The sequence below is a fragment of the Pseudonocardia sp. TRM90224 genome (assembly GCF_021245725.1).
Lineage (GTDB): Bacteria > Actinomycetota > Actinomycetes > Mycobacteriales > Pseudonocardiaceae > Pseudonocardia.
On sequence record NZ_JAJGSX010000028.1, the window covers coordinates 1 to 56,281 of the forward strand.

55 protein-coding genes (1 of these 55 cut by a window edge) are annotated in these 56,281 nt (G+C 71.9%); 24 read left to right on the forward strand and 31 right to left on the reverse strand.

The features are described from left to right. Positions 1–109: 109 nt before the first annotated feature. Genes LL648_RS29575 through LL648_RS29585 form a run of 3 tightly spaced genes read right to left on the reverse strand, consistent with a single transcriptional unit; the run spans position 110 to position 1,764 of the window. A complete protein-coding gene (locus LL648_RS29575) occupies positions 110–598 on the reverse strand; it encodes a DUF6653 family protein (RefSeq protein ID WP_232666051.1) in 489 nt (162 codons plus the stop codon). 1 nt (position 599) lies between these two features. Further along, the gene (locus LL648_RS29580; RefSeq protein ID WP_232666052.1) at positions 600–1,196 is read right to left on the reverse strand and encodes a TetR/AcrR family transcriptional regulator; all 597 of its coding nucleotides are present in this window, start codon (positions 1,194–1,196) and stop codon (positions 600–602) included. 25 nt (positions 1,197–1,221) lie between these two features. Continuing rightward, the gene (locus LL648_RS29585) at positions 1,222–1,764 is read right to left on the reverse strand and encodes a TetR/AcrR family transcriptional regulator (RefSeq protein ID WP_232666053.1); all 543 of its coding nucleotides are present in this window, start codon (positions 1,762–1,764) and stop codon (positions 1,222–1,224) included. A gap of 47 nt (positions 1,765–1,811) precedes the next feature. Between LL648_RS29585 and LL648_RS29590 the strand changes: the two genes are divergently transcribed. The 3 genes from LL648_RS29590 (at position 1,812) to LL648_RS29600 (ending at position 4,493) form a co-directional block, all read left to right on the forward strand. Beyond that, positions 1,812–2,231 (forward strand): SRPBCC family protein, encoded by a 420-nt coding sequence (locus LL648_RS29590; protein WP_232666054.1) that lies wholly within the window; start codon positions 1,812–1,814, stop codon positions 2,229–2,231. A gap of 10 nt (positions 2,232–2,241) precedes the next feature. Then, positions 2,242–3,324: a glycine cleavage system aminomethyltransferase GcvT gene (gene gcvT, locus LL648_RS29595; RefSeq protein WP_232666055.1), complete on the forward strand. Its 1,083-nt coding sequence runs from the start codon at positions 2,242–2,244 to the stop codon at positions 3,322–3,324. A gap of 62 nt (positions 3,325–3,386) precedes the next feature. Next, a complete protein-coding gene (locus LL648_RS29600) occupies positions 3,387–4,493 on the forward strand; it encodes a branched-chain amino acid aminotransferase (protein ID WP_232666056.1) in 1,107 nt (368 codons plus the stop codon). Positions 4,494–4,756: 263 nt separating this feature from the next. On the opposite strand, the gene LL648_RS29605 is transcribed toward LL648_RS29600, so the two are convergent. The 4 genes from LL648_RS29605 to LL648_RS29620 are packed head-to-tail and all read right to left on the reverse strand — an operon-like array spanning position 4,757 to position 8,312. After that, positions 4,757–5,500 (reverse strand): adenosylcobinamide-GDP ribazoletransferase, encoded by a 744-nt coding sequence (locus LL648_RS29605; RefSeq protein WP_232666057.1) that lies wholly within the window; start codon positions 5,498–5,500, stop codon positions 4,757–4,759. Further along, positions 5,497–6,570, reverse strand: a complete 1,074-nt coding sequence (locus LL648_RS29610) for a nicotinate-nucleotide--dimethylbenzimidazole phosphoribosyltransferase (RefSeq protein WP_232666058.1) — start codon at positions 6,568–6,570, stop codon at positions 5,497–5,499. The genes LL648_RS29605 and LL648_RS29610 overlap by 4 nt, the downstream gene beginning before the upstream one ends. 23 nt (positions 6,571–6,593) lie before the next feature. Beyond that, positions 6,594–7,115, reverse strand: a complete 522-nt coding sequence (locus LL648_RS29615; RefSeq protein WP_232666059.1) for a bifunctional adenosylcobinamide kinase/adenosylcobinamide-phosphate guanylyltransferase — start codon at positions 7,113–7,115, stop codon at positions 6,594–6,596. A gap of 9 nt (positions 7,116–7,124) precedes the next feature. Beyond that, on the reverse strand, positions 7,125–8,312 hold the full coding sequence (locus tag LL648_RS29620; protein ID WP_232666060.1) for a citrate/2-methylcitrate synthase: 1,188 nt from the start codon (positions 8,310–8,312) through the stop codon (positions 7,125–7,127). A 54-nt stretch (positions 8,313–8,366) separates the two neighbouring features. Here LL648_RS29620 and LL648_RS29625 point away from each other — a divergent pair, with 54 nt between their 5' ends. Next, positions 8,367–9,578, forward strand: a complete 1,212-nt coding sequence (locus tag LL648_RS29625) for a citrate synthase (protein WP_232666061.1) — start codon at positions 8,367–8,369, stop codon at positions 9,576–9,578. A 108-nt stretch (positions 9,579–9,686) separates the two neighbouring features. On the opposite strand, the gene LL648_RS29630 is transcribed toward LL648_RS29625, so the two are convergent. Further along, positions 9,687–10,331 (reverse strand): DUF3043 domain-containing protein, encoded by a 645-nt coding sequence (locus LL648_RS29630; protein WP_232666062.1) that lies wholly within the window; start codon positions 10,329–10,331, stop codon positions 9,687–9,689. A gap of 91 nt (positions 10,332–10,422) precedes the next feature. Here LL648_RS29630 and LL648_RS29635 point away from each other — a divergent pair, with 91 nt between their 5' ends. The 3 genes from LL648_RS29635 (at position 10,423) to LL648_RS29645 (ending at position 13,094) form a co-directional block, all read left to right on the forward strand. After that, positions 10,423–11,541, forward strand: a complete 1,119-nt coding sequence (locus LL648_RS29635; RefSeq protein WP_232666063.1) for a glycerate kinase family protein — start codon at positions 10,423–10,425, stop codon at positions 11,539–11,541. A 98-nt stretch (positions 11,542–11,639) separates the two neighbouring features. Beyond that, positions 11,640–12,011, forward strand: a complete 372-nt coding sequence (locus tag LL648_RS29640; RefSeq protein ID WP_232666064.1) for a HesB/IscA family protein — start codon at positions 11,640–11,642, stop codon at positions 12,009–12,011. A gap of 138 nt (positions 12,012–12,149) precedes the next feature. Then, entirely contained in the window at positions 12,150–13,094 is a 945-nt protein-coding gene (locus tag LL648_RS29645; protein WP_232666163.1) for a carbohydrate kinase family protein, read from the forward strand. A gap of 163 nt (positions 13,095–13,257) precedes the next feature. On the opposite strand, the gene LL648_RS29650 is transcribed toward LL648_RS29645, so the two are convergent. Continuing rightward, a complete protein-coding gene (locus LL648_RS29650; protein WP_232666065.1) occupies positions 13,258–14,265 on the reverse strand; it encodes a GNAT family N-acetyltransferase in 1,008 nt (335 codons plus the stop codon). Between the two features lie 50 nt (positions 14,266–14,315). Continuing rightward, positions 14,316–16,241, reverse strand: coding sequence for an asparagine synthase (glutamine-hydrolyzing) (gene asnB, locus LL648_RS29655; RefSeq protein WP_232666066.1), 1,926 nt, complete (start codon positions 16,239–16,241; stop codon positions 14,316–14,318). A gap of 164 nt (positions 16,242–16,405) precedes the next feature. Here asnB and ctaC point away from each other — a divergent pair, with 164 nt between their 5' ends. From ctaC to LL648_RS29670, 3 genes are all read left to right on the forward strand, one after another. Next, complete coding sequence (gene ctaC / locus LL648_RS29660) at positions 16,406–17,380, forward strand: aa3-type cytochrome oxidase subunit II (protein WP_441344310.1); 975 nt, start codon at positions 16,406–16,408, stop codon at positions 17,378–17,380. 10 nt (positions 17,381–17,390) lie between these two features. After that, entirely contained in the window at positions 17,391–17,789 is a 399-nt protein-coding gene (locus LL648_RS29665) for a cytochrome c oxidase subunit 4 (RefSeq protein ID WP_232666068.1), read from the forward strand. A 92-nt stretch (positions 17,790–17,881) separates the two neighbouring features. After that, positions 17,882–19,345: a purine-cytosine permease family protein gene (locus LL648_RS29670; protein ID WP_232666069.1), complete on the forward strand. Its 1,464-nt coding sequence runs from the start codon at positions 17,882–17,884 to the stop codon at positions 19,343–19,345. A 67-nt stretch (positions 19,346–19,412) separates the two neighbouring features. On the opposite strand, the gene LL648_RS29675 is transcribed toward LL648_RS29670, so the two are convergent. Genes LL648_RS29675 through LL648_RS29705 form a run of 7 tightly spaced genes read right to left on the reverse strand, consistent with a single transcriptional unit; the run spans position 19,413 to position 25,287 of the window. Beyond that, the gene (locus tag LL648_RS29675) at positions 19,413–19,985 is read right to left on the reverse strand and encodes a DinB family protein (protein ID WP_232666070.1); all 573 of its coding nucleotides are present in this window, start codon (positions 19,983–19,985) and stop codon (positions 19,413–19,415) included. A 53-nt stretch (positions 19,986–20,038) separates the two neighbouring features. Further along, a complete protein-coding gene (locus tag LL648_RS29680) occupies positions 20,039–20,767 on the reverse strand; it encodes a FadR/GntR family transcriptional regulator (protein WP_232666071.1) in 729 nt (242 codons plus the stop codon). A gap of 33 nt (positions 20,768–20,800) precedes the next feature. Next, entirely contained in the window at positions 20,801–21,829 is a 1,029-nt protein-coding gene (locus tag LL648_RS29685; RefSeq protein ID WP_232666072.1) for an amidohydrolase family protein, read from the reverse strand. Beyond that, positions 21,826–22,644, reverse strand: coding sequence for an ABC transporter permease (locus LL648_RS29690; RefSeq protein WP_232666073.1), 819 nt, complete (start codon positions 22,642–22,644; stop codon positions 21,826–21,828). The genes LL648_RS29685 and LL648_RS29690 overlap by 4 nt, the downstream gene beginning before the upstream one ends. Then, entirely contained in the window at positions 22,641–23,435 is a 795-nt protein-coding gene (locus LL648_RS29695) for an ABC transporter ATP-binding protein (protein ID WP_232666074.1), read from the reverse strand. Before LL648_RS29695 ends, LL648_RS29690 begins: the two co-directional genes overlap by 4 nt. Further along, positions 23,432–24,292 carry an ABC transporter permease gene (locus tag LL648_RS29700; RefSeq protein ID WP_232666075.1) on the reverse strand — a complete coding sequence of 287 codons (861 nt, stop codon included), beginning with the start codon at positions 24,290–24,292 and terminating at the stop codon, positions 23,432–23,434. Before LL648_RS29700 ends, LL648_RS29695 begins: the two co-directional genes overlap by 4 nt. Beyond that, on the reverse strand, positions 24,289–25,287 hold the full coding sequence (locus tag LL648_RS29705; protein ID WP_232666076.1) for an ABC transporter substrate-binding protein: 999 nt from the start codon (positions 25,285–25,287) through the stop codon (positions 24,289–24,291). The genes LL648_RS29700 and LL648_RS29705 overlap by 4 nt, the downstream gene beginning before the upstream one ends. A 219-nt stretch (positions 25,288–25,506) precedes the next feature. Between LL648_RS29705 and LL648_RS29710 the strand changes: the two genes are divergently transcribed. After that, positions 25,507–26,532: a LacI family DNA-binding transcriptional regulator gene (locus tag LL648_RS29710; RefSeq protein WP_232666077.1), complete on the forward strand. Its 1,026-nt coding sequence runs from the start codon at positions 25,507–25,509 to the stop codon at positions 26,530–26,532. Here the strand turns inward: LL648_RS29710 and LL648_RS29715 are convergent, their stop codons facing one another. The 4 genes from LL648_RS29715 to LL648_RS29730 all read right to left on the reverse strand — a co-directional run bounded on the left by LL648_RS29715 (position 26,533) and on the right by LL648_RS29730 (position 30,774). After that, entirely contained in the window at positions 26,533–27,357 is an 825-nt protein-coding gene (locus tag LL648_RS29715) for a sugar phosphate isomerase/epimerase family protein (protein WP_232666078.1), read from the reverse strand. It abuts the gene before it with no gap. Next, the gene (locus LL648_RS29720) at positions 27,354–28,541 is read right to left on the reverse strand and encodes a dihydrodipicolinate synthase family protein (RefSeq protein WP_232666079.1); all 1,188 of its coding nucleotides are present in this window, start codon (positions 28,539–28,541) and stop codon (positions 27,354–27,356) included. The genes LL648_RS29715 and LL648_RS29720 overlap by 4 nt, the downstream gene beginning before the upstream one ends. Then, positions 28,538–29,698: a Gfo/Idh/MocA family protein gene (locus LL648_RS29725; RefSeq protein ID WP_232666080.1), complete on the reverse strand. Its 1,161-nt coding sequence runs from the start codon at positions 29,696–29,698 to the stop codon at positions 28,538–28,540. The genes LL648_RS29720 and LL648_RS29725 overlap by 4 nt, the downstream gene beginning before the upstream one ends. Positions 29,699–29,760: 62 nt before the next feature. Beyond that, on the reverse strand, positions 29,761–30,774 hold the full coding sequence (locus LL648_RS29730) for an amidohydrolase family protein (RefSeq protein ID WP_232666081.1): 1,014 nt from the start codon (positions 30,772–30,774) through the stop codon (positions 29,761–29,763). 46 nt (positions 30,775–30,820) lie between these two features. Here LL648_RS29730 and LL648_RS29735 point away from each other — a divergent pair, with 46 nt between their 5' ends. The 6 genes from LL648_RS29735 to LL648_RS29760 are packed head-to-tail and all read left to right on the forward strand — an operon-like array spanning position 30,821 to position 37,130. Beyond that, positions 30,821–31,588 carry an SDR family NAD(P)-dependent oxidoreductase gene (locus LL648_RS29735; RefSeq protein ID WP_232666082.1) on the forward strand — a complete coding sequence of 256 codons (768 nt, stop codon included), beginning with the start codon at positions 30,821–30,823 and terminating at the stop codon, positions 31,586–31,588. Next, entirely contained in the window at positions 31,585–33,159 is a 1,575-nt protein-coding gene (locus LL648_RS29740) for an acyl CoA:acetate/3-ketoacid CoA transferase (RefSeq protein WP_232666083.1), read from the forward strand. The genes LL648_RS29735 and LL648_RS29740 overlap by 4 nt, the downstream gene beginning before the upstream one ends. Beyond that, positions 33,156–33,929, forward strand: a complete 774-nt coding sequence (locus LL648_RS29745) for an enoyl-CoA hydratase/isomerase family protein (RefSeq protein ID WP_232666084.1) — start codon at positions 33,156–33,158, stop codon at positions 33,927–33,929. Before LL648_RS29740 ends, LL648_RS29745 begins: the two co-directional genes overlap by 4 nt. A gap of 19 nt (positions 33,930–33,948) precedes the next feature. Then, entirely contained in the window at positions 33,949–34,797 is an 849-nt protein-coding gene (locus LL648_RS29750; RefSeq protein WP_232666085.1) for a shikimate dehydrogenase family protein, read from the forward strand. A gap of 46 nt (positions 34,798–34,843) precedes the next feature. After that, positions 34,844–35,782 (forward strand): proline iminopeptidase-family hydrolase, encoded by a 939-nt coding sequence (locus LL648_RS29755; RefSeq protein ID WP_232666086.1) that lies wholly within the window; start codon positions 34,844–34,846, stop codon positions 35,780–35,782. After that, the gene (locus LL648_RS29760) at positions 35,775–37,130 is read left to right on the forward strand and encodes an APC family permease (RefSeq protein ID WP_232666087.1); all 1,356 of its coding nucleotides are present in this window, start codon (positions 35,775–35,777) and stop codon (positions 37,128–37,130) included. The genes LL648_RS29755 and LL648_RS29760 overlap by 8 nt, the downstream gene beginning before the upstream one ends. A 73-nt stretch (positions 37,131–37,203) precedes the next feature. On the opposite strand, the gene LL648_RS29765 is transcribed toward LL648_RS29760, so the two are convergent. The 6 genes from LL648_RS29765 to LL648_RS29790 form a co-directional block, all read right to left on the reverse strand. Continuing rightward, entirely contained in the window at positions 37,204–38,361 is a 1,158-nt protein-coding gene (locus LL648_RS29765) for an acyl-CoA dehydrogenase family protein (protein WP_232666088.1), read from the reverse strand. 98 nt (positions 38,362–38,459) lie between these two features. After that, positions 38,460–40,031, reverse strand: a complete 1,572-nt coding sequence (locus tag LL648_RS29770; protein WP_232666089.1) for an efflux RND transporter periplasmic adaptor subunit — start codon at positions 40,029–40,031, stop codon at positions 38,460–38,462. Positions 40,032–40,072: 41 nt separating this feature from the next. Then, positions 40,073–41,293 carry an ABC transporter permease gene (locus LL648_RS29775; protein WP_232666090.1) on the reverse strand — a complete coding sequence of 407 codons (1,221 nt, stop codon included), beginning with the start codon at positions 41,291–41,293 and terminating at the stop codon, positions 40,073–40,075. Beyond that, on the reverse strand, positions 41,290–42,018 hold the full coding sequence (locus LL648_RS29780) for an ABC transporter ATP-binding protein (RefSeq protein ID WP_232666091.1): 729 nt from the start codon (positions 42,016–42,018) through the stop codon (positions 41,290–41,292). Before LL648_RS29780 ends, LL648_RS29775 begins: the two co-directional genes overlap by 4 nt. Before the next feature lie 138 nt (positions 42,019–42,156). After that, positions 42,157–43,350, reverse strand: coding sequence for a CaiB/BaiF CoA transferase family protein (locus tag LL648_RS29785; protein ID WP_232666092.1), 1,194 nt, complete (start codon positions 43,348–43,350; stop codon positions 42,157–42,159). 5 nt (positions 43,351–43,355) lie between these two features. Further along, positions 43,356–44,012, reverse strand: a complete 657-nt coding sequence (locus LL648_RS29790; protein WP_232666093.1) for an O-methyltransferase — start codon at positions 44,010–44,012, stop codon at positions 43,356–43,358. Positions 44,013–44,050: 38 nt separating this feature from the next. Here LL648_RS29790 and LL648_RS29795 point away from each other — a divergent pair, with 38 nt between their 5' ends. Then, positions 44,051–44,845 carry an enoyl-CoA hydratase/isomerase family protein gene (locus LL648_RS29795; protein ID WP_232666094.1) on the forward strand — a complete coding sequence of 265 codons (795 nt, stop codon included), beginning with the start codon at positions 44,051–44,053 and terminating at the stop codon, positions 44,843–44,845. Between the two features lie 26 nt (positions 44,846–44,871). On the opposite strand, the gene LL648_RS29800 is transcribed toward LL648_RS29795, so the two are convergent. Next, entirely contained in the window at positions 44,872–45,309 is a 438-nt protein-coding gene (locus LL648_RS29800; protein WP_232666095.1) for a MarR family winged helix-turn-helix transcriptional regulator, read from the reverse strand. Between the two features lie 75 nt (positions 45,310–45,384). Between LL648_RS29800 and LL648_RS29805 the strand changes: the two genes are divergently transcribed. Next, positions 45,385–46,023 carry a maleylpyruvate isomerase family mycothiol-dependent enzyme gene (locus LL648_RS29805; protein WP_232666096.1) on the forward strand — a complete coding sequence of 213 codons (639 nt, stop codon included), beginning with the start codon at positions 45,385–45,387 and terminating at the stop codon, positions 46,021–46,023. Positions 46,024–46,139: 116 nt separating this feature from the next. Beyond that, complete coding sequence (locus LL648_RS29810) at positions 46,140–46,793, forward strand: alpha/beta hydrolase (protein ID WP_232666097.1); 654 nt, start codon at positions 46,140–46,142, stop codon at positions 46,791–46,793. A 575-nt stretch (positions 46,794–47,368) separates the two neighbouring features. On the opposite strand, the gene LL648_RS29815 is transcribed toward LL648_RS29810, so the two are convergent. From LL648_RS29815 to LL648_RS29825, 3 genes are all read right to left on the reverse strand, one after another. Continuing rightward, the gene (locus tag LL648_RS29815) at positions 47,369–48,532 is read right to left on the reverse strand and encodes a winged helix DNA-binding domain-containing protein (protein WP_232666098.1); all 1,164 of its coding nucleotides are present in this window, start codon (positions 48,530–48,532) and stop codon (positions 47,369–47,371) included. 4 nt (positions 48,533–48,536) lie between these two features. Continuing rightward, positions 48,537–51,158 carry a PEP/pyruvate-binding domain-containing protein gene (locus tag LL648_RS29820; protein WP_232666099.1) on the reverse strand — a complete coding sequence of 874 codons (2,622 nt, stop codon included), beginning with the start codon at positions 51,156–51,158 and terminating at the stop codon, positions 48,537–48,539. 127 nt (positions 51,159–51,285) lie between these two features. After that, positions 51,286–52,218 (reverse strand): aldo/keto reductase, encoded by a 933-nt coding sequence (locus LL648_RS29825; protein ID WP_232666100.1) that lies wholly within the window; start codon positions 52,216–52,218, stop codon positions 51,286–51,288. A gap of 64 nt (positions 52,219–52,282) precedes the next feature. Between LL648_RS29825 and dhaK the strand changes: the two genes are divergently transcribed. The 4 genes in view from dhaK to ptsP are tightly spaced (at most 7 nt apart) and all read left to right on the forward strand, a layout consistent with a single transcriptional unit that may run on beyond the window. Then, positions 52,283–53,284 carry a dihydroxyacetone kinase subunit DhaK gene (gene dhaK, locus LL648_RS29830; protein ID WP_232666101.1) on the forward strand — a complete coding sequence of 334 codons (1,002 nt, stop codon included), beginning with the start codon at positions 52,283–52,285 and terminating at the stop codon, positions 53,282–53,284. Continuing rightward, the gene (gene dhaL / locus LL648_RS29835; protein WP_232666102.1) at positions 53,284–53,916 is read left to right on the forward strand and encodes a dihydroxyacetone kinase subunit DhaL; all 633 of its coding nucleotides are present in this window, start codon (positions 53,284–53,286) and stop codon (positions 53,914–53,916) included. The genes dhaK and dhaL overlap by 1 nt, the downstream gene beginning before the upstream one ends. A gap of 7 nt (positions 53,917–53,923) precedes the next feature. Next, positions 53,924–55,129 (forward strand): MFS transporter, encoded by a 1,206-nt coding sequence (locus LL648_RS29840; protein ID WP_232666103.1) that lies wholly within the window; start codon positions 53,924–53,926, stop codon positions 55,127–55,129. Further along, positions 55,099–56,281, forward strand: the 5' end (the start) of a protein-coding gene (gene ptsP, locus LL648_RS29845; protein WP_232666104.1) for a phosphoenolpyruvate--protein phosphotransferase. The gene runs 1,214 nt beyond the window's last position; 1,183 of the gene's 2,397 nt are visible here — the first part of the coding sequence; the start codon lies at positions 55,099–55,101; its stop codon lies off the right edge, out of view. The genes LL648_RS29840 and ptsP overlap by 31 nt, the downstream gene beginning before the upstream one ends.

Genomic DNA, 56,281 nt, shown 5'->3' on the forward strand with positions numbered 1-56,281 from the left:
GGGGAGGGCAGGAAAGCCACTTTCCGGCCCTCACAGGGCAGGAAAGTGGCTTTCCTGCCCTCGCGTGCGGAACGCACGCATCCCCGGCGCCCACCCGCCGCGTCGGTGGTCAGCCCTGCTCGGCCGGCTCTCGCAGCTCGTCGTACATCAGGGAGAGCCGGTCGATCCGCCACAGCTGCGCCAGCACCATCAGCGCGGCGCCGGTGCAGGTCGGCCACACCTCGAGCCGGACGAGCCCCCACGCCAGCATCGCGATCCCCACGGTCCCGGGCACGGCGATCAGCCGGAACGCCTTGCGGTGGTGCGCGGGGACGCGGTCGCGTTCGTTCGCCCAGATCCGCTCGCCCGCGACGCCCTTGGACGCCCACGCGACCGGGGTCGTGACCGGCGGGAAGACCCGCGGGTTCAGCCACAGCCACACCATCACGACCGCGACGGCCGCCAGCGCCCACCACCCGATCCACGCCCGGCTCCAGATCGCGGCGATCAGCGGCGGGATCGCCGCGAAGCGGGTGTAGACGCTCCAGGGGTGGGAGTGGCGGCGCCACACCTCGTCGGTCATGCCGAACGCGCTCGTGATCGTTTGCGTGGCGCCCATGTCAGCCTCTTCCGAGCCCCGTCGCGAGGCTCTCGATGGTCAGATCCAGCACTTCCCGGTAGGTGTCGCCGTACTCGTCGCGGTGCGCGACGACGTGGCCGACGGTCCGCAGCACGCCGACCACGACGGCCGGCGGCGCCGCGACTACCTCGCCGGCGCGCTGCGCCTCCTCGACGAACGCGACGAGCGGGTGCAGCACGTGCGGCTCGACCCGACTCAGCTCGTCGGGCCCGACCCGGCGCGCGACGGCGGCGAGCTCGTCGGGGTGCGTCACGAGCCTGCGGTAGAGCGGGTCGTCCTCCAGCAGCTGTGCGATGGTGCGCATGACGGCGACGAGCGCGGCCCTGGTCGGCCGCTGCCGCAGGGCCGCGGTCATCCGCTCGGCGATCGCGGGCGCGTGGCGCACCATCAGCTCCAGGTAGAGCGCTTCCTTTGCGGGGAAGAAGGCGTAGAAGCTGCTGGTCGCGATGCCGGCGGGGGCGACGAGCTCCGCGAGGGACGTCTTGCGCAGCCCTTGCGTCGTGAAGAGTCGCTCGCCCGAGCGCAGGAGCAGCTCGGTGATCCGCTCGCGCTCGGCCGTCGTGAACGGCACGGCCATGGCTATGAATGTATCAGTTTTTTGTTCATAGGGTCTGGAGGTGCAGCTCCGCGGCCGCCTGGACGCCCTCGACGTCGCCGGTGGCGAGCAGGTCGAGCAGCAGGCCGCGCGCGACGGCGAGGCGCAGCCGCGCGCGGGCGCGGGCGAGCTCGCGCGGGGTGCCGTCGCGCATGCCGAGCTCCGTCAGCGGGTCGAGCCAGTCGTCGACCACGCCGTCGAGCAGCGCCGTGACGTGCGGGCGGCCCTGCAGCGCCTGGCCGTACAGCTCGAAGAACAGGCGCGCCGACGGCCACATCCGCGGGTCGGTCAGCTGCGCCCAGAACCGCCGGGACTGCTCGGCGAGCGAGGCGTGGGGATCGGCGAGCATGCTGGTCAGCAGGTCGCGTTGGCGCTGCTCCACGGCCTGCACGAGCGCTACGAGCAGGCCCTCGCGGGAGCCGAAGTGGTAGATGAGCATGCGGTGGCTGGTGCCGAGCGCCGCCGCGAGCGCGCGCAGCGAGACCTCGCCCAGGCCGTGCTCGGTGACGTGTTCCAGCGCTGCGTCGAGCAGGTCGTCCCTCGCGGACATGTACCGGATGGTACGTTCTGTACCACGTGGTACGTCAGGAGGGGATCATGGAGTTCACCTGCTCGGTGACCATCGCCGCGGAGCCGGCGCGCGTCTTCGCGGCGCTCGTCGACGTCGAGGACTGGCCGCGCTGGACGGCGTCGATCGACTCGGTCGAGCTGCTGGACCGCGAGGGGCCGCTCGCGGTCGGCAGCCGAGCGCGGGTGCGGCAGCCGAAGCTGCCGGCCGCGGTGTGGACCGTCACGGAGCTGGATCCCGCGCGGGGTTTCACCTGGGAGGCGACCGCACCGGGCGTCCGCACCACCGGCGAGCACCTGATCCGGCCGGACGGCGCCGGTACCCGCCTCGACCTGCGGGTGGTCCAGGCCGGACCGCTCGGCTGGGTGATCGGCACGCTGTACCGCGGACTGACGAACCGCTACATCCGCATGGAGGCCGAAGGCCTGCGGCGGTGCAGCGAGCAGTAGGTTCGCGGGCGTGGACGATCTCCTCACCAGCCCGCTGCACGACCGCCACCTCGCGCTCGGCGCCACGCTCGGCGCCTTCGGCGGCTGGTCGATGCCGCTGTCCTACCCGGACGGCACCGTCGCGGAGCACGCCGCGGTGCGCGATTCGGTCGGGCTCTTCGACGTGAGCCACCTCGGCAAGCTCGCGATCACGGGGGCGGGCGCCGCGGAGTTCGTCAACAGGTGCTTCACCGCCGACCTCGGCAAGATCGGGCCCGGGCACGCGCAGTACACGCTGTGCTGCACGGAGCAGGGCGGGGTCGTCGACGACATCATCGTCTACCTGGTCGGGTCGGACGAGGTGCTGGCAGTGCCGAACGCCGCCAACGCGGCGCGGGTCGCCGAGCTGCTGCGAGCGGCCGCGCCGGACGGGATCACGGTCACCGACCGGCACCGCGAGCTCGCCGTGCTCGCCGTGCAAGGGCCGGCCTCGCCGGAGGTCGTCTCGACCCTCTTCGACGGTGCCGACCTCGGGCACCTCGACTACATGGCGTTCCACGACTTCGAGGGTGTGCGGGTGTGCCGCACCGGCTACACCGGCGAGCAGGGCTACGAGCTGCTCGTCCCGGCCGCCGACGCCGGCAAGGTGTGGGACGCGCTGGTGGCTTCCGGTGCGACCCCGGCGGGCCTCGGCGCGCGCGACACCCTGCGGACGGAGATGGGCTACCCGCTGCACGGGCAGGACCTCTCGACGGAGATCTCGCCGGTGCAGGCGGGCAGCGGCTGGGCCGTCGGCTGGGCGAAGCCGGCGTTCTGGGGCCGCGACGCGCTCCTCGCGGAGAAGGCCGCGGGGCCGGCGCGGCGGCTGCGCGGGTTGCGGGCGACCGGACGCGGTGTGCCGCGGCCGGGGATGGCCGTGCTGCGCGGCGGCGAGCAGGTGGGCGTCACGACGTCGGGGACGTTCTCGCCGACGCTCAAGATCGGGATCGCGCTCGCGCTGATCGACTCGGCCGCCGGGGTGGCGCTCGACGACACCGTAACGGTCGACGTCCGCGGGCGGCAGCTCGAGTGCACCGTCGTCAAGCCGCCGTTCGTGCCCTCTCACGTGCGCTGAATCAAGTCCACATGGCGATACTCGGACGTCCGACCATTGCTCGACCGAGTACCGTCTAGGCCATGACCGCTCCATTCACCCGGATCCCCCACCCCGCGCCCGTGCCTGCGGACCGGCGCGCGGAGATCGTCGCCGATCCCGGCTTCGGCCGGTACTTCACCGACCACATGGTGACGATCCGGTGGAACGAGAGCGAAGGGTGGCACGACGCCACCGTGGCCCCGTACGGGCCGCTCCAGTTCGACCCCGCCTCGATGGTGCTGCACTACGGGCAGGAGATCTTCGAGGGGCTCAAGGCGTACCGGCGGCTCGACGGGTCGATCGCGTCGTTCCGGCCCGAGGCCAACGCCGCGCGGTTCCGCGGTTCCGCCGCGCGCCTGGCGATGGCGGAGCTGCCCGAGGAGCTGTTCCTCGCGTCGCTGGCGGAGCTGCTCGCCGTCGACAGCGAGTGGGTGCCGCCGGCCGGCGGGGAGGACGCGCTCTACCTGCGCCCGTTCATGCTGGCGACCGAGGTCGGGCTGGGCGTCCGGCCGTCGGCGGAGTACCTCTACGTGCTGATCGCCTCGCCCGCGGGGCCGTACTTCACCGGCGGGCTCAAGCCGGTCGACGTGTGGCTCGCGACCGACTACACGCGTGCCGCGCTCGGCGGCACGGGCACCGCGAAGTGCGGCGGCAACTACGCGGCCTCGCTGCTGCCGCAGGCCCAGGGCGCCGCGCACGGGTGCGCGCAGGTCGCCTACGTCGACGCCGAGGAACGCAAGTGGATCGAGGAGATGGGTTCCAACAACCTGTTCTTCGTCTACGGCTCCGGCGACCAGGTCGAGGTGGTCACACCCACCCTCTCCGGCAGCATCCTCGCCGGGATCACCCGCGACTCGCTGCTCGTCCTGGCCAAGGAGATCGGCTGCCAGGTCACCGAACGCAAGTTCGCCGCTCAGGAGTGGCTGGAGGGCGCGGCCGACGGCTCCATCACCGAGGTGTTCGGCTGCGGCACCGCCGCCGTGATCACCCCCATCGGCGGGGTGAAGCACAACGACGGCGAGGTCGTGATCGGCGGCGGCCAGCCCGGTGAGGTCACCAGGAAGCTCCGCGAGCTGCTGACCAGCATCCAGCGCGGCGCCGCCCCCGACACCCACAGCTGGATGCGCACCCTCGTCGAAGCCCCCTGACACCCACCCGCAGGTGAGTCGCCACCCTCGGCACGGTGAGTCGTCACTTTTGGCACGGTGAGTCGCCACTTTTGGCACGGTGAGTCGTCACTCTTGGCACGGTGAGTCGTCACTTCGTGCACTCCCGGTGCGCGGGGACCATCGACTCGCCGTGCCGGATGTGTCGACTCACCGTGCCGGATGTGTCGACTCACCGTGCTGGAAGTGTCGACTCACCGTGCTGGAAGTGTCGACTCACCGTGCTGGAAGTGTCGACTCACCTGTCAGGCGGCGGCGGTGATGAGCAGGACGGCGGCGGTGGAGAGTTCTGCCGCCGCGCCCAGGGGGTCGCCGGTGACGCCGCCGAACCGGCGGGCCGTGTGCCACGACAGCAGCACGGTGATGACGGCGGCGAGCCCGACCGCGACCGGTCCGCGCCAGCCGAGCACCGGGTAGGCGAGGGCCCCGAGCGCGATCCACCACAGCACCGGGACCCACCACGGCTGGGAGCCGGCGACGGTCGCGCCGAGCCCGTCGGGCCGGGCCGCCGCGACCCCGCGCCGGCACATCCAGCCGAACGCCGCCCGGCCCGTCGCGACGGCCAGCACGACCGCACCCAGCACGTACCCCGGCCGGTAGCCGCTGAGCTGGGCGAACGCGACCGCCTGCAGCCCGATGACCACCACGAGCGTCACGACGGCGAACGGTCCGGCGCCGCCGTCGCGCATCACGGCGAGCGCCCGCTCGGGCGGGCCGTAGCAGCCGAGGCCGTCGGCGGTGTCGGCGAGCCCGTCCAGGTGCATGCCGCGCGTGGCCAGCGCCAGCACGGCAACGGCGAGCAACCCCGCCGCCAGCGGCGCGACCCCGAGCGCGGTCAACCCCAGCCCGGCTCCGGCCGCGACCAATCCCAAGAGCGCGCCGACGATCGGCGCCCACCTGATCGCCGCGGCCGCGGCACGGCGATCGGGCGCGCCGGTGCGCACGGGCAGGACGGTCAGCCAGCTCACCGCCAGCGCGAGGCCTTTCACTCCGACTCCGCGTCCGGCTCCGACTTCGACAGGACGACGGGCTCGGGCTCGGGTACCGCCGCGAGGTCGGTCATGAGCCGTGCGGCCACCTGCAGGAGTGGGATCACCGTGGCCGCGCCGCTGCCGTCCCCGAGCCGGACGCCGAGGTCGAGGATCGGGGTGAGCCCGAGGTGCGTCGCAACCAGGGTCGGCACCGGCTCCGGCGACGTCTGCGCCTGCCGCCACCACGTCCGGGCGCCGGGGGCGAGCCGGTCGGCGAGCAGCGCCGCCGCCGCGACGACGACCCCGTCGAGCAGCACCGGCGTGCGTCGCAAGGCCGCCTGCAGGCAGAAGCCGGTGAGCGCCGCGAGATCGGCCCCGCCCGCGACGCGCAGCAGGGCCAGCGGGTCGCGCCCGACCTCCCGCGTGCGGCGCAGCGCGTCACGCACCGCGGCCGCCTTGCGCATCCACCCGTTGTCGTCGATGCCGCTGCCGCGCCCGATCACGGCGACGGGCTCGGTCCCGGTGATCGCCGCCACCAGCACGGACGCCGGCGTGGTCGCGCCGACCCCGATGGAACCCGGCACCAGCAGGTCGGCGCCGGCGTCGACCTCCTCGTCGGCGATCGCCCGCCCGATCTCGACGGCGTTGGTCGCCTCGGCAGCGGTGAGCGCGTCGACCCGGTCGATCCGGCCGCTGCTGCGCCGCACCCGGTAGCGCTCCGCCGTGCCCGCCTCGGGCTCGGTGTCGAGCGCGACGTCCACCACACGCACCGTCGCGCCCGCTACATGGGCTACGACGGCGGCCGCCCCGACCTGCTCGCGCAGCGCGGCCGCCTGCCGCACCGAGTCGCCCGACGCGTGCGCGGAAACACCGGCCTCGGCGATCCCGTGATCCCCGGCCACGACGACAACACGCGGGCGCTGCAGCGGCTTCGGCGGGCTCTCGCCCTGCGCCGCGGCGAGCCAGACGCCCAGCTCGGCGAGCCGGCCGAGGCCGCCGGCGGGTACGTCGAGCGCGGCGTAGCGGGCGACGGCCGCCCGCTTCGCGGCATCGTCCGGGGTCGGAACGGGAGGGAGATCCACCAGCACTTCCTACACCGTCGCCCCGAGGGCTACTTCAGCCGCAGTGCCAGCCCGGCGACCAGCAGCAGCACCTCGTCCGCAACGGCCGCCAGCGCCGTGTTCAACGCGCCCAGCTCGTCGCGGAAGAGCCGCCCCGCACGCGTCGACGGGACGACGCCGAGCCCGACCTCCGCCGAGACGAGCACCACCCGCGCGGTGCTCTCGCGCACGGCGGCGACCAGCTCGTCCACCCGCTCGCCGACGGACGCCGGCACCTGCGCGCTCTCCCACGCCCCGGCGTCGTCCAGCACGCCGGTGAGCCACGTCGCCATGTCGTCGACGAGCATCGGGCCGCCGCCGGTGCGGACGAGCTCGGCGACGGCCGGCTCCTCGACCGTCGTCCACGCCTCCGGACGGCGGGTGCGGTGCACGTCGAGCCGCGCGACCCACTCCGCGTCGCCCGGATCCCGGCGGGCGGTCGCCAGGTACCGGACGGGCGCGTCCTGCGGGAGCAGTCCCTCGGCGTGCGCCGACTTGCCCGACCGCGTCCCACCCAGCACCAGCGTGATCACCCGCGAACGTTAGCCCGGCGCGGGTCCGACGTACCGCGCCGAGGGCCGGATGATCGTGCGTTCGGCCGCCTGTTCCAGGATGTTCGCGCTCCAGCCGACGACCCGCGCGGCCGCGAACGTCGGCGTGAACATCTCCCGCGGCACCCCGCACAGCTCCATCACGACGCCCGCGTAGAACTCGACGTTCGTGTGCAGCTCGCGGCCCGGTTTCAGCTCGGCGAGGATCGTCTCGACCTGCTGCTCGACCTCGACGGCGAAAGCCACCCGATCGGCGCCCGCCGTGGCGCCGAGCGCTGTGCCGCCGAGCGCTGTGCCGCCGAGCGCTGCGCCGCCGAGCGCTGGGCCGATCTCTTGCGCGATCCCGCGCAGCATCCGCGAGCGCGGGTCCTCCGTGCGGTAGACGGCATGCCCGAAGCCCATGATCCGGTCGCCGGCGAGCACGGCGTCGCGGATCCAGCCGTCGATGCGGTCGGGCGTGCCGATCGCGTCCAGCGTGTCGAGCGCGCGACTGGGTGCGCCGCCGTGCAGCGGTCCCGAGAGCGCGCCGACCGCCCCGGCGAGGCACGCGGCGACGTCGGCGCCGGTCGAGGCGATCACCCGGGCCGTGAACGTCGAGGCGTTGAACCCGTGGTCGATCGTCGAGATCAGGTAGCTCTCGATCGCCCGCGCTGTGCGGGGCTGCGGCACCTCGCCGGTCAGCATGTACAGGTAGTTCGCGGCGTAGGGCAGGTCGGCGCGCGGCGCGACGGGCGCCAGCCCCTGCCCGATCCGGTGCAGCGCGGTCAGCAGCGTCGGGACGGCCGCGGCAGCGCGCAGGGTGTCCTCGCGGCGCTGCTCGGCGTCGAGGTCGTAGACCGGTCTGAACCCGAGGCTCGAGCCCAGCAGCGACAGCGCGGTGCGCAGCCCGTCGAGCGGTCCGGTGCGCGAGCCGCGTGCGATCACCTCCAACGCGTCGGCCACCTCGGCCGGCAGCTCGCGCAGCGCGGCCGTCCGCGCGGTGAACGCCGCGAGCTGCCGTTCGTCGGGCAGCTCCCCGACGATCATCAGGTGCCACACGTCCTCGAAGCTGCGGGTCGTCGCGAGCTCGACGGCGGAGTACTGGCGGTAGTGGTAGAAGCCCTCCGTGCCGCGGACGTCGCCGAGCGCGGTGTCGGTGACCACCACACCCTTCAACCCGCGGGGTGCATCGATAAGCATGTATCAGTTGTCCATGCATTGACCCGTCGTTGTCAATATTGATTGAATCAATGTATGGAGCGCATGACGACCCGCGAGGTCGCGGCCCACCTCGGCGTCAAGCCGGAGACGGTGTACGCCTACGTCAGCCGCGGCCTGCTGACCAGCGTTCCCGCCGAGAGCGGGCGTGGGTCGACGTTCGACCCCGCGGAGGTTGCCGCACTGGCGGAACACGGCCGCCGCCCCGCGGAGCCTGGCGGGGTGCCCGCCGTGGCCACGGCGATCACGTTGATCGAGAACGACCGCTGCTACCTGCGCGGAGTCGAGATCGGGGAGCTCAGCGGGCACCCGTACGAGGCGGTCGCCGAGTGGCTGTGGACGCAGCGTTGGCAGCCGGACGCCCGGTGGCGCGCGCCGAGGGCCGCGACGGCGACGGCCCGGGCCGCGGTCGCGGCGTTGCCGCCGTCGAGCGGGGTGGTCGACCGGCTGCGGGTCGCCGCGGTCGCCGCGGGCGCGTCCGACCCGCTGCGCTTCGACCTCGCCACCGAGAACGTCTGCGCCGCGGGCCGCTCGCTCATCGCGACGCTCGTCGACGCGCTGCCGCCGGCGGGGGAGCGGCCCGCCCGGAGCGCACCCCTGGTGCGCCGGCTCTGGCCGGCGCTGACGGCGGAGGAGCCCGACCCGGCCGGGCTCGCCGCCGTCGAGGCGGCGATGGTGCTGCTCATCGACCACGACCTGGCGGCCTCGACGTTCGCCGCGCGGGTGGCGGCGTCGGCGCGGGCGCACCCCTACGCCGTCGTGGCGGCCGGCCTCGGCGCGATGGACGGTCCGCTGCACGGCGCGGCGAGCGGGTTGGCGCACCGAATGCTGCTGGAGGCGCTGGAGAGCGGCGCCGCGGTGGTCGTCGCCGACCACCTGCGGGCCGGGCGTCGCGTCCCGGGGCTGGGGCATGCCGTGTACCAGGCGGTCGACCCGCGGGCGGAGGAGCTGTTCGCGCGCCTGCAGGCGATCCCACGGGCGGAGGCGGCGCTGTCGGTCGCGCGGGAGGTCGCGGCGACCACCGCCCGGCACCGCGCGCTACCCGCGAACGTCGACCTCGCGCTCGCCGTGCTCACCGTCTCGTACGGGATGCCGGTGCAGGCCGGCGAGCTGCTCTTCGCCGTCGCCCGCATCGCCGGCTGGCTGGCGCACGCGATCGAGGAGTACGCCGAGCGGCCCCTGCGCATGCGCCCCAGCGGCAGCTACCGCGGCCCTCGCCCACCCCAGCCGCCGCCATACGCCACGTGAAGTGCCCAACGGCGCATCCGTGCGTCCCGCATACGTTGCCTGGAAAGCCACTTTCCAGGCACTACACGCCGGGAAAGTGGCTTTCCAGGCACAAGTGCGGGGCGGGCGCTAGATGTTCGCGCCCCGCTGCACCCTCGGCTTCGGGATGCGCAGCCGGCGCAGCTGGCTCGCGCGGGTGAAGGCGTACCAGCCGGTGCCGAGCGCGTTGATGTTCTCGTCGGGGAACTTCGCGCGCGCCTTGCGGGTGGTCGAGACCCCCAGCAGGATCCCCTCGATGATCATCGTGGAGAGGGCGATGAGGCTGAACAGGCTCAGGTACTGCTGCGCCGCGGGGATCGGCAGCAGCACCGAGAGCAGCACGATCACGGCGAGCGGCATGAACAGGCCCATGAGGTGCGGGCGGGAGTCGACGACGTCGCGGATGTAGGCCTTGACCGGCCCGCGGTCGCGGGGCATCAGGTAGCGGTCGTCGCCGGCCGCCATCCGCTCGCGCCGCTCGACGGCGGCCTTGCGGCGCTCCTCCTTGTCGGGGCGGTTCGCCTTCGCCAGCCGCGCCGCCTCGCGCTGCGTGCGGGGCGGCGGCGGGGCCGGGCCCCGGCGCTTGGCCTCCGCGTCGCGCCGCTTCGGCGTGGGGCGACCCTTGCCGGCGGTGCGGCCCGGCTCGCCCGGCCCCTGCGCGGTCGCGTCGGGTTCTGATGTCTCGGAACTCTCGGCGTCGACGGTGCTCGACGTGGAGCGGCGCAGGAACCTCACCGGTCCAGCTTATGTGTGCCCGGTGTGATCCTGGGTATCAGGGCAGTGCAATCCGGACACGAAAGCGCTTGTGCGATGTAGGTTCCCCGGCGTGCGCGTGGTCGTGGCTCCTGACTCCTTCGGTGGCACCCTCAGCGCGACGGCGGCAGCCGGCGCGATCGCGGAGGGCTGGCGCCGTGCCGTTCCCGACGACGAGCTGCGGTTGCTGCCGCTCGCGGACGGTGGCACCGGGTTCGTCGAGGTCCTTCATGCCGCGCTCGGCGGTGAATGGCACGAGCTGAAGGTCACCGGCCCGTTCGGCGACCCGGTGGCGGCGCGGTGGCTGCGCATCGGCGACACCGCATACCTGGAGTCGGCCGCCGCGTGCGGGCTGCACTTCGTGCCTCGCGAGCGGCGCGTCCCCGCCACCGCGCGCAGCGTGACCTCGCGCGGGGTGGGCGAGCTGGTCGCCGACGCCGCGGCGAGCGGCGTGAGCGAGGTCGTGATCGGGCTCGGCGGTTCGGCGACCACCGACGGCGGTGCCGGCATGCTCGCGGCTCTCGGCGCTGTGCCCGTCGACGACTCCGGTGCCACGCTGCCCGACGGCGGCTCGCCGCTGGCCGCCGTCGCGCGCCTCGACGGCGTGCTTGCGCTGCACGGTGTGCAGCTGGTCGCCGCGGCCGACGTCGACAACCCCCTGCTCGGGGAGCACGGCGCCGCGGCCACGTTCGGGCCGCAGAAGGGGGCCGACGCCGACGCCGTCGCCGAGCTGGACGCCGCGCTCGCGCGCTTCGCCGACGCGCTGGCCGCAGCGGCCGGCCGGGACGTCCGCGACGAGCCCGGCGCCGGTGCCGCGGGCGGCCTCGGTGCGGCGCTGCTGGCCTTCGGGGCGCGGCGGGTCTCCGGCGCGGGGCTCGTCCGCGAGCTGGTCGGGCTCGACGCCGAGCTCGACTCCGCGGGCCTGGCCATCACCGGCGAGGGCAGCTTCGACTGGCAGTCGCTGCGCGGCAAGCTCATCACCGCCGTGGCCGGCGCGGCCGCCGAGCGCGGAGTGCCGTGCGTCGTGCTCGCCGGGCAGGTCAGCGTGGGGCGCAGGGAGGCTGCGGCCGCCGGTGTCGAGGCCGCTTACTCCGTCGCGGAGAACGCCGGTGGTGTCGAGGCGTCGATGGCCGACCCGGCCGGGACGTTGGCGGCGCTCGCCGAACGGGTCGCGCGCAACTGGAGTCGCTGAGAAACGAGTGGTGCGGGTCACGATGCACCTCCCGCGGGTATCCCGGCTTACTATGGGGATCGGGAACACGAACTGCCCCGCTGTTTGTTGGGAGAGCTATGACCGTCGAGAACACCGTCACGACCGCTCCGGCCGAGACCGAGACCCACGGCGTCGAGCTCAGCGACGCCGCGGCGATCAAGGCGCGTGCCCTGCTCGAGCAGGAGGGCCGCGACGACATGCACCTGCGCATCGCGGTGCAGCCCGGCGGCTGCGCCGGCCTGCGCTACCAGCTGTTCTTCGACGACCGCTCGCTCGACGGCGACCTCTTCCGCGACTTCCACGGCCTCAAGGTGGGCGTCGACCGGATGAGCGCGCCGTACCTGCAGGGTGCGGTCATCGACTTCGTCGACACCATCGAGAAGCAGGGCTTCACGATCGACAACCCGAACGCGGGCGGCTCGTGCGCCTGCGGCGACTCGTTCAACTGATCGCTCGACGAAGCTGAGCTGAGCGGAAGACCCCGGCCGTCATGGCCGGGGTCTTCCGCGTTCCGGGGCGGGTCGAACACGGTAGGGTGGCTCACCGTGCCCATCGCCGTCACCGGTTCCATTGCCACCGACCACCTCATGCACTTTCCGGGTCGGTTCGCCGACCAGCTGGTCGCCGACCAGCTCGACCGGATGTCGCTGAGCTTCCTGGTCGACGACCTCGTCATCCTCAAGGGTGGCTCCGCCGCGAACATGGCGTTCGGGCTCGGCGTGCTCGGCCAGTCGCCGCTGCTCGTCGGCGCGGTCGGCGGTGACTTCGGTGAGTACCGGGAGTGGCTGGAGGCGCACGGCGTCGACTGCTCGGCGATCCTCGTCAAGGACGACGTGCACACCGCGCGTTTCGTCTGCACCACCGACGACGACATGCGCCAGATCGGTTCCTTCTACACCGGCGCCATGGCGCGTTCGCGGGAGATCTCGCTGGCCCCGATCGTGGGGCGCGGTGTTGACCAGGGCGGTGTCGACCTCGTCGTGATCGGCGCCAGCGACCCCGAGTGGATGCTGCAGCAGACCGCCGAGTGCCGCGAGCTGGGCGTCCCGTTCGCCGCGGACGTCTCCCAGCAGCTGGCCCGCATGGAGGGCCCCGAGATCAAGAAGCTCGTCGAGGGCGCCCGCTACCTCATGACGAACGACTACGAGTGGGAACTCCTGCTCAAGAAGACCGGCTGGACCGACGCCGCCGTCGCCGAGGTCGTCGACATCCGCGTCACCACGCTCGGCGAGCACGGCGTGCAGATCGTCGGCAAGGACACCGGCGTGCTCAAGGTCGGCGTGGTCCCCGAGACCGGCAAGGTCGACCCCACCGGCGTCGGCGACGCGTTCCGCGCGGGCTTCCTCGCGGCCGTCGCGGACGGGCTCTCGCTGGAGCGCGGTGCGCAGCTCGGCGCGCTGATCGCCGTGCAGGTGCTGGAGACCGAGGGCGGCCAGGAGTGGACCTGGAACCGCGAGCACGGCATCGAGCGGCTCCGCGAGGCCTACGGGCCCGACGCCGCGACCGAGATCGCCGCGGTCCTGCCCGCCTGACCCCCGACTTCCCCACCGTTTTGGGCACATGCGCGCCGTTTCGGCGCGCATCCACCCAAAACGATGGGGAAGTTGACGGCAACGTCCCCACCGTTTTGCCAACCTGCGCGCTGTTCTGCGTGTGCAAGTAGGCAAAACGGTGGGGAACTTCGTGGTGGGCCGGCTAGAGGTCGATCTCCCACTCCCCGAGGCGGTCGAAGGGGTAGCAGCCGAGCGCATCGTTGATCGCGATCATGTGCCGGTTGGTGTCGGCGTTGTAGGTGTCGATCACCCGGACGTCCGGCCGGCGCTCGCGCACCAGGTCGAGGTTGGCGAGCTTCAGCAGCATCCCGAGCCGGTGCCCGCGGTGCTCGCCCAGGACGATCGTGTCGGACTGGTGGGCGAACCAGCCGATCGTCGCGTACCCCGTGACCTGCGAGAACCCGGCGAGCGCCCCGTCGGGCGCGACGGCGGCGGTGGTCGCGCGCCACAGGCCGCGCGCGTCGCGCGACGCCTCCATCCCGCGCAGCCGCTCTGCGTCCCAGGCCTCTGGCGCGAGGTGCAGGTCGTCCAGCGGGACGTCGGTGGACATGCGGGCGACGAGCCCGGCCATGCCGTCGAGCCGGTGCTCGGGGGGCGCGCCGAACCACTGCTCCAGGGTGTAGCCGGCCGCGGCCCGCTCGGCCTCGCCGCGCAGCCGCGCCAGCTCGGCGGTGTCGAGCGCGTCGAGGCGCAGGCGGCGCCGGGTGTCGGCGAGCGCTTTCCGCCCACCCATCGCGGTGAGGAACCGCGGGGCGGGGCCGCCGCCGTCGAGCGGCTCGCGCGCCTCGACGAACAGGCGCTTGCACCCAGCGGTGCGTCCGGCGTCCATCAGGTGCTCCAGCAGCTGCCGCCCGAACCCGCGACGCCGCTGCTCGGGGGCGACGAGCAGGTCGACCATCGCGTTGTCCGGGTTGTCCAGCGTGGGCAGCATGATCTGCGCGGCGCCGACCGTCCGGCCGCCGCTCCGCGCGAGCCAGACCGTCTCCGCCGTGCCGCGCACCGGGACGAGCAGCCGGGCGCGCACGTCGGTCCAGCACGGCGGGACGTCGTCGGGCACGTCGTGCACCTGCGCGGCGGCGCGCAGCGTGAACCATTCGCGCAGCGCGGCCTCGTCGGTGGGGTCGACCGTCTCGAGCGTGAGCGACGTCATCCGCCCATTCCGGCACAGAACACCCAGGCCGGGCGAGGGATTTTCCCTTCCTACAGCCGGACGGGGTAGGCCGGCTCCGGGACGTCGGGCCGGATCCGCTCTTCGACGAAGATGCCGTGCCAGAGCAGGAAGATCAGCAGCGTCCAGATGCGTCGGCTGTGGTCGATCGGGCCCGCGCGGTGGGCGTCGAGCATCCGCTGCACGGCGGCGAGGTCGACGAGGTGGTCGGCCTGTGAGTCGCGGATCACATCGCGCGCCCACGCGTACATCTCGTCGCGCAGCCAGTGCCGGATCGGTACCGGGAAGCCGAGCTTGCGCCGGTTCAGCACGTGCGGCGGGACGATCCCGTCGAGCGCTCGGCGCAGCGCGTACTTCGTGGTCGGGGTGCCGGCTGTGTCCTTGCCGATCTTCTCCGAGAGCGGCAGCCGGGACGCCACCGCGAACACCTCGGAGTCGAGGAACGGCACCCGCAGCTCCAGCGAGTTCGCCATCGTCACCTTGTCGGCCTTGACCAGGATGTCGCCGCGCAACCATGTGAAGAGGTCGACGTGCTGCATCCGGGAGACCGGGTCCCAGCCGACCGACTCGCGGTAGTGCCCCGCGGTGACGTCGGTGTGCGAGCGTCGCGGGTCGTACTGGCGCAGCACGCCGGCGAGCTGGTCGTCGCGGAAGATCCGCGCGTTGCCGTAGTAGCGCTGCTCCAGCGGCAGTGCACCCCTGCGCAGCAGGTCCTTGCCGCGCATGCCCTCCGGCAGCCGCGTCGACGCCTTGCCCAGCAGCGCGCGCAGCACGCCGGGCACCTTCTCGAACGGCGCGAGCGAGAGCGGCTCGCGGTAGATCGTGTAGCCGCCGAACAGCTCGTCGGCGCCCTCGCCGGAGAGCACGACCTTGACGTGCTGGCGGGCCTCGCGCGCGATGAACCACAGCGGCACCAGCGCCGGGTCGGCGACCGGGTCGTCCAGGTACCAGACGATGAGCGGCAGCGCCTCCATCATCTCGTCGGGTTTGACGGTGCGCACGACGTGCCGCACGCCGATCGCGGCGGCCGACTCGGCCGCGACGTCGACCTCCGAGTAGCCCTCGCGCTCGAAGCTGGAGGTGAACGTGATCAGGTTCGGGTTGTGCTCCTTGGCGATCGCCGCGATCGCGGTGGAGTCGATGCCGCCCGAGAGGAACGCCCCGACGGTGACGTCGGCGCGCATGTGCTTGGCGACCGAGTCGCGCATCACGTCCGCGATCTGGCGGTGCACCTCGGGCCCGGTGGGGCCGCTCGAGCGCAGCACCGGGGTGAAGTAGCGCTCCTGGTCGACCTCGCCGCCGGGCCGCACGGTGACGTACGTGCCCGACTCGACCCTGCGGATCGAGTGGTGCATCGTCGCGGGCTCCGGCACGTACTGCAGGGTCAGGTAGTGCTGCAGCGCGACCGGGTCGAGGTCGGCGGACAGGTGCGGCAGCCCGACCGACGGCGCGATCTCCAGCAGGCACTTCTTCTCGCTGGAGAACGCGACCCCGCCCGGGCCGTTCATCATGAACAGCGGCTTGATGCCGAACGGGTCGCGCGCGCCGAACAGCACCCGCTCCTGGGCGTCCCAGATGAGGAACGCGAACATGCCGCGCAGCCGCTTGACGGCGTCGGGGCCCCACTGGTGGTAGGCGGCGAGGATCGCCTCGCCGTCGCCCTCGGTGGCGAAGGTCGCGCCCAGCTCGGCGAGCTCGGCCCGCAGCTCGAGGTAGTTGTAGATCTCGCCGTTGAAGACCATCGCGTAGCGGTCGTCGGCGTAGCGCATGGGCTGGTGCGAGTGCTCGATGTCGATGAAGGCGAGCCGGTTGAAGCCCAGCACGACGTCCTGGTCGTTCCAGGTGTCGCCTTCCTCGTCGGGGCCGCGGTGGCGCATGCACCGCGTCGCCGCCTGGATCGTGCTCGCTCGCGCGGGCGCGTCGGCCTCTGTCGTCAACAGTCCCAGGAGTCCGCACACAACACCGAAGTATGCCGGCCGCGCGCGGCTCGCCGGGTGGCGCACCCGGCAGGTGCGGGGGCCACCTGCTCGGCTAGTCTCTACGCGAGGTCGAAGTCGGGGGCTCGAACGCGCCCTCGTAATCCTCTCAGTGCAGCTGGCGACGGGTAGGAAGGCGGCGGGCAGTGGTCCGAGCACAGCGCGGGGACGATCACCGCCGCGGTCGTGGGCGTATTGCGAAGCTGGCCGGCCTTGCCGTGCTTGTGCTCCCGCTCACCACCGCGTGCGGGATCGAGGACGTCATCCGCTTCGGGTGGCCGAGCGGGATCACCCCGCAGGCCGAGTCGATGCGCACGCTGTGGACGTGGTCGGCCATCGCCGCGCTCGTCGTCGGTGCGATCACCTGGGGCGCGATGTTCTGGGCGGTCGTCTTCCACCGCAAGCGCAAGGGCAGCGACGACACGCCGCCGCGCCAGTTCCAGTACAACCTGCCGGTCGAGATCGTGTTCACGGTCGTCCCGACGATCATCGTGGCGGTGCTGTTCGGATACACGGTCGCGGTGCAGAACTACGTCGACAAGGACGAGCCGAACCCCGACCTGCGCGTGAACATCACCGCGTCGCAGTGGAACTGGAAGTTCGACTACCCGGGCAAGCCCGGCGCCGGCGGCAAGCCGGTCACCACGATCGGCGATTCCGACACGATCCCGCTGCTGGTGCTGCCCACCGAGCAGCGCATCGAGTTCACCCAGCGCTCCGTCGACGTGATCCACAGCTTCTTCGTGCCGGAGTTCCTCTTCAAGCGCGACGTGTTCCCGATGCCCGAGGTCAACGACCAGGACAACGTCTGGCAGATCGACTCGATCGACCGCGAGGGCGCGTTCGTCGGGCGCTGCGCCGAGCTGTGTGGCAGCTACCACTCGATGATGAACTTCGAGGTCAGGGCGCTGCCGCTGCCGCTGTTCGAGAAGTGGGCCGCGCTGCGCGCCGAGAACAACCCCACGACGAACGAGCCCTACACCGCCGGGCAGGCGCTGCAGGCCCTGCAGGCGCAGGGCTGCGACCCGAAGCTGTGCGCGCCCGACGCGACGACCACGTACCCGTTCTCGACCGACCGCGTGAAGCGCTCGGCCACCCAGCCGGTTTCGACGGGGAACTGAGAGGCACGCGATGAAGGTCGAATCCCGCATCTTCGAGATCGTGATGGCGTTCTTCTTCCTGTGCGCCATCGTCTACGTGATCCTCACCGGTGAGGCGGTCGGCACGGCGGGCCTGTTCCTGACCGGCGGGCTCGCGCTGATCATCGGCACGTACTTCCGGTTCGTCTCACGCCGGCTGGAGGAGCGTCCCGAGGACAACCCGCACGCCGAGGTGTCCGACGGCGCCGGCGACGTCGGGTTCTTCTCGCCCGGTAGCTACTGGCCGATCACCGTGGCCGGGACGGCCGCGCTGATGGCGATCTCGCTCGCGTTCTGGTTCGTGTGGCTGATGGTCATCGCAGGGGTCGCGCTGCTGCTCGCCGTCGGCGGGCTCGTCTTCGAGTACCACATCCGCCCGGCCGACCACTGATCCTGAACTAACTCCCGCCGCCCGGCCTCTAGCGCGGCCCGATCACCGCTGGTTCGATCAGCGCACGTCTGATCGAGAACGCGGAGGCGGCCATGGCCGAGGTCGAGAAACCAGCGGTGGGTGAGACGCGGTCCGGTGCTCTCTCGATCGAGAGCAACGGCATCAACGTCATCTCCGACGCCGAGCGCAAGGGGCGCCCGCGGCAGCTGTTCTGGCCGTGGTTCGGCGCGAACGTCTCGGTGTTCGGGCTGAGCTACGGCGCGTTCGCGCTGGGGTTCGGCATCTCGTTCTGGCAGGCGCTCGTCGCCGGCATCGTCGGCATCGTCGTCTCGTTCCTGCTGTGCGGGTTCGTGGCACTTGCCGGCAAGCGCGGGTCGGCGCCGACGATGGTGCTCTCGCGCGCGGCGTTCGGGGTGCGTGGCAACAAGGTCCCGGCGCTGATCTCGTGGGTGCTGACGGTCGGCTGGGAGACCGTGCTGACGATCCTCGCGACGCTCGCCACGGCCACCGTCTTCGAGCGGTTGGGCTGGGGCGGCGGCACCGCGACGAAGGTCGTCGCGCTGCTGGTGGTCGCCGCGCTCGTCGTCGGGGCCGGCGTGCTTGGCTTCGAGATGATCATGAAGCTGCAGACCGTGATCACGGTGATCACCGGGGTGCTGACGGTCGTCTACATCGTGCTCGCCGCGGGCCAGGCCGACTGGGCGACGGTGTCGGCGTTGCCGCCGGGCACGACGCAGCAGGTGATCGGGGCACTGGTGATGATGCTCACCGGCTTCGGCCTGGGCTGGGTCAACGCGGCCGCCGACTACTCGCGCTACCTGCCGCGCAGCTCGTCCGGTGCGGGCGTCGTGGGCTGGACGACGTTCGGCTCCGCGATCGCGCCGCTGCTGCTGTTCACCGTCGGCCTGCTGCTCGCCGGCTCGTCGCCCGAGCTGAGCAGCGCGATCTCCGCCGACCCGATCGGCGCGCTCGCCGCGGCGCTGCCCGTCTGGTTCCTGGTGCCGTTCGTGCTGGTCGCGGTGCTTGGGCTGGTCGGGGGAGCGGTGCTGGACATCTACTCGTCCGGGCTGGCGCTGCTGTCGCTCGGCCTGCGGATCCCGCGCTGGACCGCGGCCCTCGTCGACGGCGTGCTCATGGTGATCGGCACCGTCTACGTCGTGTTCGTCGCGCAGGACTTCCTGCCGCAGTTCCAGGGCTTCCTGATCACGCTGGGCGTGCCGGTCGCGGCGTGGTGCGGGGTGATGCTCGCCGACGTCGCGCTGCGCAGGCGCGACTACGACGAGGACGACCTGTACGACCGGAACGGCCGCTACGGCGACGTGCAGGCGCTGCCGATCGTGGTGATCCTCGTCGCGACCGTGCTGGGCTGGGGGCTCGTCACCAACGGCGTGGAGTGGCTGTCGTGGCAGGGCTACCTGCTCGACTCTGTGGGCCTCGGCGGGCGCGAGGGCCCGTGGGCGTACGCGAACGTCGGGGTGCTGCTCGCGCTGGTGCTCGGCTTCGTCGTGACGCTGCTGACGGCGCCGGCGATCCGCCGCCAGGAGGAAGCGGCGTAACCGTCGACAACGACCTTCTGGCTGTTTGTTAGCGCTAACAACAGCCAAAACGTCGTTGTCGACGGTGTCAGCCCATGCTCTTCGCGCCGTCGATGGTCTCGCGGATGATGTCGGCGTGGCCGGCGTGCTGGGACGTCTCGGCGACGATGTGCAGGATCGTGCGGCGCGCCGACCACCGCGCGCCCGGCTCGAACCACGGCGCCGTCGGCAGCGGGTGCTCGGAGTCGAGGTCGACCACGGCGACGATCTCGTCGGTGCGCCGCGCCACGTCGTCGTAGCGGGCGAGCAGGAACGCGAGCGTCTCGTGCGGCTGCACGACGAACCGCGGGTCGACGAACTCCGCTTCCGGGTCGGGCGTCCAGTCGGCGGCTGCGTCGGCGTCGGCGTCCTCCCACTCCGTGAAGCCACCGAACGTCTGCGGCCCGTCGAGCATGAACGCGGCCCACTGCTCCTCGGTGTCGGCGACGTGCTTGATCAGGCCGGTGAGCGTCAACGCGCTGACGCTGGGTGCCTGCAGGCCTTGATCATCGGTGAGGTCGCGGACGGTGTGGCGCAGGAAGCGCCGGTGCTTGCGCAGCGTCTCGAGCAGGTCGGTCCGCTCGCGGCTGAGCGTGGGGGTGCTGGTCTCGCTCGTTGACATGGCGTCTCGGCTTTCCGTGCGGTGGCTCGTGCGGCGAACACCATATGGGCTGGTCACCCCGCACGGTCGATCGCCCGGTGCACCGCGGCGGTCGTGATGGTGAAGTGCTCGCGCGCGACGGCAGCTGCGGTGTCGCCGTCGCCGGCGACGACCGCCTCGATGAGCGCTCGGTGCTGCGGTGCGACGGCGCGGAACGTCGACTCCTCGAACGGCTCGATCGGCAGCCCGACGTTGACCCGCGCGAGCAGTTCCCGGGAGAGCCGCGCGAGGTGCTGGTTGCGGGCTGCGCGGACGACGGCGTGGTGCAGGTCGTGGTCGGCGCGTCGCGCCGCGACGGCGTCGGCGGCCTGCTCGTAGGCCTCCAGCGCGGCCGTCATGGCGGTGACGTCCTCCGGTTGCCGCCGCTCGGCGGCCGTGCGCGCTATGAGTGACTCGACGAGGCAACGGGTGTCGGACAGCTCGACCAGCTCGTCGCGGCTCGGGGCGAGCGTGCGGCGCACGGCGTCGTCCGACAACGCGCCCCAGCCGTCCTGGACGATCGCGCCGCCGTTGCGGCCACGGCGCGTGACGACGTAGCCGGCGGCGCGCAGCCGCCCGAGCGCCGCACGGAGGGTCTCGCGGCCGACGCCGAGCAGCGTCGCCAGCTCCCGCTCGGGCGGCAGCCGCTCGCCGGGGGAGAAGTCGCCGACCGCGATCGCGGTGACCAGGCGGTCGGTGACGGCGTCGACGCTGCGCCCGACCCGGACCGGCCCCAACCAGTCGGCCGGTTCGTGACCTGACATGTCCGGAGTGTCCCATGCGGGAGCATCCGCGGTTCACGTCTCGTCGTCGGTGGACAACCGCATGAGACGCAGGATGTTGTCGGAGTAGATGTCCGAACGCTCGGTGTCGGAGATCTCCAGCGCGTCGATCACCCGGATCGTCTCCCGGATGTACAGCGGCCCGCCCTCGGGATCAAAAGGGCAGTCCGTGCCGAAGACGACGTGACCCGCGCCGAAGAAGTCGAGGCCGCACCTCGTCCCGATGTCGGACCCGGAGAGCGATGTGTCGGCGTAGAACTGCCGGAAGTACTCGAGCAGCGGCTTCGGCAGCAGGTCGCGTTGCAGGCGCTGGTAGTCGTCGCCGGCGGTGCGTGAGCCGAGCTGGTCGCTCCATCCGAGCCCGATCCGGCCTTCCAGGTACGGGATCATGGCACCGAGGTGGTGCGTGATGATCTTGATGCTCGGATGCTGCTCGAGCAGCCCGGAGAACACCAGCCGCGCCATCGCGACGCTGGTCTCGTACGGCCAGCCCAGCGCCCACCAGATCTCGAACTTCGACGTGTCCTCGGTGGTGTAGTCCGCGAACGCGGCGCTCCTGGTCGGGTGCATCCAGATCGGCAGGTCCCGCCCGACCATCTCGTCGAAGATCGGCCGGAAGGACGGGTGGTCCAGAGGTACGCCGTTGACGTTCGTGAAGACCTGGACGCCGCGGGCCCCCAGGTCGTCGATGGCGGACGTCAGCTCGCGCATCGCGGCATCCGGGTCGTTCATGGGCAGGGCGGCGACGAACGCGGGGAACCTGTCGGGGTGCTTGTCGCACAGTTCGCGCATCGACTCGTTCGCCAGCCGGGCCAGCGCCGGTGCCTCGGCCGGTCCCGCGATCAGCTCGATCGGGGGCGAGGACAGGGTGAGGACCTGCTGGTAGTCGTCACCGAACTCGTCCATGATCGCGAGGCGGGCTTCGACGTCGTGCAGCGCGGGCAGCTCGAACCAGCGCTTGAGCGCCCGCTGGTCCAGGTCCATCTCGCGCATCCGCTCGAAGTACGGTGCGGGCAGGATGTGGCTGTAGGCGTCGATCTTCACGGGTTTCCTCTCGAAGTGCTCGGAACCCAGCCGGTGATCTTCCGATCCACGAGCTGGACCAGTGCCACGGCGCTGAGCGCGACCGCGATGATGATCAGGAGCACGGCGAGCACGCTCGCGCCGTCGAAGCGCCCGCTCGCCTCGGTGACGACGTGGCCCAGGCCGACGACGGCGATGAACATCTCACCGTTGATCATTCCGGCCACGGCGCGCCCGACACCGAGCCGGACGCCGGCCATGATCATCGGCGCGGCCGCCGGAAGCATGACGCTCACCAGCAGCTGCCTCTCGCTCGCGCCGTACGAGCGCGCCATCTCCACCAGCTGCGCGGGCACCGCCTGGATCGCGGACGCGGTGTTGATGATGATCACGAACATCGCGTACATGACCACCACCGCGACGATCGAGCCGCGACCCGCGCCGAGCAGGGAGAAGAAGATCGGCGCGAACACCAGCGACGGAGCGGTGAGCAAGGCGTAGACGTACACGCCGAGCGCGGCTTCGACGCGACGGTAGCGCCCCATCGCGACGCCGGTGACCAGCCCGACCCCGAGCGAGACGGCGATGCCGAGCGCGAGGTTCACCAGGCTGTCGCCGAGGCTGGGCAGGATCAGCCCGTCGGACACCATCTTCGACAGCCGCGTCAGCACCGTGCTCAGCGGCGGGAAGAACGGCACGCCGGCCAGCAGGCCGACCACCTCCCAGACCGCGGCTCCGGCCAGGAGGCTGAGCGGCGCGACGGGCATGCGTCGCCAGTCCGGACGCCTGCGCCGCGGCACCGTCCCGGTGCCGGAACGCTCGGTGAGCGCGATCATCCGGCTACCTCCGAGGGGCGGTGCTCCTCGTGCATCTCGCGCAGCCGGTCCCAGAGGTACGCCGTGATCTCGACGTAGGCGCCGGACCGTTCGAGCGCCCCGACGTCGTTCGAGCGGGGCCGCTGCAGGGGCACCGGCACGATCTCGGCGATCCGCCCGGGCCGGGCGCTCATCAGCACGACGCGGTCACCGAGCAGCACTGCTTCTTCCATGCTGTGGGTGATGAAGACGACGGTCAGCCGGTGCTGCTCCCAGATCGACAGCAGCTCCTCCTGCAGCAGGCGGCGGGTCTGCTCGTCGACGGCCCCGAACGGCTCGTCCATCAGCAGCACCGACGGCTGGACGGCGAGCGCGCGGGCGATCCCGACGCGCTGCTGCATGCCGCCGGACAGTTCGTGCGGTCGCTTGGTCTCGAACCCCGACAGCCCCACGACGTCGATCAGCGAGCGGGCGCGTTCCTCCCGTTCGGCCCGGCCGACCCCGCGGAGCCGGAGCCCGAACCCGACGTTGTCCAGGACCGTGGCCCACGGCAGCAGCGCGAAGTTCTGGAAGACCATGCTGCGGTCCGGGCCCGGACCGCGCACGGGGGTTCCGTCGATGACGATGTCCCCTTCGTTCCAGGGGATCAGGCCGGCGATGCACTTCAACAACGTGGTCTTCCCGCAGCCGCTCGGCCCGAGGACCGTCAGGAACTCGTTCTCCACGACGTCGAGGTCGACATCGTGCAGCGCTTCGACGGTCCCGCCGTCCTGGCCGACGAAGCTCTTGCCCAACCCGCGAATCTCGATCACCGAGCGCTCCTCGCCGAATCCGTTTGAGCCCAGCCCGTGAGCCTCCGCTCCGCCCATCGCGCAGCGGAGATCAACAGCAGCGCTTCAGCCAGGATGATCACGATGGTCCCGTAGAGCGAAGCCGCCTTGAACAAGCCGCGATACTCGAGGATCAAGCCGCCGAGAGCTGCGGAGACCATGAGCAGCTCGACGATGACCATGCCGGTGACCGCGCGTCCCACTCCGAGCCGGATGCCGGTCATGATCGCGGGCATTGCCCCCGGCAGCAGGACCCTCGTCCAGATCTGCCGCTCGGTGGCGCCGAACGAGCGCGCCATCTCGATCAGCGAGGGATCGACCTGCCGGACACCGGCCCTGCTGTTCACGACGACCATGACGATCGAGAAGATCGCCACGAGGACGACCCGAGATGCCAGTCCGAACCCGAGCGACATCACCAGCAGCGGGATGATCGCCGCCATCGGGGTGACCAGCAGGATGTTGAGGTAGACGTCCGCGAACCGCTCCAGCCACCGGAACCGACCCAGCACGATGCCGGCCGGCACGCCGATCAGGACCGCGATCGCGAACCCGAGCGCCAGCGCCTGGTTGCTGACGTACATGGCGGCCCACAGCTCCGCGCTCACCAGCAACCCGATCGTCGCGTGGACGGTCTCGGTGAAGCTCGGGATGAGCAGGCCACCCCACACGGTGGCGTAGACCTCCCACGCCGCGGCGAAGGCGACGAACGTCACCAGCTGGTAGGGCAGGCTGCTGCCGAGCAGCCTGCCCAGCGCGCCCGGCTGCTTCCCGGTTCGCGGTCCGGACCGGCCCCGTGGCGCTCGGCGAGCGGCGCGATCCGCCGCCGCGAGCGTCACGGTGCGGCCTCGATGAAGGAGAGGTCGGCCACGTCCTTCGCCGTCATGCCTGGCTCGATCACCCCGGCTCGGACGAAGAAGTCGATGGTCCCTCGCACGTTCTGCTCGGTGAGCGCTCCCGCGTCGAAGAGCTTCGCGTCGACGTACCGCCGGGCGATCCGCTCGACCTCGGCCGCGTCCTGGTCCGGAAGGTGCTTCGCGACCAGTGCCACCAGGTGCCGCGGGTCGGTGTTGATCTTGGAGTGCTCCTGCACGAGCGCCGTGACGAACGCCTGGGCCACGTCGCGGTGCTCGGCGAGGAACTCGGCGTTCGCGTAGACGGTCTGCGGGTGCAGGTCCGGCAGGCTCCGGGTGAAGTCGACGACCTGCGTGAACGCCGAGATCCCCGACGACTCCAGCGCGACCACGTCGGACATCTCCAGCGGCGTCGCGTCGATCTCGCCCGAGATGAGGGCCTGAGCGCGCACCTCGGACCCGCCGATGGTCAGGTACTCCGGCCGCTTGCCCCCCGTGCACGTCGTGTCGACCCAGTCCTTGACGATGGCCGTGGCCACCGCCCCCTCGCTGAAGATCCCGAACGGGCGTCCGCCGAGATCGTCGCAGGACGAGATCCCCGCTTTGCCGTAGACGGCCCACTGGTTGCCGATGACATCGGCAATGATCTTGATCGGGGCGCCCTGCTGGATGGCGATCAGCGCCGGGCTGGTGGCCTCCGCCGAGATCGCATAGGTCCCCTTCGCGAGCCCTTCGATGGCCAGTTCGGGTTCGGCGAGCTCGACGACCTCGACGCGGTGGCCGGCCGCGCGGACGGCGTCCACGGCTGCCAGCACCGGCACTGCCGTGATGTCGGGTTCGATGACCGCGACGGTGAACGAAACGGTCCCGTCCGCGCTGGTCGTGGTGCCGCCGCCGCAGGCTGTTGCGGCCAGTGCAACTGGTAGCGCCGCCAGTAGTGCTAAGGCCGCAAGCCGTTTCGGGCGGTTCCAGGTCTGCATCGCTACTCCTCGGTGTCCCGTCGAGCGCTACCGCGCTGCGCAATGGGTCAGAACCTGCAAAGGCCGCCCGTCCCCTCACGGTAAGCGCTTTCAGTTCGCCGGTGCCGCCAATGTACGAGCGCTGCAACACGCCGTCAAGGGACCAGCTTGAAAGCGCTTCCAGCTTCGGCAATCATGTATCCGCCGAGGCGGTACGAGCCGCCCGATGGGAGAGTCTTGATGGTGGAACAGTCCCTCGTGCGGCTGCAGGACGTCGCGGATCACGCCGGGGTCTCGCTCGCCACCGCCTCGCGCATGCTGAGCGACCCCAACTACGGCGGCCGCGCCGGCCTGAGGGAACGGGTGATGGCTTCCGCGACCGAGCTCGGGTACCGACCCAACCCGTACGCCCGCGCTCTCGCCACGGCCACCTCGATGAACGTCGGACTCGTCATCCACGACGTGCGCGACGCGTACTTCGCCACGCTCAGCGGCGGCGTGATCTCCGTGGCGGAGCACGACGACCTGCTGGTCAGCATCGTGTGCACCTACCGCAACCCCGGCCGCGAGCTGGAGTACGTCCGGCGGTTGGCCAGCCAGCGCGTGCGCGCCATCATCCTTGCCGGCAGCTCGGTCCGCGACGGTGCCCACAACGCCGCGATGGACGCCGAGCTCGGCTCCTACCAGCGCTCCGGCGGGTCGGTCGTGTCCGTGACGCGCGGTCGCACGGTCGGTCACGTGGTGGACATCGACAACGCGGGCGGCATGCGCAAGCTGGTGCACAGCATGGTCGAGCTGGGGCACACCTCGTTCGGGGTGGTCGCCGGCCCGCAGAAGCTCCTCGCCGTGCGCGACCGCCTGCAGGGCATCAAGCAGGGGTTGAAGGACCACGGCATGGCTCTCGGCCGCGACGACGTCGTGCACGTGGACGTGTCGCGGGAGGGCGGGATGGCCGGCGCGCAGAGCCTGATGCGCCGGGCCGACCCGCCCCGGTGCCTCCTGACCGTCGCCGACGTCGTCGCCTTCGGCGCGCTGTCGTGGCTGCGCGAGCAGGACATCGCCGTTCCGGGCGACGTGTCCGTCGCCGGCTTCGGGGGCATTCCGGCCGGGATCGATGCGGTTCCCCCGCTCACGACCGTCGACCTGCAGCTCGAGCGGATCGGCGAGAGCGCGATGGAGCTCGCGCTCAAGCCCGCGTCGCCCCGCCACGTCGTGGAGGTCGAGGGGAGCGTCGTGATGCGCGGCAGCACCGCCGGCCCGCGATGATCAGAATCCGGGGAGCGTCGATCGCTCGAAGCGGTCAGTGATCGTGGTCAGGACGCTGTCCGGGTCGCTCGCCCACACGGCCTCGTTGAAGATCTCCACTTCGATCGGGCCCACGTAGCCGGTGGCGTCGACGGCCTTCGTGATCGAGGGGATGTCGATCGCGCCCTCCCCGGGGATGCCGCGACCGAACAGCGGGTGGGGTTGCGGCACCAGCCAGTCGCAGACCTGGTAACCGATGATCCGACCGCGCGCCCGGTCGAGTGCGGCGTCGATGGCCGGGTCCCACCAGACGTTGTACGTGTCGACTGCCAGCCCGACGTGCGCAGGGTCGAACTCCTCCACCACGTCGAGCGCCTGCTCCAGCGTGACGACCACGGACCGCTCGGCGCACATCATCGGGTGCAACGGCTCGACGGCGAGACGCACCCCCGCGGCCGCCGCGTGCGGCACCAGCTCGGCGACGCCGCGGACGACCGCCCGGCGCGATGCCTCGATGTCCCGGTCGTCGCCCACACCGCCCGCGACGAGGTACAGCACGTCGCAGCCCAGCGCCGCGGTCACCTCCACGGCGCGTTCGTTCGCCGCCTGGTCGAGCCCGCCGCCGTCGGGGTTCCGGCCGGTGAAGAAGCCGGCCCTGCAGACGCTGGAGACCTGCATCCGGTGCTCGCGCAGCAGGGCGGCCGCGCGAGCGACGCCGTACTCCTGCACCGGCCCCAGCCAGGCGCCGATCCACCGGATGTCGTGGCGCGCCAGTCCCCGGACCGCCTCCTCGAAGCTCCAGTTCTTCACGGTGATCTGGTTGATGCTCAACCGCTCGGTGGTCATGAGGAAGCCCTTCCGTCAATACCCGATGAGGCCAGCACGGGCAACATGCGTCGGATCGCCAGGTCCACGTCCTGGATCAGCCCGGCGGCATCGGCCAGGCGGAAGATCCGCGCGAGGTGGCCGATCGAGCGGGCGCCCTGGTGCCCGCCCAGCATCGTGAAATGGCTCTGCAGGCCCCGCAGGTAGGCGAGGAAGACGATGCCCGTCTTGTAGTGGTAGGTCGGTGCCTCGAAGATCGTGCGCGACAGCGGGACCGTCGCGCCCATCACCTCGTCGTAGGCGTCGAGGTCGCCCTCGTCGAGCAGGTGCAGTCCGGTTGCCGCTACGGGTGCGATGGCGTCGAAGATGCCCAGCAGCGCGTCGCTCGACGAGCTGCCGTCGCCCTTGATGAGCTCGGGGTAGTCGAAGTCGTCGCCGGTGAACATGCGAACCCCCGCCGGCAGCCGGGCTCGCAGCGCGCGTTCCCGGTCGGCGTCGAGCAGCGAGATCTTGATCCCGTCGACCTTGTCGGCGTGCTGCGTCACGATCTGCAGGACCGTCTCCGCGGCCTCGTCGAGGTCGTTCGATCCCCAGTAGCCGGTGAGCTGCGGGTCGAACGCCGCACCCAGCCAGTGCAGGATCACGCCACCCGAGGTGGCTCCGAGCACGGTGGAGTAGACGGCCAGGTAGTCCTCGGCGGATCGTGCGGTCCGGCAGAGCGCTCGGCTGGCCATCAGCACCACCTGCCCGCGCTCGCCTTCGACCATCGCGCATTGCCGCAGGTAGGACTGCACGATCTCGGTGATCGGGACGGGTGGGCTGCCGGGTGCGGTCGCAGGCAGGTCGTCCGTGCCGACCCCGCACGCGATCGCTGCTCCCCGCGCGGCGGCATCCCTGCAGGAGCGCTCGACCAGCTCCCGGACGAGGGCGGCCGGCAGGCCCGTCCCGCGCTGTGCGGTGTCCATCGCCTCGGCGACCCCCAACCCGAGGTCCCAGATGTGGTGTCGGAACGCGAGCGTGGCGTCCCAGTCGACCGCGGGGGCCAGCACGGGATCGTCCGTCGCGCGCGGGTCGGCGACGACGTGGACGGCGGCGAAGGCCCTGCGGGAGCGCGGCGGGTGCCGCCGGGTGCGGAGCGGGATCCTGCTGCCGCTCGGGGTGTAGCTCTCCAGCCCGCGCCCGGCCGGCAGTCTGATCGACGTCACGCCGGCTCGAGCGTCAGCTCGGGGACGTCGATCCAGCGCCGCTCCCGCGAGGACTGCAGCGCCAGCTCGGCGAGCTGCACGCCCTTGGCGCCCTCCAGCAGGTCCCAGGTGAACGGCGCGTCCTCGACCACGTGCCGGAGGAACATCTCCCACTGGATGCGGAACGCGTTGCCGAACTCCTCGTTGTCGGGCACCTCGCTCCAGCCCGCGCGGAAGTCGAGCGGATTCGGGATGTCCGGGTTCCACACCGGCATCGGGGTGTTGGCCCGCTCCTGGGTGCGGCACTCGCGCAGCCCGGCGATGGCGCTGCCGCGGACGCCGTCCAGCTGCCACTCGCCGATCTCGTCGCGGTAGGGCCGCGTCGCCCACGACGTCGTGAACTGGGCGAGGACGCCGTTCTGGAGCTTGAACATGCCGTAGGCCGCGTCCTCGGCCGTCGAGGCGTACTCGTTGCCGCTCTCGTCCCACCGCCTCGGGATGTGGATCTCCGCGTGGCAGAGCACCGACGAGATCGGCGAGACGATGTTGTCGATGAGGTAGCGCCAGTGCGGGTACATGTCGAGGATCAGCCCGCCGCCGTCCTCGCTGCGGTAGTTCCACGACGGCCGGTTCAGGTGCTGCCAGTCGCCTTCGAACACCCAGTAGCCGAAGTTCAGCCGGAAGCTCAGCAGGGTGCCGAAGAAGTCGGCGTCGATGAGGCGCTTGAGCTTGCGCATGCCGGGGAGGAAGAGCTTGTCCTGCACGACGCCGTTCTTCACCCCGGCGGCCGCGGCGAGCCGGGCGAGTTCGAGCGCCTCGTCCAGGGAGGTCGCGGTCGGCTTCTCGCAGAAGATGTGCTTGCCCGCGGCGATGGCCTTGCGGATCGAGCCGGCGCGTTCCTTGGTGGTCTGCGCGTCGAAGTAGATGCTGTCGTCGGCGTTGTCGAGCGCCTCGTCGAGGCTGGTGGTCCACCTCTCGATGCGGTAGCGCTCGGCCAGCTCCGCGAGCTTCGCCGGGTTGCGCCCGACGAGGATCGGATCGAGTACCAGCTGCTGCCCGTCGCCCAGCGTGAGCCCGCCGTGGTCGCGGATCGCGACGATCGAGCGGTCCAGGTGCTGTCGCGTCCCCATCCGTCCGGTGACGCCGTTCATGATGATGCCGATTCGAACCTGATCCATTCCAGACCTCCAATTTTCTGTAAGCGCTTTCTACTTGCGCGGCCTGCGAGGTGTCAAGGAGGTCAGCAGCCGATGAGCCTGCACGCGTTGCCGCCCAGTACCGCCGCGCGATCCGCGGCGGTCAGCGATCGGGCGGCGAGGACCGTGCGGACCGCGCTGCGGTCGCCCGTGGGGAACGGGTAGTCGCTGCCGAGCAGGACCTGCCCGCTCCCGGCGAACTCGACGAGCCAGCCCAGCGCCTCGGGTGAGTGCGTCAGGGAGTCGTAGTAAAGCCCTCGCAGCACGGAACCGGGCGCTGCACCACCGGTCCGCCCGGGCGCCAACGGGGCGATCGCGTCGAACCGGCCGGACTGGTAGGGCAGGAACCCGCCGCCGTGCACGACGCACAGACGCAGCTGCGGGAACCGGTCGAACACCCCGGCGAGCACCATGGCGACGACCACCGCGGTCGTCTGCGCCGGGCCGTCCACCAGGTCCGCGAGCCGCATGCCCGAGAGTCCCGCTGCGGATCCGGCTCGCCAGGGGTGCAGCTGGACGATCGCTCCGGACGCTGAAGCTGCAGCCCAGAGCGGTTCCCACGCCGGATCGTGAAGCGCGATGCCGGGACCGCCGGCGGGGAGCTCGGCGCCGACGACCCCGGGGTGGTCGACGGTGCGCAGGAGCTCGGCCGTTGCCGCCGCGGGGTCGCCGCGGTCGAGCAGCACGAGCACGCGCAACCGGTCGGGGTTGCTCGCCACGAGCTCGGCCATGCCGTCGTTGAGCAGTCGCAGGAACGCCGCGCGCGCTGCCGGTTCCAGTTCGTCGGGGCACAGTTCGATCCACGGCGAGACCACCTGGACGTCGACGCCCGTGCGGTCCATTTCGGCCAGCCGGGCGTGCACGTCGGTCAGTGCGGCGGGCATCGGGGACGTGCGGCGCCCGCCGAACCGGAAGCAGCCATCGCGCTCGACCGCGGGTTGTCGGGCCCGGGCTCGACGCCGCAATGCGGTGAGGAGGTCGGCCGGCACGGCGTGGGCGTGGATGTCGACGACGTGCGGTGCGGGAGATGCCGAAGCCGTCCTTGAGGTGTCGGTCATGGTGTGCAAGCATACGGAAAATTGAAAGCGCTTTCTAAGGAGCGTCATGGAGCGAAGCAGCATCGGGACACTGGACGGCCGCGTGGTCGCCGTGACCGGCGGGGGGAGGGGTATCGGACGGGCCGTCGCGCTGGCCGCCGCAGAACAGGGGGCGAACGTGGCCGTGGCCTACCACCACAGCGAGGCGGGTGCGAAGACCGTCGCCGAACTCGTGCGCGGCTACGGGCGAGAGGCCGAGGTGTACGCGTGCGACGTCGCCGACCGCGAGCAGGTGTGCTCCTTCGTCCGGCAGGCCGAGCAGCGGTTCGGTCGCATCGACGGCCTGGTCAACAACGCCGGCATCATGCCGTCGTCGCCGTTCCTGGAGGTGTCGACCGCGGAATGGGACCTGGTCGTCGCGACGAACCTGACCGGCGCCTTCCACACGAGCCAGGCCGTGCTGCCGGGGATGCTGGAGCGGGGCGGCGGCACGATCGTCAACATCGCGTCACGGCTCGGGCTCGTCGGCTGGGCCGGGGTGGCCCACTATGCGAGCACGAAGGCAGGCCTCATCGCACTCGCCAAGTCGATCTCGCGGGAGTTCGGTCAACGCGGCATCCGCGCCAACTGCGTCGCCCCGGGGGTCACCAACACCGACATGGGACGCACGGTGATGGGAGGTGAGGTCGGTCGCAAGCGGATGGCTGAGCTCCCCCTGGGCCGGTTCGGCGAACCCGAGGAGGTCGCTGCATGCGTCGTGTTCCTGCTCTCCGATGCCTCGTCGCTCCTCATCGGGCAAACGCTCAACCCCAACAGCGGCGGGTTGATGCCATGACCCCGACCATCGGCACGGTCGAGGACGCCATCGCGCTCGTGCGTGACGGCGCCGCCGTCTGGGTGGGCGGCTCCGGAGCGGGGCACGGCGTTCCCCAGGCCTTCATCGACGCGCTGGCGACGAGCTTCCGCGAGACCGGCAGTCCTCGCGACCTCACGACAGCGCGCGTCGTCGGCATCGGCGACTTCGGCGACGTCGGGTTCTCGCAGCTTGCGCTGCCCGGGCTCGCCCGTCGCACCATCGGCAGCAACATCGGCAACGAACCCCGGCTGGGCGCGCTGGTCCGTGATGGCGCTCTCGAGGCGTACTCGCTCCCGCAAGGGGTCCTCTCCGGCCTCTGCCGGGACATGGCTGCAGGGCGTCCCGGCCACGTGACGCACGTGGGGCTGGGCACCTACGTCGACCCGCGGCAGACCGGCGGCCGGCAGAACGCCCGCACGACCGACGACATCGTCGAGGTCGTCGAGCTGGCCGGACAGGAGTGGCTGTTCTACCACGCGCTGCCGATCGACGTCGCCGTCATCAGGGCGACCACGGCCGATGAGGACGGCAACCTGACGTTCGAGCACGAGCCGATACTCGGTGACTCGCTCGCGCTCGCCATGGCTGCGCACAACAACGGCGGCGTGGTGATCGTCCAGGTCGAGCGCCTCACCCGCCGCGGGTCGCTCCGGCCCAGCGAGATCCGCATCCCTGGTGCGTTGGTCGACCTGGTCTACCTCGTCCCCGGCCAGCGCCAGACCTACCTGACGTCGTACTCGCCCTACTACTCCGGCGAGCTGCGCGCGCCGTCGACGGGGATCGCGCGGACCCCCCTCGACGTCCGCAAGGTCATCGCGCGGCGGTCGTTGATGGAGTTCCGACCCGGTGACATCTGCAACCTGGGGTTCGGCATCTCCCAGCAGATCGGGTCCGTCGCCGCGGAGGAGGACATCGCCGGATCGCTGACCCTGACCGTGGAGCAAGGCATCTTCGGTGGGGTGCCCGCCTTCGGCGGCGACGGCGGCGCCGGGTACGACTACCAGGCCCGGCTCGAACAGCCGTCGATGTTCGACTTCTACGACGGCGGTGGACTGGACGTCGCGAGCCTGTCCTTCGCGCAGGTGGACCGGTTCGGCAACGTCAACGTGCACGCGTTCGACGAGCGCCCGCGCGGCCCCGGTGGCTTCATCAACATCAGCACCCGCACGGCACGGCTCTGCTTCGTGGGCACCTTCACGGCGGGCGGTCTGCAGGTCGCCATCGTCGACGGATCGCTGTCCATCGTGTGCGAGGGCCGCAGCCGCAAGTTCGTCGACGCGGTGGCGGAGATCAGCTTCAGCGGCGAACGGGCCGTGCGGAAGGGCCAGTCGGTCCGCTACGTGACCGAGCGCGCCGTGTTCGAGCTGACGCCCGACGGGCTGGAGCTGATCGAGGTGGCGCCCGGCATCGACGTCGACCGCGACGTCCTCGCGCACATGGATCTCAAGCCTTCCGTCAGCGCATCGCTCGCGACGATGGACGCCCGGCTGTTCGCGGCGGAGCCCATGGGTCTCGCAGACGGCTTCGGCGACCGGAGGACGGCCCCGTGACCGAGCAGGTGCACCTGGTCCGCGGGGTCTGCACGGAGATCGTCCTGGACAACCCGCCGATGAACGTCGTGACGACCCGGCTGACCGCCCAGCTGCGGCAGGCGCTGCGGGAGGTGGCCGCGGACGCCGACGTCCGCGCCGTGATCGTGCGTGGCGCCGGCGAGCGGGCGTTCTGCGCCGGGTCGGACATCGCGGAGTTCGAGTCGCTGCACGGGCGTGTCGCGGAGGGCAAGCTGCTGCTGGAGAAGCTGGTCTACCGTCAGCTCGCGCTGCTCCCCGTCCCCACCATCGCCGCGATCGAGGGGCACGCGCTCGGCGGCGGGCTCGAGCTGGCGCTCTGCTGCGACTTCAGGATCGCCACCACCCGGTCCAGGCTGGGCATGCCGGAGCTCACCCTCGGGGTGACCCCCGGCAGCGGCGGTACCCAGCGGCTTCCCCGCATCGTCGGGCCGGCCCGCGCCAAGGAGATCATTTTGCTCGGGAAGCCGATGGACGCGGATACGGCGCTGTCGATCGGTCTCGTCACCCGCGTCGTCGAGCCCGGCAACGCGGCCGAGGCGGCGCGCGCGATGGCCACCACGCTCGCCGAACGCGGGCCGGTGGCCATGCGGATCGCGAAGAAGCTGCTCGACACCGCCACCGAGACGACCCTGGAGGAAGGCTTCGCGCTCGAGCTGGACGGGTCGGAGGAGGTCTTCGCGACCGCCGACGCCCTCGAAGGCGCGCAGGCCTTCCTCGGGAAGCGTCCGCCCCACTTCACCGGACATTGAACGAGATCGGACGAACGCCATGCGGACCATCGCCCTGTTCGGCAAACCACTGCGACGGCAGCACTCGGCCGTCATGCACAACGCCGCGTTCGCCGCGGCCGGCATCGACGCGACCTACGAGCTGCGGGAGGTCGACGAGACGGAGCTCGTGGCGCACGTCGACGAGGCCAGGCGGGACGGCTGGATGGGCTTCCAGATCACCGCGCCGCACAAGAGGTTCGTGATGGGCCTGCTCGATGCCGTCGAACGGGACGCGCAACGGATCGGCGCCGTCAACAGCGTCGCCGCCGCTGCCGACGGATCGCTCGTCGGGTTCAACACCGACGTGCTCGGGTTCCTGGCCGGGCTGCGTTCGTGCCATCCGGACGACCTCGCCGGGCGTTCGGTCGTCGTCGCCGGATCCGGCGGGGTCGGCCACGCCGCGGCGTACGGGCTCGCCACCGCGGGTGCCGGCGCCCTCACCGTCCTGGACGTCGACGCGGCGATGCCGCGACGGCTGGCCGAGGAGTTCGCGGACTTCGCGTCCGTCGAACCGTTGGCGTTCGCGGATCCGCTCGTCGAGGAGCGCCTCGCTCGTGCCGACGTCTTCGTGAACGCGACCTCTGTCGGGATGCTTTCGCCGGGACCCGTGGTGGACGTGGACCTGCTCGCGCCGACCGCGGTGGTGTTCGACGTCGTCTACGTCCCCGCCGAGACCGAGCTGGTCCGGCGCGCCCGCGCCCGGGGTATGCGCGCCGCGAACGGCGACCGCATGCTCATCGCGCAGGCGGCCGCGGCGTGGACCAGGTGGACCGGCCTCGCCGACCCGACCGAGGTGATGCGCTCGGCGGTTGCGCCGCTCCTGGCGGACCACGACCTGCCGCCGTGACCAAAGGTACTTGTATGCAGACCTTTTCGGGTTCACGATACGCAGCGTGACCCGATCACTGGCGCCGGCCGACCGTGAAGGCACTGTCCCGTTCGGCGAGCACGAGACCTGGTTCCGGGTCACCGGTGAGCTGGGCGCCGGCCCCGCGCCGCTGGTCGTCGTGCACGGCGGACCGGGCTGCACCAGCGACTACGTGCTGACCATCGCCGACATCGCGGCCGGCACCGGGCGCGCCGTGATCCACTACGACCAGCTCGGCAACGGTCGCTCGACCCACCTCCCGGACCGAGGTGCGGACTTCTGGATGCCGCAGCTGTTCCTCGACGAGCTGGACAACCTGCTCGCGGAGCTCGACGTTGCGCAGGGTTACCACCTGCTCGGACAGTCGTGGGGCGGGATGCTCGGCGCCGAGCACGCCGTGCGCGGGCCCGCAGGGCTGCGCAGCCTGACGATCGCCGACTCGCCGGCATCGATGGCGCTGTGGCTGGCCGGTGCGGCCGAGCTGCGCGCGCAGCTGCCGCTCGACGTGCAGGCCACCCTCGACGCGCACGAGGCCGCCGCGACGTACGAGCACCCCGAGTACCTCGCCGCGGTGCAGGTGTTCTACGACCGGCACGTGTGCCGGGTGGTGCCCAACCCGCCCGAGGTGGCGGCGACGTTCGCGGCGATGGAGGCCGACCCGACCGTCTACCGGACGATGAACGGGCCGACCGAGTTCCACGTCATCGGGACACTGCGGGAGTGGTCGATCGTCGAGCGGCTCGACCGGGTCGCGGTGCCGACGCTCGTCGTCTCCGGCGCGCACGACGAGGCGACGCCCGAGTGCGTGCGGCCGTTCGTCGAGCGCATCCCGGACGTCCGCCAGCACGTCTTCGCCGAGTCGAGCCACATGCCGCACGTCGAGGAACGGGAGGCGTTCATGGCCGTGTTGGCCGAATTCCTTGCTGGTGTGGATGGCGCCGAGGTGGAGGAACGTGATGAGTGAGCTGAGCGACTTCGGCTACCGGCAGGAGCTGCGGCGCAGCCTGACGCTGCGCGACCTGCTCGTCTACGGGCTCGTGTTCATGGTGCCGATCGCGCCGTTCGCGATCTTCGGGACCGTGTTCAACGCGTCGATGGGCATGGCGCCGCTGACGTACGTCATCGGCTTCGTGGCGATGATCTTCACGGCGCTGAGCTACCGCGAGATGTCGCGCGCGTTCCCGATCGCCGGCTCGGTCTACGCCTACGCGGGGCGTGGTGTGCATCCGGCCGTCGGGTTCCTGGCGGGGTGGGCGATCCTGCTCGACTACCTGCTCGTGCCGACGCTGCTGTACGTGATCAGCGCAGCCGCGCTCGGCTCGGTGCTGCCCGCGGTGCCGCAGGCGGTGTGGGTGATCCTGTTCGTACTGGTCAACACGGTGATCAACCTGCGTGGTGTGGAAACGACCGCGCGCTCGAACAAGATCTTCCTCTACGGTCAGCTGCTCGTGCTGGCGCTGTTCGTCGTGCTGGCGGTCGTGGCGATCTCGCGAGGCGTGAACGGCGCGAGCTGGACGTTCACGCCGATGTTCAACCCGGCCGTCTTCGAGCCGGGGCTGATCTTCGCGGCGCTGTCGGTCGCCGTGCTGTCGTTCCTCGGGTTCGACGCGATCAGCACGATGGCGGAGGAGACCAAGGGCGGGGTGCGGGTGGTCGGGCGAGCCACGGTGATCGCGCTGGGCATCGTCGCGGCGCTGTTCGTCGTGCAGACCTACCTCGCGGCGCTGCTGCTGCCGGGCCGGACCGGGTTCGACAGCGAGACGGCGACCAACGAGGCGTTCTACACCGTCGCAGGCCTGGTGGGCGGCGACTGGTTCAAGGTCGTCGTCGCGCTCGCCGTCGCGCTCGGGTCGGGCGTCGCGAACGCGCTCGTCGCGCAGGCGGCGACGTCGCGGCTGCTGTTCTCGATGGCGCGCGACCGGCAGCTGCCCCGCTTCCTCGCGCACGTGCACGAGACGCGGAGGGTGCCGGAGCGGGCGGTGCTGCTGGTCTCGGCGATCAGCCTCGTGCTGGGGCTGTTCCTCGTCGGCCAGATCGGGTTCCTGTCGTCGCTGGTCAACTTCGGTGCGCTGTTCTCGTTCCTGATGCTGCACGTGTCCGTGGTGACCTGGTACGTGATCCGCAAGCGCGAGCGGACCTACGGGCTGCACCTCGTGGTCCCGCTGCTCGGCTTCGTGATCATCGGGTACGTGCTGCTCAACGCCGACATCAACGCCAAGATCGGCGGGCTCTGCTGGCTGGCCATCGGGATCGTCGTGCTCGTGGTGCTGCGCCTCACCGGCCGCCGCGCCGAGCTCACCAGCGCCACGTAGCCGAACTTCCCCACCGTTTTGCCAACCTGCACACCATTTCGGGTGTGCAAGTTGACAAAACGGTGGGGAACTTCTACGCGCGGGCGGCCTTGCCGAGGGCGCCGCGGGCGATGATGACCTGCTGGATCTGCGACGTGCCCTCGTAGATCCGGAACAGGCGGGCGTCGCGGTAGAAGCGCTCGACGGCCACGCCGCGGATGTAGCCGGCGCCGCCGTGCACCTGGACGGCCCGGTCGGCGACCCGACCGACCATCTCCGAGGCGAAGTACTTCGCCGCCGACGGGCCCTGGACGGTGTCGGTGCCGTCGTCGTAGCCGCGTGCGACGTCGAGCACGAGGGCGCGGCCGGCGTAGTGGTCGGTCACCGAGTCGGCGATCAGGCCCTGCACCAGCTGGAACGATGCGATCGGCTTGCCGCCCTGCTCGCGGGTCTTCGCGAACTCCACCGACTCGTGCACGAGCCGTCCCGCCATCCCGACGCAGAGCGCGGCGATGTGCGCGCGGCCGTGCGCGAGGCACTTGGCCGCGGTGATGAACCCCTGGTCCACCCCGGCGTCGCCGCCGACCAGCGCCTCGGCCGGGACGCGCACGTCGTCGAGGTAGACGTCGGCCGTCCAGGCCCCGAACTGGCCCATCTTGTGGTCGCGCGGCCCGATCGAGAGCCCCGGCGTGCCGGCCGGCACGAGGAACGTCGAGATGCCGCGGTTGCCGACCGCCTCGGGGTTGGTGCGGGCGAACACCATGATCACGTCGGCGACCGGGGCGTTGGTGATGTAGCGCTTAGAGCCGTTGATCACCCAGTCGGAGCCGTCGCGACGGGCGGTCGTGGCGAGCCCCGAGGGATCGGAGCCGGCGTCGGCCTCGGTGAGCCCGAACGACGCCGTGACCTCACCGGACGCCAGCCGCGGGAGCCAGCTCTTGCGCTGCTCGTCGGTGCCGCCCTTGATCAGCACCTGGCCGGCGATGCCGTTGTTGGTGCCGAACAGCGAGCGCAGCGCGGGGGTGGTCCAGCCCAGCTCGAACGCGAGCTGCGCCTCCTCGACCATGCTCAGCCCGAGCCCGCCGTACTCCTCGGGGATCGCGAAGCCGTAGAGCCCCATGTCCTTGCACGCGGCGACGACCTGCTCCGGGATGGCGTCCTCGGCGTCGATCCGCTCCTCGATCGGCACCACCTCGTTGCGGATGAACGTCCGCACCGCGGCGAGGACATCGGCAAGGTCGGACTGCTCCACAGCACGCTCCCAACGTCGGGTTCCCGGCTCCGCCGCCCACGCTAAGCCATGGGCGCCGGAGGAGGGAGCAGCGCCGGGAGCAGCGCCGAAGCAGGTGATCAGCCGCCGCCCGGGCCGCCGCCGCCGGCGGCGGGGACGGTGACGCGGGGCAGCAGGATCTCCTGGCCGTCCGCGAGGCCACCGAGCACCTCGGTGTACTCGACACCGGCGAGGCCGGCGCTGAACGGCGTGGTCACCGGGTTCCCGTCGGGGCCGGGGACGTCGACGACGGAGCTGCCGCCCTGCATCCGCACGGCCGCCGTCGGCACCCGCAGCGTGCTCAGCACGGCCTTGGTCAGGACGTCGCCCTCGGCGGTCTGGCCGTTGCGCAGGCGCGGGTCGGTGTCGGTCAGCACGACCGTCGCGTAGAAGGTCACGATGCCGGCCACCGGCGTGCCCGACGGGCTGACCGAGAGCACGCTGCCCTTCTTCACCAGCCCCGGGATCGCGTCGACGGTCACGTCGACGGCCTGGTTGGGCGCGATCAGCGCGGCGTCGGCCTCCTCGATCGGGATGACCAGCTGGAACGTCTCCACGTTGTTCAGCACGATCAGCGGGCCGCTGCTCCCGGTGGCCGAGCCCGAGCCGGTGCCGGTGGCGGCGGAGTTCACCGGCAGCTTCGCCGTCGAACCGGGCGCCGTGGCCGTCGTCCCGGAGGCCGCGCCGACGAACTCGCCGGCCACGCCGTTGATCGCCGAGACGACGCCCTTCGTGGGGGCCTTCAGCACGGTGTCGTCGAGCTTGCGTTGCGCGATGTCACGCGCCGCCTGCGCGTCCCTGACCAGCGCGTCCTGCGCCGCGGTGTCGACGGGCTTGTCGATGCCGGCCGCCTCGTTCTCGTTCTCGGCGCCGATCACCGACTGGCGGGCGTTCTCGACCGTGACCCGGCCGGCGGCGGAGTCGACGTTCTCCTTCTGCTCGGCGGCCGACAGTGCGGTCTCCGAGGCGATCACGTTGCGCTTCGCCGTCTCGACCGCCTGCTGCGCCGTCGCGAGCGACGGGCAGTCAGACGGCGGGTTGGTCGTCTTGGCGCTCACCCCGTTGTCCGTCGTGCCGTCGTCCTCGGTCTGGGAGCTGCCGCCCGGGTCGCAGTTCTCGGCCTCGTGCAGTTGCTCCTTCGCCCGCTCCAACACCTTGCGGTCGAACTCCAGCTGCGTGTGCGCGCGGTCGGTCGCGGCGCTGTTCGCCTCGTTGGTCGCGTTGACCTGGTCCTCGGTGGCGCTGAGGATCTCGTGGTACTGGTCGAGGGTGCGCCCGGTCGCATCGACCTTGTTGTTGCGGCGCGCCTTGTCGAGCAGCGCCTGCTGGTTCGCCAGCTTCGCGTTGGCCTGGTCGAGCTGGCCGCGCAGGTCGAAGTCGTCGAGCTTCGCGAGCTCCTGGCCGGCCTCGACGGTGTCGCCGACCTTCACCTTCACCTCGACGAGCTTGCCGGTGGCCGGGAAGCCCAGGTTCTGCTCGGAGATCGCGGTGAGCGTGCCCGACGCGGACACGCTGGTGGAGACCGGGCCGCGGTCGACGCGCAGGGTCGGCGGCGGCGGGGTGCCGCCGCCGCAGGCGGTCACGCCGGCCAGCACCGTTGCCAGTGCGATCCAGCGCACCCCCCGATAGCGCCGCCCCGTCGTCCGAGCCATGGATGCCCCCCTGCTTTCCGTTTCGTGAGCGAAAGTCGTGATCACTGGTACCGCAGCGCCTCGATCGGGCGCAGCTTCGATGCGCGGTTGGCGGGGTAGCCGCCGGCGATGAGGCCGATCAGCAGGCTGATGGTGAAGGAGACGATGACCGCGCCGAAGTCGACGGCCGGCACCGGGAAGTCGGGGGCGACCTGCGGCAGCAGCCACCGCCCGAGCAGCGTGACCCCGACCCCGAACGCGATCCCGATCAGGCCACCGACGCCGGAGAGGAACATCGACTCCAGCAGGAACTGCTGCAGGATCGATTTGCGCCTGGCCCCGATCGCCTTGCGGATGCCGATCTCGCGCGTCCGTTCCGTGACGGTCACCAGCATGATGTTCGCGACGCCGATGCTGCCGACCACCAGCGAGATCCCGGCGACCGCCACGGTGAAGAGGGTCAGCACGGAGAGGAACGAGTTCGCCTGGTCGAGCAGGCTCCCGAACGCCTGCGCCCGGAAGTCGCGCTTGTCGGGGTCGCGGATGTTGTGCCGGGCGGACAGCACGTTGTTGATCTGCTCGACCGCCGCGTCGACCGTCGCGACCGAGGTCGCCCTGATGGTGAGCACGTTGACGTCGTCGCCGCCGCCGAGCAGGTAGCTGCGCGCCGCGCCGAGCGGCATCACCACCGTGTCGTCTTCCTGGCCGTTGCCCTTCAGCACTCCGAGCACGCGGAAGGTGGTGCGCCCGATGCGCACCTCCTTGCCGATCGCGCCGGCCGCGTCGCCGTTGAACACCCGGGCGATCACGGTGGGCCCGAGCACCACGACCTTGGCCTTCAACCGGACCTGCGACTCGTCGAACATGCTCCCGGCGAGCAGCTCCCGGTTGTTGACGTCGAGGTAGTCCTCCGTCGTCCCGTTGACGCTGGTGGAGTACGGGTCGTTGCCCGGCACCTGCACGAGCACGTTGCCGTTGACCGCCGGGGTGACCGACAGCACGTCGGGAGCCCGTGAGCGGTTCTTCAGGGCCTCGACGTCGGCGTCGGTGATCGGCTTGGCCGTCCCGCCGCCGGGGACCGCACCCTGCAGCTGGGAGACGGTGATGACGTTGGCCAGCGACCCGAACTGCTCGTTGAAGTTCGACTGCACGCCGTTGCCGAGCGAGGTCAGGATGATCACCGAGGAGACGCCGATCACGATGCCGAGCGTGGTCAGCCCGGATCGGAGCTTGTTGGCACGCAGCCCGCGCATCGCGATGCGGGCGGACTCGAAGATGTTCACGTGATCGCCTTGACGATGCTGATCGGGCGGGTCTCGTCGGCGCCGGCCTTGTCGCGGTTCCGCACGTCGCTGACGATCTTGCCGTCGTGCAGGCGGATCACACGCTGGGCGTACTCGGCGACGTCGTCCTCGTGCGTGATCAGCACGATGGTGCGGCCCTGCTCGCCGTTCAGCTCGACGAGCAGCTCCATGATCTCGGTGGTCGACGTGGAGTCGAGGTTTCCCGTCGGCTCGTCGGCCAGGATCATCTTCGGGTCGCTGACCAGCGCGCGGGCGATCGCGACACGCTGCTGTTGGCCACCGGAGAGCTCGTTGGGCATGTGGTGGCCGCGCTCGCCGAGCCCGACCTTCTCCAGCGACATCTTCGCGCGCTCCCTGCGGTTGCGACCACCCGAATAGATCAGCGGGAGCTCGACGTTGCGCAGCGCGCTCGTGCGCGCGATCAGGTTGAAGGACTGGAAGACGAACCCGATGCGGGTGTTGCGGATGTCGGCGAGGCGGCGTTCGGAGAGCTTGCCGACGTCGATGCCGTCGAGCCGGTAGGTGCCGGAGGTGGGGATGTCGAGGCAGCCCAGGATGTTCATCATCGTGCTCTTGCCCGAGCCGGAGTGGCCCATGATGGCGACGAAGTCGCCCTCATCGACCGAGAGGTTGATCGTGTCGAGCGCCCGGACCTCGATGGGCCCGGCTTTGTACACCTTCGACACGTTCTCGAGCTCGAGCATGATCCCCCTCACCGGATGGGCCATGCCCCGAATGGCCCACTCGATCGTCCAACGACGGTTGCGCCCCGTCGTGATGCACTATGGCGGTCGCCCAAACTGAGGAATTCTCAGCATCCCCGATTTGGTAGGACCCCTTCGTCACACCACCCCGTCGGCCCGCAAGACGGCAATGTCTTGCCTGCTCAGGCCCGCATCCGTGAGTATTCGATCAGTATGCTCACCAAGGCCCGGCACCGGGTCCATCCGGGGGTCCCATTCCCCAGCATCCACCGGTGGAAGCAGCGCTTGCACTGGACCGTTCGGGGTGTCGATCGATCGCCAGCGCTCACGGGCTGTGAGGTGCGGGTGCGCGACGACCTCGGCCGGCGTGTTGTAGCGCGAGTTGCCGATGCCGGCGGCGTCGGCGGCCGCCTGGATGCTCGCGAGGTCGGTGCGGGCGCACCACTCGGCCACCGCGGCGTCCAGCTCCTCCCGGTGCGCCACCCGCTCGGCCGCACCGGCGTAGCGGGGGTCGTCGGCGAGGTCGGGCCGCCCGATGACGTCGCGCGCGAGGCGGCGCCACTCGCTGTCGTTGGTCGTGCCGAGCACGACGGTGTGGCCGTCGGCGCTGCGGTAGGCGCCGTAGGGGACGACGGCCGGCGAGCCCATCCCGACCGGCTGCTGCTCGACGCCGGTGTGCCGGGTGAACGTGAGCGCGTAGCCCATCAGCTCGGCCATCACGTCGAACATCGCGACGTGCACCCGCGAGCCGCTGCCCGTCGTCGCGCGCTGGAAGAGCGCCGACAGCACCGCGATGGCCGTGTAGAGGCCGGTGGAGGTGTCGGCGAACGCCGGGCCGGGCTTCGCCGGAGCGCCCTCCCAGCCGGTGATCGAGCAGACCCCGGACTCGGCCTGCACGAGCAGGTCGTAGGCCCGCTTGTGGGAGAGCGGCCCGCCCGGCCCGTAGCCGGAGATCTCGACGCCGACGACGTGCGGGTGGCGCTGCGCGAGCTGCTCGGGGCCGATCCCGAGCCGTTCCGTCGCGCCCGGCGCGAGGTTGGAGACGAGCACGTCGGCGGCGTCGAGCAGGCGGTGCAGCACCTCGATGCCGCGCGGGTCCTTGAGATCGAGGGTGAGCGACTCCTTGCCGCGGTTGACCCACACGAAGTGCGCTGCCATCCCGTTCAAGACGTCGTCGTAGTGGCGTGCGAAGTCGCCGCCGCGCGGGTTCTCCACCTTGATCACCCGAGCGCCGAGGTCGGCGAGGGTGCGCGTCGCGAGCGGCGCGGAGACGGCCTGCTCGATCGTGACGACGGTGATCCCGGCGAGCGGCCCCTCGCGCGACTCGCTCACCGGTTCTACCGGACCACCGCGAGCACGAACCCGTCGTAGTCCTTCGCGCCGACGGTCTGCACGACCGTCGCCTCCACCCGCTTCTCCTCTGCGAGCGCGGCCGCGAGCCTGCGGACGCCCATCACGTTCGCGTCGGTGACCGCGGCGTCGACGACGGCGCCGCCGCGCACCACGTTGTCGACGATGATCATCCCGCCGGGCCGTGACATGCGCAGGGCGTGCTGGAAGTACTCGGTGTTGGAGGCCTTGTCGGCGTCGATGAACGCCAGGTCGAACGGGCCCTCCAGGCTCGCGAGGGTGTCGATCGCGGGTCCGACCCTGATGTCGACCGCGCTCGCCAGCCCGGCGCGGGCGACGTTGGCCGCCGCGACCTCGGCGTGGTGCGGGTCGATCTCGCAGCTGATCAGCTGCCCGTCGGGGCGCAGCGCGCGGGCCAGCCAGATCGTCGAGTAGCCGCCGAGCGTGCCGACCTCGAGGATGCGCGAGGCGCCGATCGAGCGGGCGAGCAGGTGCAGCAGCTTGCCCTGCGCCGCGGAGACGCCGATCGGCGGAAGCCCCGCTGCGACGTTCGCCGCAAGCGCCGCATCCAGGGCCGGGTCGTCGTCGAGGAGGAACCCGTTCCAGTAGTCGTCCACTTCCTGCCACACCGCGGGTTCGACCATGAGGACAGCCTATGAGACGGACATGACACGCTTTGCCCATGTCCGACAGCTACGGCCGCTTCACGGAACTCCGCATCGACCGTCCGGAGGAGGCGATCCTGCGCATCGTCCTCGACGGGCCGAACATCAACGCCGTCGGCGCAGCGGCGCACCAGCAGCTCGCCGACATCTGGACGGTGATCGACCGCGACCCGACCGTGCGGGCCGTCGTCGTGCAGGGCGCCGGGCGCGGGTTCTCGGCCGGCGGGTCCTTCGACATGATCGACGAGATGGTCGCGGACCCGAGCGTGCGCAGCCGCGTGCTGCGCGAGGCGCGCGACCTCGTCTACAACGTCATCAACTGCTCCAAGCCGATCATCTCGGCGATCCACGGGCCGTGCGTCGGCGCGGGGCTCGCCGTCGCGTTGCTGGCCGACATCTCGATCGCCGCGCGGTCGGCGAAGATCGTCGACGGGCACACGCGGCTGGGTGTCGCCGCTGGCGACCACGCCGTGCTGAGCTGGCCGCTGCTGTGCGGGATGGCGAAGGCCAAGTACTACCTGCTCACGTGCGAGGCGCTGACCGGCGAGGAGGCGGAGCGGATCGGGCTGGTCTCGCTGTGCGTCGACGACGAGATCGTGCACGAGCTCGCGCTGGGGGTGGCGAGCAAGCTCGTCGCGGGCTCGCCGTCGGCCGTGCAGCTCACGAAGCTGGCGCTGAACAACTGGTACCGGGCGATGGGGCCGTCGTTCGACGCGTCGCTCGCGCTGGAGTTCTACGGCTTCGGGCTGCCGGACGTGAAGGAAGGGCTGGCCGCGCACCGCGAGAAGCGCGTGCCCCAGTTCCCCGGCTGACCACCGGCTGGTTCGTACGGGCCGGCTCAGGCGTACGGGTCGGTGATCTCGCGCAGCGCGTGCAACGCGCCGCGCAGCTGTGCCATGCGCCGTTTGCCCAGGTGGACGAGCCATTCGGCCTCCACCTCCGCGACGACCGCCGCGGCGATCGGCAGCGCTTCGAGGCCGCGCTCCGCGATGCGGACCAGCCGGGCCCTCGCGTCGGACGGGTCGGGCACCCGCCGGACGTAGCCCGCGCGCTCGAGGTGGTCTACGAGCGCGCCCGCGGTCTGCTTGGTGACCTGCGCCTGCTCGGCGAGCGCGGTCAGGCGGGTGCCCTCCGGGCCGATGCGCTGGAACAGGCGGGCCTGGGCCGGGGTGACGTCGTCGAAGCCGGCCGCGGTGAGCGCGGCGAGGACGCGGTTCTCCAGCGCGCGGTAGGGCAGGAACAGCAGCAGGCCGGTCGACGGCTCGTCCGCGGCCATGCACACTCCTTGACATCGTCAGCTTCTCTGACTAATTTAGTCAGGCATTCGTACCTTATCCGACGGGTGGTCGTCATGGATGCCGACGCCGTGCACGAGGTCGTGAAAACCGAGCGGACCGAGCTCGCCGACCTGCTCGCCGGGCTGTCCTCGGCGGAGTGGGCCGCGCCGACACCGTGTGCCGGCTGGACCGTCCGCGACCTTGCCGCGCACCTGTCCGCGGCCCCGCGGGCCGGCCTCGCCGCCGTCGTCACCGGGCTGGTCCGGGCTCGCGGCGACGTGCAGCTCATGATCGGCAACGAGGCTCGTTCGCACGCCGCCGCGCACACCCCCGACGAGCTGGTCGCCGAGCTGCGGGCAGCGGCCGGATCGCGCAAGCGCGCCCCCGGCACGTCGGTGGTCGAGCCGATGCTCGACGTGCTGGTCCACGGCCAGGACCTGGCCGGCGCGCTCGGTCGCACCCGGGAGATGCCGCCGGGCCCCGCGACCGTCGCGGCGCAGCGCGCGTGGTCGATGGGTTTCCCGTTCGGGGCGCAGCGGCGGCTGCGCGGGCTGCGGCTGGTGGCGACCGACGTCGAGTGGGCGGTGGGCGCCGGGGTCGAGGTGCGCGGCCCGGTCGCCGCGTTGCTGCTGCTGGCGACGGGGCGGCGGCTCGCGCTGCCCCACCTCGACGGGCCCGGCGCCGCGCAGCTGGCCGACCGCCTCCCGGCGTAGGGCCAGCGCGCGCCCGCGTGGGGACGTGCCAGGAAAGTGGCTTTCCTGTCCTGTGGTGCCAGGAAAGCCACTTTCCTGGCACTGCCCCGTGGCTCCGAGGGCTTTAGGGTGGCCGGGTGGAGGGTGAGCTCGTCACCACGACCTTCGAGTACGACGGCGGTCGGCAGGTCACGGTCTACGTTCCGCCGGATCCGCCGGAGGCGGTGGTGTTCGCCGGCGACGGCCAGCTGATCTCGGGGTGGGGCGGGAACCTCGAGGCGGCCGACGTCCCGCCGACGATGATCGTCGGCGCCCACCGGACGGACGATCCGGACGAGATGGCGCGCATCGGTGAGTACTCACCGTCGTTCGACCCGGAACGGTTCGCGGCTCACGAGAAGTTCTTCGTCGAGGACGTCCGCGGCTGGGTGCGCACGCGTTTCGGGCTCGAACTCGCGGCCGGACGCACCGCCGTGTGCGGCGTCTCCGCGAGCGGCGAGCTCGCGCTCGCCATGGGGCTGCGACATCCGGACGTCTTCGGTGCGGTCTTCTGCGCCTCGCCGGGTGGAGGCCTGCGGCCGCCCGCTGTGCTGCCGAGCCCGCTACCGCGCACCTACCTCGTCGCCGGGACGCAGGAGCCGTGGTTCCTCGAGAACGCCACCCGTTGGGCGGACGCGTTGCGCGGCGCCGGCGCGGACGTCGTGCTTGCGGAGCGGGTCGGGGACCACGGCGGCCCGTTCTGGCAGGCCGAGTTCCCGCTCATGGTGGGTTGGGCATTCGGGCGGCGCTAGTGCTGATCAGCCGCCCCTCGTCCCAGGACGTCAGGAAAGTCCGCCATGGCCCTCTGGGCCGCCACGAGGGATGAGAATCCGTGGGGGCGCGGCTCGCGGAACGGCCGCGGCCAGGCGGGCGAGGGGTGCCTGGAAAGCCACTTTCCCGGCGCGGCCGGCCGGGAACGTGGCTTTCCAGGCAACGTGTGCGTCACGCACCCATCTCGCGTGCGACGGGCCGGCACGGGATGTCAGGAAAGTCCGTCATGGCCCTCGGGCCGCCACGAGGGATGAGAGTCCGTGCCGGGTGCGGCTCGGGTGCGCGACCGCAGACCGGGGTGGGTGCACGAACCGGGCGCGGCGGGCGCTCGTGCACAGGTTGGTGCCGCCGTGCACAGGTTCGAATCTGTGCACGGGGAGGTGAACCTGTGCACGACCAACCCCGCGGTCAGGGCCGGGGCTGTGGTGGCCGGCCGGGGTGTGTGCGTTGCGCACGCGAGGGCAGGAAAGCCACTTTCCTGCCCTCACAGGGCCTGAAAGTGGCTTTCCTGCCCTCCCCCCACGCACCGGGGTGGCGCTCACGCGCATCCCAGGACTCACCGGGCGAGCTCGCGCTCCAGCGGCGTGCGGAAGCGGGGGACCACCCGCACCGGCCCGATCTTCGCCGCCAGCCGCTCCGCCTCGGCGTGCACGGCCGCGGTGGCTTCCGCGCCGATGTCCTCCAGCAGCCGCACGGCCAGCGTGCCGGTGGGCGTCTGCGCCCAGCCGCCGACGATCCGCCCGTCGCTCCAGACGGTCGGGCCGATGTTGCCGGTGCGGTCGAAGAGCGGCGCCTTGTGCTCGCCGAGGTACCAGTCGCGGCGCTGCCAGCCCATCGGCGTCGGGTCGAGCGCGGGCAGCAGCGCGACCCAGGGCCGCGGCTGGCCGGCGGTCTCCGCGTCGGGCAGGTCGAACCCGGGCTCGCCGTCGAGGTCGACGGCCACCGCGCCGGCCGCGGCGAGCGCCGCCCGCGTGCGGGTGATCGGCCACCCGGCCCACCACTGCAGGTCGGAGGCCGGCGCGGGGCCGAAGGTGCGCAGCCAGTCGCGGGCCAGCTGTGCGTATGCGGCGGCGGGGTCGAGCTCGGGCATGCCGCCCGGCCACACCGATCCGGTGGGGGACCAGCGGTACTGCGTCGACGTCCACGACCCCAGCGGGCGCCCCCGCAGGATGTGCCCGTCGGCGCTGAGCAGGTTCAGCACGCGGCTCGTCGCGTGCTGGACGACGTCGGGCGGCAGGGAGATCGGCGTGCGCAGCTCCGGGACCTCCGCCACCAGCTCGGCCGCCGTGGCCTCGCCGCGCGCGTTGAGCGCCGCGACCGTCCGCTCCTCCAGCGCCTCCAGCCAGGCCCCGGGGTCGGGGTGGACGTCGCTGCGGGTCAGGTGCTGCACGAGCAGCCGGCGCTGGCGAGCTGCGACGTCGCGCGAGCAGGCCGCCTGCAGCACCGGGGCGCGCTCGCGCGGCGTGACCCAGACCGTGCGGCGCATCGACAGCATCCGCACCACCGAGCGGTCGACGTAGAGCGCCTTCTCGACGTCGGCGACGTCCGCCGACGGGGCTCTGGCCAGCACGGACAGCACGATCGTGGCTGGATCGGTCGCGTGCAGCGCCACCATGGCGTCGGCGGCGTCGAGCGCGCCGGAGGCCGGCACCGCCAGCCGGTGCGCCGTGCCGAGCCGGGCCCTGCGCTCGGCGGTCGTGATCACCCGTGCCGCTGCCACCCGGTCACGCTAGCTCTTTCCGTACGAGGCCTGCGGCGCCGTCGACGGTGACCTGCTCGCCGGTGGAGATCAACAGCGTCGCGTCGGGCACCCCGACGACCGCGGGGATGCCGTACTCGCGGGCGACCACCGCGCCGTGCGAGTTCGGCCCGCCCATCTCCATCACCAGCCCGCCGGCGGTGAGGAAGAGCGGCGTCCAGCCGGGGTCGGTCGAAGGGCAGACGAGGATCTCGCCCGGCTCGAGGTGCGCGCCGACGGGGTCGAGCACAACCCGGGCCGGCGCGGTGGCGGTGCCGGCCGATGCCGGTGTGCCGACCATGGCGCCCTCGACGGCCTCCGGTGTCACGAGCGTCTCCGGCTCGGTGCCGTCGGAGAGCAGCACCCGCGGGATGTGGCGTCTGCGCAGCTCGCGGGCGTAGTCGGCACGACGCTCGGCGACGGCGACGCGGTGGTCGGCGCCGTCGAGCGCGTCGCGGACCTCAGGCAGTTCGAGGAAGAACACGTCGTCGGGGCGGGCGAGCAGGCCGCCCGCGGCGAGCTCCGCGCCGACGATCGCCAGCTGGGCGCGGGCCTGCGCGATCATGTAGACGAGGTAGTCCTTGTGCGTCTCGCGCATGCCCGCCAGCTCGCGCATGCGCCCCAGCACGGCCCGGACGGCGGCTGCCCGGAGCCGTCCGGGCACCCGGGCGACGACGTCCGCGACCGCCCGTTGCGCGGCCTGCGCGCCGCGGGCGAACTGCACGTCGGGGTGCCGCTCCGGGTCGTCCAGACGCAGGTAGTTGGCCAGCACTCCGAGCACCTGCGTGGGGTCGTCAGCCCAGCGGGGCATGCCGAGGTCGATCTCCGCGACGGCGCGGTGGCCGTGCTCGCGCAGGAACGCCGCCAGCTCGCGGGCGAGCACCGCCGGCAGCTCGGGCGCCGCGGCGAGCTCGGCGGCGGGCGTGTCGCGCAGCGCCGCGGCCGACTCCGCGTCGGCGCCGATCCGAGTGGCGGCCGCCCACAGCTCGAGGTCCATCTCGGTGGTGCTGTTGTGCGGCAGCGAGCGCAGCACCTCGTGCATGCTGCCGGCGTCGAGCGCCTTGCCGGCGAGCTTCTGCGCCAGCCCCAGCATGAGGAATCCGGCACCGGCCACCGGCACGACGCGCGGCAGCACCGGGAAGGTCGTCGAGAGGACCCGCTCGGCGTGGTCGAGCCGCTCGCGGGCGGTGGCGTTGCCGGGCGGGGGAGCGGTGTGCGCCCGCATCCGCTCGCCGATCCGGTCGACCCGGTCGCGGGCCGTGGCCGGCCTGGCCAGCGCGAGCGCGATCAGGGCGGGGATGCGGAAGCGGACGAGCATCCGCACCAGGCGGCGCAGGAACGGCAGCGGCGAGCGGCCCTGCACCGCGAACGCCGGATCCCGCATCAGCTCGCGCATGACGACCGCGGAGCGCGACTCCATCACGTCGAAGATCTGCGGGACGATCCGGCTGCCGACCGGGTTCCGCAGCGCCGCCGTCGCGTCGATGAACAGTCTGCCGCCCGCTTCGGCGAGCGCAGGCGGGCCGACGTGCGGGTCGGGGACGGGCACGCCGAACGCCAGCCGCGAGCCCGTCGAGGCGATCACTCGGAACGCCGCGATGCCCATCGGCGTCATCGGGCGGGTGAGGCCTTGCGCGAGGCTGACGCAGAGGAACGCGCGCATCCCCGGCCTGGTCGATGCGGGGATCGGGTGCAGTGTGGTGATCGCCCGGGACTGCGTGAGCCACAGCGTGCCGTCGGCGGCGAGCGCCCACTCGATGTCCTGCGGCGCGCCGTAGTGCGCCTCGACCTTCCGGCCCAGCGCGACCAGCCGCACGATCTGCGCGTCGGTGAGCGCGGGCTCGGCGGCGCCGGTCCGCGCGACGTGCTCGGTGCCGCCGCCGGGCAGCGCCCGGATCGCGACCGCCTTGTCGCCGACCCGGTGCTCGACGATGTCGCCGGCGCCGTCGACGACGATGTGGTCGGGGTTCACGGCCCCCGAGACGACGGCCTCGCCGAGACCGGGGCTCGCGTCGATCACGGTGCGGGTGCGGCGACCGCTCACCGGGTCGGCGGTGAAGAGCACACCCGCCACGTCCACGTCGACCATGCGCTGTACGACCACGGCGAGCTGCACGCCCTGGTGGTCGATGCCCGCCGTCTCGCGGTAGCTGACGGCGCGGTCGGTCCAGAGCGATGCCCAGCAGCGGCGGACGGCGTCGAGCACGGCGTCGGTGCCGACGACGTTGAGATAGGTGTCCTGCTGGCCGGCGAAGCTGGCGGTCGGCAGGTCCTCCGCCGTCGCCGAGGACCGGACCGCGACCGGGACATCGGTGCCCAGCCCGGCGTACGCCGCGGTGACAGCGGCCGCGACACCGGCGGGGACCTCGACGGCCAGCAGCGCCGCCCTGGCCCGGGCGGCGAGGTCGTCCGGGTCGGCGAGGACGGCGTCCAACCCCGCGGCCGTGGCCGCTTGCGCGTAGGCCGCCGTCGCCACGCAGAACCCGCCGGGCACGGTGAACCCGGCGCTGATCAGCTCGGCGAGGTTCGCCGCCTTGCCACCCACGAGCCCGAGCCGGCGGGCATCGGGGGCGTCGAGCCCGATGACGGTGGCCTGTGTCGTGGTCATGACACACGGTAACGCCGAACGGCCAAGAACTCAACAGTTGATGAATACTGGCCCAACTTCCCCACCGTTTTGCCAACCTGCACGCCTCCGATGGTGTGTAAGTAGGCAAAACGGTGGGGAAGTTCGGTCAGGTCCAGGGGCGTTGCGACCGGGCCGTCCAGTAGTCGGTGGGGTCCTCGGCCATCGCGAGCAGCTCGTCGAGCGTCTCGGGCGGCAGCGTGACGTCCTGCGCGGCGACGTTGCTCCGCACCTGCTCGGCGTCGGCGGCGCCGGAGAGCACCCGCCACACCCACGGCTGCGCGAGGGCGGCCGCGATCGCCACCTGGTCGAGCGGCGCCCCGAGCCGCGACGCGACGGCGGACGGGCCGGCGTCGCCGCCGGGGGCGAGCCGCCCGTTCGCGACGGCCTCCTTGACGATCACCCGCGCACCCGCTGCGGCCGCGTCGGCGAGCGCCGGGCCGACCGACGGTTCCAGCACGTTCCACGTCGACTGGATCGACGTGAAGAGCGCCTCGCCGCCGATCCTCACGTCCAGGGCCGCGCGCACGGCGTCGGCCTGCGCGGGGCCGGAAGTGGAGATCCCGATCCGCACCCCGCGGTCGCGAAGCTTCGCCAGCTCGGCGTGCAGCGCAGCATCGGCGAGCACGCCGGTATCGAGCGTCGCAGAATGCACGTGGTAGGTCCCGAGCCGTGGTCCGAGCAGCGCAGCGGTTTCGGCCAACTGCTCGTGGAACGCGCTCGCCGAATGGTCCTTGACCTCGTGCACATCGGCGCCGAGCTGCCATTCGCCGACGTAGCGGTAACCCCATTTCGAGCCGATCTCGACGTCGTCGACCTCGGGGTGCGCGGCGAGCCAGCCCGCGAGGAACTCCTCGGCGCGTCCGTACGAGCGGGCGACGTCGATGTACCGGATTCCGGCCGCGTAGGCCGTATCCAGCACCGATGCGGTCCGGGCGCGCAGGTCGTCGATCCCGCGCGCTGCGCCGATCTCGACGGCACGCCCCGAAGTGATGTATGCAGGGCGCGCGATAGCCGCGAGCCCGATTCCAACCCGGATCATCGCGGGCTCGCCTGTTGTCACAAGCGCGTACTTTACGAGGATCCGACGCAGCGGAGGACCGGCCGTGAAGAAGCTGATCAATGATCCCGCCGATGTGGTGGCCGAATCGCTGCAGGGCATCGCGGCCGCCCACCCAGAACTCCGGGTCGATCACACCAACAAGATCGTCTACCGGGCCGACGCGCCGGTGCAGAACAAGGTCGCGCTGATCTCCGGCGGCGGCTCCGGCCACGAGCCGCTACACGGCGGGTTCGTCGGCCCCGGGATGCTCGACGCCGCCTGCGCGGGTGAGGTCTTCACGTCACCGACGCCCGACCAGATGCTCGCGGCCACGCAGGGCGTCGATGGCGGCCTCGGCGTGCTGCACATCGTGAAGAACTACACCGGCGACGTCATGAACTTCGAGATGGCCGCCGAGCTGGCCGCGGCGGAGACGGGCGTCGAGGTGGTCTCGGTCGTCACCGACGACGACGTCGCCGTGCAGGACAGCCTCTACACCGCGGGCCGGCGCGGGGTCGGGGTCACCGTGCTCGTCGAGAAGATCGCCGGCGCGGCCGCCGACGCCGGCCGCGACCTCGCCGCCGTCGCCGACGTGGCCAGGAAGGTCAACGCGCAGGGTCGCAGCATGGGCATGGCGCTCACCTCCTGCACGGTGCCGGCGGCCGGGCGCCCGACGTTCGACCTCCCCGACGACGAGATCGAGATCGGCATCGGCATCCACGGCGAGCCGGGCCGCAGGCGGGTGCAGGCGATGCCGGCCCGCGACGTCGCCCGCGAGCTGGTCGAGCCGATCCTCGCCGACCACGACTTCACCGGCTCCGGCGGCGTGCTCGCGTTCGTCAACGGCATGGGCGGCACCCCCCTCCTGGAGCAGTACCTGATGTACAACGAGGTCGCGAAGCTGCTCGACGCCGCGGGGGTGCGGGTCGTCCGATCGCTGGTCGGCCCGTACATCACGAGCCTGGAGATGGCCGGCTGCTCGGTGACCCTGCTGGCCATGGACGACGAGCTGCTGCAGCTGTGGGACGCGCCGGTGCGCACTCCCGGCATGCGGTGGGGCGTCTGATGGGCGTCGGCGCCGCCGACCTGCGGCGATGGGTCGGCGCTTTCGCCGACACAGTCGTGGCGAACGAGCAGCTGCTCACCAGCCTCGACTCCGCGATCGGCGACGCCGACCACGGCGGGAACATGGCGCGCGGGATGAAGGCCGTCGTCGCGAAGCTCGACGCCGACCCGCCGGCGACCCCCGCGGCGCTGCTGAAGCAGGTCGGGATGACGTTGATCAGCACGGTCGGCGGCGCGAGCGGCCCGCTCTACGGCACGTTCTTCCTCCGCATGGCCCAGTCGGTCGGCGACGCGGACGAGCTGGACACCGCCGGCGTCGGAGCCGCGCTGCGGGCCGGCGTGGCGGGTGTGGTCGCCCGCGGCAAGGCGGAGGCGGGCGACAAGACGATGTACGACGCGCTCGCGCCCGCCGTCGACGCCTACGACGCGGCGCTGGGCGGCGGCGAGCTGGCGGAGGCACTTCGGGCCGCGGCCGATGCCGCCGCGACGGGCCGGGACGCCACCACACCCCTGCAGGCCCGCAAGGGCAGGGCGAGCTACCTCGGCGAGCGCAGCGTCGGGCACCAGGACCCCGGGGCCACCTCGGCCACGTTCCTCATCGAGACCGCAGCGGCCACCCTGCCTGCGCCATGATCGCGTCGTGACCGGAAGAGCCGACCCGCTCGTCGCGCTGCGCAGCGGGGAGTTCCGCGCGATGTGGGCGGCGGAGGCGTTGTCGCAGGGCGGCGACCAGCTCGCCAGGGTCGCGCTCTCGGTACTGGTGTTCACCAGCACCAACTCGGTGACGCTCGCCGCGCTCGCGTTGGGGCTCAGCTACACGCCGTCGCTGCTGGGCTCTGCGTTGCTGTCCGGCCTCGCCGACCGGTTCCCGCGCCGCGAGGTGATGGTCGCGTGCGACCTGATCGCGACGCTGCTGCTGGTCGTGATGGCGCTGCCCGGCACCCCGACGTGGCTGCTGTGTGCCGCGATGGCCGGTGTCGCACTCGTCGGTGGCCCGTTCAAGGCCGCGCGGCTCGCCCTGCTGCCCGAGGTGCTCACCGGCGACGCGTACCCGGCCGGGCTGGCCCTGCGCACCATCACGATCCAGCTGGCCCAGCTGATCGGGTTCGCCGGCGGCGGGGCGCTCGTGGTGCTGATCGGCCCGCACCTCGCGCTCGCCGTCGACGCCGCGACGTTCCTGTTCTCGGCCGCGCTCGTCCGATTCGGCGTGCGCGGGCGCCCCACCCCGAGCGACCCGGCGAGCCGTCGCCCGTTCTGGACGTCGTCGGTCGACGGCGCTCGGGCGATCGGCGCGATCCCCGGCCTGCCTGCGCTGTTCGTGCTGGGCATGCTCTCAGGCGTCTACATCGCACCGGAAGGCCTCGGGGTGGCCTGGGTGGCCGAGATGGCGGCACCCGCGTGGGCGGTCGGGTTGGTCATGGGCGCGCCCGCAGCCGGGCTGGTCGTCGGTGTGTGGCTGTTCAGCGCGGCGGTGCCGGGTGCGTACCGCGACCGGGCGGTCGGCCCGATGGCGGCGCTCTCGGGTCTCGCGCTCATGGTCTGCGTGGTCGAGCCCGGGCTCTGGGCGACGTTGCTGTGCCTCGTGCTGAGCGGGGTGTTCACGGCCTACCAGGTGCAGGTCGGGGCCTCGTTCGGGCTGCTGTCGCCGCCGGGGTCGCGGGCGCAGGTGATGGGCCTCCTGAACTCCGGGGTGATCACCGCGCAGGGCCTCGGGATGCTGCTCGCAGGCTTGGTCGCCGACGTGATCGGCGTGGCACGGACGGTTGCGGTCGCCGGCGCCGTCGGTGCGCTGCTGGCGGTGCCGACGGGGCTGTCGTGGGCACGAGCCAGGGCGGCAGTGACGTGAACGGGCGCGACATGACCGTCGGGCTGGTTGTCGTCTCGCACAGTCGAGCCCTCGCCGACGCCGCCGTCGCGCTGGCCAGGGAGATGGCGCCCGGTGAGCTGCCGATCGAGGTCGCGGCGGGCGTCGACGGCGGGTTCGGCACCGACGCCGTCGCGATCGCCGCCGCCATCGGGGCTGCCGACCGCGGCGCAGGTGTTGTCGTGCTCATGGACCTGGGTAGTGCGGTGCTCTCCGCCGAGCTCGCGCTCGAGCTGCTCGACGACCCCGACCAGGGCGAACGGGTGGTGCTCTGCCCCGCGCCGCTGGTCGAAGGGCTGGTGGTGGCCGCTGTCGTCGCGGCCGGTGGGGCGGAGCGCGCCGAGGTTGCGGCCGAGGCCGCCGGCGCAATGGCGGGGAAGCTGTCGCAGCTGGCACCGGCCGCTGCGGCGCCTCCCGCCGAGGCGTCGGTCGCCGGTGTGCAGGCACGCTTCACCGTCCACAACACGCACGGATTGCATGCCCGCCCGGCGGCCCGGCTGGTCGCGCTCGTGCGTGAAATCGACGGGCCGAACGTGCAGCTCCGCAACGCCACCACCGGTTCGGCGTGGGTCGCGGCCGGCAGCCTCTCGGCCGTCGCGACCCTCGGCGTGCTGCAGGGCCACGAGATCGAGGTGGCGGCGACGGGCCCGGGCGCCGACGCGGCGGTGGAAGCGGTGGCGGCCCTCGCCGCGCGGAGCTTCGACGAGCCCGGTGGTCGGCCTGGGGGAGGGCAGGAAAGCCACTTTCCTGCCCCCACAGGGCCTGAAAGTGGCTTTCCTGCCCTCCCCGTGCCGCTGGCCCCGGGGGTTGCGGTGGGGGCTGCGTTCCACCTCCGGCTCGCGGCGCCGCCCGTCGACGATGTTCCCCTGGGGGAGCCGGCCGCCGAGCGGGCGCGGCTCGCGGCCGCGCGGGATGCCGTGCGGGGCGAAATCCGGGCCGCAGCGGCAGCGGTCGGGGCGGCCGAGGCGGCGATCTTCGAGGCGCACCTGCTCCTGCTCGACGACCCCGAGCTGCTCGAACCCGCGCTCGCGGCGATCGACGGCGGGACGGCTGCCGCGCGGGCGTGGGCCGACGCCACCAGCACGACCGCGACCGCCTTCGCCGCGCTGGACGATCCCTACCTCGCGGGTCGGG

Bases quoted from the DNA above. Each gene is read 5' to 3' on its own strand.
- LL648_RS29625 (WP_232666061.1), top strand. From the start codon at position 8,367: ATGGAGCGCATGACGACCCGCGAGGTCGCGGCCCACCTCGGCGTCAAG.
- LL648_RS29750 (WP_232666085.1), top strand. From the start codon at position 33,949: ATGCGGACCATCGCCCTGTTCGGCAAACCACTGCGACGGCAGCACTCG.
- LL648_RS29670 (WP_232666069.1), top strand. From the start codon at position 17,882: ATGGCCGAGGTCGAGAAACCAGCGGTGGGTGAGACGCGGTCCGGTGCT.
- LL648_RS29730 (WP_232666081.1), bottom strand. From the start codon at position 30,774: ATGACCGACACCTCAAGGACGGCTTCGGCATCTCCCGCACCGCACGTC.
- LL648_RS29715 (WP_232666078.1), bottom strand. From the start codon at position 27,357: ATGACCACCGAGCGGTTGAGCATCAACCAGATCACCGTGAAGAACTGG.
- dhaL (WP_232666102.1), top strand. From the start codon at position 53,284: ATGGGCGTCGGCGCCGCCGACCTGCGGCGATGGGTCGGCGCTTTCGCC.
- LL648_RS29590 (WP_232666054.1), top strand. From the start codon at position 1,812: ATGGAGTTCACCTGCTCGGTGACCATCGCCGCGGAGCCGGCGCGCGTC.
- LL648_RS29725 (WP_232666080.1), bottom strand. From the start codon at position 29,698: ATGGATCAGGTTCGAATCGGCATCATCATGAACGGCGTCACCGGACGG.
- LL648_RS29735 (WP_232666082.1), top strand. From the start codon at position 30,821: ATGGAGCGAAGCAGCATCGGGACACTGGACGGCCGCGTGGTCGCCGTG.
- LL648_RS29820 (WP_232666099.1), bottom strand. From the start codon at position 51,158: ATGACCACGACACAGGCCACCGTCATCGGGCTCGACGCCCCCGATGCC.
- LL648_RS29585 (WP_232666053.1), bottom strand. From the start codon at position 1,764: ATGTCCGCGAGGGACGACCTGCTCGACGCAGCGCTGGAACACGTCACC.
- LL648_RS29705 (WP_232666076.1), bottom strand. From the start codon at position 25,287: ATGCAGACCTGGAACCGCCCGAAACGGCTTGCGGCCTTAGCACTACTG.
- LL648_RS29710 (WP_232666077.1), top strand. From the start codon at position 25,507: ATGGTGGAACAGTCCCTCGTGCGGCTGCAGGACGTCGCGGATCACGCC.
- LL648_RS29780 (WP_232666091.1), bottom strand. From the start codon at position 42,018: ATGCTCGAGCTCGAGAACGTGTCGAAGGTGTACAAAGCCGGGCCCATC.
- LL648_RS29805 (WP_232666096.1), top strand. From the start codon at position 45,385: ATGGATGCCGACGCCGTGCACGAGGTCGTGAAAACCGAGCGGACCGAG.
- LL648_RS29640 (WP_232666064.1), top strand. From the start codon at position 11,640: ATGACCGTCGAGAACACCGTCACGACCGCTCCGGCCGAGACCGAGACC.
- LL648_RS29740 (WP_232666083.1), top strand. From the start codon at position 31,585: ATGACCCCGACCATCGGCACGGTCGAGGACGCCATCGCGCTCGTGCGT.
- LL648_RS29680 (WP_232666071.1), bottom strand. From the start codon at position 20,767: ATGTCAGGTCACGAACCGGCCGACTGGTTGGGGCCGGTCCGGGTCGGG.
- LL648_RS29770 (WP_232666089.1), bottom strand. From the start codon at position 40,031: ATGGCTCGGACGACGGGGCGGCGCTATCGGGGGGTGCGCTGGATCGCA.
- LL648_RS29760 (WP_232666087.1), top strand. From the start codon at position 35,775: ATGAGTGAGCTGAGCGACTTCGGCTACCGGCAGGAGCTGCGGCGCAGC.
- LL648_RS29690 (WP_232666073.1), bottom strand. From the start codon at position 22,644: ATGATCGCGCTCACCGAGCGTTCCGGCACCGGGACGGTGCCGCGGCGC.
- LL648_RS29650 (WP_232666065.1), bottom strand. From the start codon at position 14,265: ATGACGTCGCTCACGCTCGAGACGGTCGACCCCACCGACGAGGCCGCG.
- LL648_RS29645 (WP_232666163.1), top strand. From the start codon at position 12,150: ATGCACTTTCCGGGTCGGTTCGCCGACCAGCTGGTCGCCGACCAGCTC.
- LL648_RS29600 (WP_232666056.1), top strand. From the start codon at position 3,387: ATGACCGCTCCATTCACCCGGATCCCCCACCCCGCGCCCGTGCCTGCG.
- LL648_RS29575 (WP_232666051.1), bottom strand. From the start codon at position 598: ATGGGCGCCACGCAAACGATCACGAGCGCGTTCGGCATGACCGACGAG.
- LL648_RS29790 (WP_232666093.1), bottom strand. From the start codon at position 44,012: ATGGTCGAACCCGCGGTGTGGCAGGAAGTGGACGACTACTGGAACGGG.
- LL648_RS29825 (WP_232666100.1), bottom strand. From the start codon at position 52,218: ATGATCCGGGTTGGAATCGGGCTCGCGGCTATCGCGCGCCCTGCATAC.
- LL648_RS29675 (WP_232666070.1), bottom strand. From the start codon at position 19,985: ATGTCAACGAGCGAGACCAGCACCCCCACGCTCAGCCGCGAGCGGACC.
- LL648_RS29580 (WP_232666052.1), bottom strand. From the start codon at position 1,196: ATGGCCGTGCCGTTCACGACGGCCGAGCGCGAGCGGATCACCGAGCTG.
- LL648_RS29800 (WP_232666095.1), bottom strand. From the start codon at position 45,309: ATGGCCGCGGACGAGCCGTCGACCGGCCTGCTGCTGTTCCTGCCCTAC.
- LL648_RS29665 (WP_232666068.1), top strand. From the start codon at position 17,391: ATGAAGGTCGAATCCCGCATCTTCGAGATCGTGATGGCGTTCTTCTTC.
- LL648_RS29795 (WP_232666094.1), top strand. From the start codon at position 44,051: ATGTCCGACAGCTACGGCCGCTTCACGGAACTCCGCATCGACCGTCCG.
- LL648_RS29620 (WP_232666060.1), bottom strand. From the start codon at position 8,312: ATGCTTATCGATGCACCCCGCGGGTTGAAGGGTGTGGTGGTCACCGAC.